We start from the raw sequence: 48,264 nt of genomic DNA on the forward strand, positions 1-48,264 counted from the left end.
GTCGTTAGCTCAGTTGGTAGAGCAGTTGACTTTTAATCAATTGGTCGCAGGTTCGAATCCTGCACGACCCACCATCTCCTTCAGACGCGCTTTTATCGCGTAGTTTTAAGAAGAACACTTCAGCATTGCTTCACAACCTAAGATGGGTCGTTAGCTCAGTTGGTAGAGCAGTTGACTTTTAATCAATTGGTCGCAGGTTCGAATCCTGCACGACCCACCATCTTATATTAGCCGCCCGGCGCGCTGAACGGTTGTAAGCCCCCATCGGGTCGTTAGCTCAGTTGGTAGAGCAGTTGACTTTTAATCAATTGGTCGCAGGTTCGAATCCTGCACGACCCACCAATTAAGAAAGAAGCGCCTTTAAGGCGCTTTTTTCGTTTCCGGGGCACGGACTTTACCGTGCAGGGTGAGAACCTGCAGCAGGTTCGACTGAATCGCCAGGCGATTCAGGCTGATGCGTCAGCATCACCCGCAGGGCGAGGCCCGGGAACGGCCGAGGCCATCCTGCACGACCCACCAATTAAGAAAGAAGCGCCTTTAAGGCGCTTTTTTCGTTTCTGCGGTATTTGCTTAAAAGCACAGTGCCTCTGGCTTTTGAGGTTGGCGATAAAGTTTATCACTGCCCGCTGTGAGATCGAGTCTGCGCAGGGCTTATTCATTGCTGGGGAGATTTACTCTCCATCATCACCGTCACGCTTTTTTCTTGGCTTTCGCCACTGCCAGGCTCTCCCAGATATGCATCACCGCATAGCTGCGCCAGGGACGCCAGGATTGCGAGCGCGCTTCCGCTTCTTTGGATGACATGCCGCCCAGATTATTACGGATGGCGATATCCTCTTTAGGAAAGGCATCCGGCCAGCGCAGGGCGCGCATGGCGATATAGTGCGCGGTCCAGGGACCAATGCCCGGCAGGCTGACCAGCTTTTTTATCACCTCGTCGGGCGGCTGTGCGGCACTGAGGCGCAGATCGCCGCTGGCGCAGGCATTTGCAAAGGCGATGATGGCGCGGGAGCGGGCGGCACTGACAATCCCCATAGGCGCGACATCGTCTACTGTCAGTCCTGCGATACGTTCAGGATGGGCGGTGTAGCGGGTCAGATCGGCGAACGGCGTCTCACAGGGTTCGCCAAAGGCGGCGGCAAAACGACTGCTGACCGTGGTGGCCGCTTTGACTGTTACCTGCTGGCCGATAATGGCGCGCACGCCCAGTTCGAAGGCGTCGAAGGCACCAGGCACGCGCAGACCCGGATGTGCAATCAGGCTGGGTGCCAGCAGCGGGTCCTGAGCCAGACAGGCGGCGATACGCTGCGGCTGCGCGTCGAGATCGAACAGATCGCGCAGACGGCGCAGCAGCAGAGGCAGAACCGGCGTCAGCGAGGTTGAAAGCGTCACCTGCAGCGCGTTCTTCTGCGGCAGATGGGAAACACTGACCCAGCCCCGATAACTTCCCAGCGCCACGGTGCGTCGCCAGCAGCCATCTTCCACTGCCTCGACCTCCTTCATCAGGTGTGTCTGCAGAAACCAGAGCATTGCCGCCCAGTCGTAGGGAGGACGATAAGCCAGCCGCAGCGTCACGCGGTCGCCGGGCTGCGCACGCTTAGTGCCTGTATCGTCACGCCGCAGCGCGCTCGGGGTCATGCGGTAGCGCGCCTGGAAGACATCATTAAAACGGCGCAGGCTGCTGAAGCCGCTGGCGTAGGCGACTTCTGTGACCGGCAGTTGCGTCTCTGTCAGTAGCTGCTTTGCCAGCAGCATACGCCGCGTCTGCTTCAGCTCCAGCGGCGAGACGCCGAGTTCATGCTGCACGATACGGCGCAGCTGACGCAGGCTGAGACCGAATTCAGCGGCAATCGCCTCAAGTCCTTCTCGCTCTTCCAGCATGCCTTCCTCGATGCGCTGAATCAGCTGCTCCGCCACGCGATGCGGCTGATCAACCGGCGCATTGCCAGGAGCCAGTTCAGGCCGACAGCGCAGGCAGGGTCGGAAGTGCGCTTTCTCAGCCGCCCCGGCGCTGCTGAAGAAAAGGCAGTTCTTCTGCATCGGTGCTTTGACCGGGCAGACCGGACGGCAATAGATACAGGTTGAGGTCACGCCCACAAAGAAAACGCCGTCAAAGCGGGTATCGCGAGAGGTCAGCGCCTGATAGGCAATGTCGGGATCGAGCATGGCATTTCTCCGGTAAATAAGCGCAGCCTACACCGGTGAATCCCGGCAGACTGGCTGTTTTCGGACAGCACAACAGTTTATAGCCATGACCGAAAACAGCCAGTCAGGCTGATGAAAAGTGCGATACTGGGTAACGGAATCGTGACGGGAGAATCACCATGTACTACTTCAAACCAATAGTTACCCCGGTGGGTGAACTGAAACTGGTCGCCAGCGATAGCGGCCTGGCGGGGATTTTGTGGGAAAACGACGACCCGAAACGCACCCGTTTTTTGCCGCAAACGCGCAATGACAATCATCCCATTCTGATCGAAACCGAGCGTCAGCTCAGCGAGTACTTTACCGGTGAACGTCGCTGTTTTGAGTTGCCGCTCGACATGGTCGGCACCGACTTTCAGAAAAAAGTCTGGCAGGCGCTGGTGGCGATCCCGTTTGGTGAGACGCGCAGCTACAGCCAGATTGCACGGGAGATCGGCCATCCGCAGGCGGTGCGAGCGGTCGGTGCAGCCAACGGCCGTAATCCACTCTCCATTGTCGCGCCATGCCATCGCGTGATCGGTGCCAACGGCAAGCTGACCGGCTTTGCGGGCGGGCTGGATATCAAAGCCTTCCTGCTGGCGCTGGAAGCGCCACAGAAACCGCTGGTGCTGGCAGATGAAACGCAGCCGGGCAGGGTGGGTGCTGTGATGCAGGCAGAGTAAATATCTCACGACACAGTGTGGCTTTTCCGTTATCGTGTTTAGCATATAAAACACGATGGCAGATTCATCGCCATATTTCGCCTTTACGGGCGATTTTCGTTAATTAGACAAAACGAGAGCTGTGTCATGAGTGTGATGTTTGATCCTGAAAGCGCCGTTTATCCTTTCCCGCCTAAACCTGCCCGCCTGAGTGACGATGAGAAGGCGTTTTACCGTGAGAAAATCAAAGCGCTGCTGAAAGCGCGTAACGCGGTGATGGTGGCGCACTACTATACCGATCCGGAAATCCAGGCGCTCGCAGAAGAGACCGGCGGCTGCGTCTCCGACTCGCTGGAGATGGCGCGCTTTGGCAGCAATCATTCAGCAACCACACTGCTGGTGGCGGGTGTGCGCTTTATGGGCGAAACCGCCAAAATCCTCAGCCCGGAAAAAACCGTACTGATGCCAACACTGCACGCGGAGTGCTCACTGGACCTCGGCTGTCCAATCGAAGAGTTTAACGCTTTCTGCGATGCGCATCCCGATCGCACCGTGGTGGTCTATGCCAACACCTCGGCGGCCGTCAAAGCCCGCGCCGACTGGGTGGTCACTTCCAGCATTGCGGTAGAGCTGATTGAGCATCTCGACAGTCTGGGTGAAAAGATCATCTGGGCACCGGATCGTCACCTTGGCCGCTACGTCACCCAGAAGTCGGGCGCGGATGTGCTCTGCTGGCAGGGCGCCTGCATCGTGCATGACGAGTTCAAAACCCAGGCGCTGCAGCGCATGAAAGCGCTCTATCCCGATGCGGCGGTGCTGGTGCATCCTGAGTCACCGCAGGCGATTGTCGATCTGGCCGATGCTGTTGGCTCAACCAGCCAGCTGATTCAGGCGGCAAAATCCCTGCCGCATCCGCAGATGATTGTGGCGACCGATCGCGGCATCTTCTACAAAATGCAGCAGGCGGTGCCAGATAAAGAGCTGCTGGAAGCGCCGACCGCAGGTGAAGGCGCAACCTGCCGCAGCTGTGCTCACTGTCCATGGATGGCAATGAACGGCCTTAAAGCCATCGCAGAGGCGCTGGAGACGGGTGGGGTGGAACATGAGATTCAGGTGGATGAGACGCTGCGAGAGGCGGCATTACTGCCGCTTAATCGCATGCTATCCTTTGCAGCGGAACTTAAACTCAACGTGAAGGGCAACGCCTAAGCGTTCCCGGACAGGTGCTTTGCATGGATTTCTTCAGCACACATAATATTCTGGTTCATATTCCTCTGGGTGCCGGAGGCTACGATCTCTCATGGATTGAGGCCATCGGCACGCTGGCAGGCTTACTCTGTATCTGGTTTGCCAGCCTGGAAAAGATCATCAATTATCCATTCGGCCTGATTAACGTCACGCTGTTTGCGGTGATCTTCTTTCAGATCCAGCTCTACGCCAGCCTGCTGCTGCAGCTCTTCTTCTTTGCCGCCAATATCTACGGCTGGTACGCCTGGAGTCGTCAGACCGAAGATCACCAGGCGGCGCTGAAAATCCGCTGGCTGCCGCTGCCTAAAGCGCTGGCCTGGACGGCGGGCTGTGTGATTGCGATTGCGCTGATGACCCTCTACATCGATCCGGTGTTTGCGCTGTTAACCCGTGCGGCGGTGACGCTGATGAATGGCCTGGGCCTGTCGGTGGCGATGCCCGTGCTGCAGCCTGATGCCTTCCCGTTCTGGGACGCCTGCATGATGGTGTTGTCGATTGCGGCGATGGTGCTGATGACGCGCAAATATGTTGAGAACTGGCTGCTGTGGGTCATCATCAACGTGATTAGCGTGATGATCTTCGCCCGCCAGGGTGTCTATGCGATGTCGCTGGAGTATGTGATTCTGACGCTGATTGCGCTGAACGGATCACGTATGTGGATTCGCAGCGCGCGGCAACAGGGTTCCCGCGCGCTGTCGGCTCAGTGAGTGTGCGCTTCGCCTTTAGCGTGGGCATGATCATGGTCGTGAGAATGACTGTGATCATGGCCAGCCGCGGCCGCGCTGCTTACGCCGAGTTCACACTCGGCGCCGGCACAGGGCTGGTACTCCATCTGCACCGTCGCGTGCGCAATCTGATAGTTTTCGCGCAGATAGTCGTGAATACGATGCAGCAGCGCATCGTGATCGTAAGGTGGGATCACCTGCGCATGCAGCGTCAGCATCGGCTTTTCGCCCACCTGCCACAGATGCACATGGTGAACATTGCGCACCTCGGCGATGTTCAGAGTGAGATCCCGTATCAGCTTGTTCACATCCAGTGAATGCGGTGCCCCTTCCAGTAACTCCTGCAGACTCTCACGCAGCAGCGACCAGGCGCTGCGTAGCACCAGCAGTGACACCAGCAACGACAGAATCGGGTCGATTGGCGTCCAGCCGGTCAGCAGGATGATTACTGCCGCCACAATCGCGCCCACTGAACCGAGCAGGTCACCCATCACATGCAGCGCCGCGGCCCGCACGTTGAGGTTCTTCTCTCCGCTGCCATGATGCAGCAGCCAGAACGACAGAATATTGGCCAGCAGGCCGCCAATTGCGATTCCCAGCATCAATCCGCCGGTCACCGGTTGCGGGTCGGCAAAGCGGCGCACTGCCTCCCAGACGATCAGCGCGGTAATGCCCAGCAGCGCAATCGCGTTAACAAACGCCGCTACCGTCGTCAGCCGCAACAGGCCAAAGGTGTGGCGTGCATTGGGTTTACGGCGGGAGAAATGGACCGCCAGCAAGGCCATCAGCAGTGCGGCGGCATCGGTCAGCATATGCCCGGCGTCCGCCAGCAGCGCCAGCGAACCAGAGAGCCAGCCGCCAATCACTTCAGCGACCATAAAGACGACGGTCACCCCGAAAGCGGCCGCCAGACGCGTGCGATTACTATCCTGCCCGCTATGAGTGTGGGTATGTGCCATAAGTTTCCAGTTTTTTCAGTAACCTGTTTGCTAATAATATCAGTAATTGCCACGTCTCAGACGTGTTCTGATTCTGTTTTACCTGCTCCGTCAGTTGCTGGCTGAGCTGCGCGCCATGCTCCAGCCCCACCAGTAACCAGCTTCCTTTCATCCGATGTGCCGCTTCGGCGAACTGCACCCAGTCCTCGCGCTCACGCGCCTCATGCATCGCGGCCAGATCCTGCGTCACCGTGCTGTGCAGCGTCTGGCTCAGACGGCTGAGGAACTTGTCATTCTGCTGTGCCAGTTGCCACAGATTGTCATCCAGCGACGCCAGCGGGTCTTCCTGCCACTCCTGCTGCCACTCTGCCAGCAGGGCGCTGAGATCGGCTAACTGAACCGGTTTAATCAATACCCGCTCCCGCTCCTCAAGGGTGCGTGACAGCAGTTGCGCGTCTGCCGAGCAGAGCACCCGCATCGCCTGCCGTCGCCGCTGCCGGTCACGCCGACGCAATATCCGCAGCAGCAGCGTGCCGTCGGGGCGCGGCATCATCTGGTCGATAAACAGCAGGTCATAAGGCTGCTGTGCATCGGCCTGAAGCAGCGCGCGTCCCTGTTCAAAGATGTCAGCCTGAATTGCAAAGCGCGCCAGCTGCTGTTGCATGACCAGCAGATTGGTCGGATGGTCATCAACAATCGCCACCCGCAGCAGTGGAAAGCCGGGCAGGGCCGTCTCGTCCACGTGACTTGCTGATGCGCAGACCACCAGCGGCAACGTCACGGTGACCTGGGTACCGTGACCGGATTCAGAGGCGAGCTGGATATCGCCGCCCATCCGCAGCACCATTTCCCGGCAGATAAACAGTCCCAGGCCGCTGCCCTGCACCGAAACCGATTTTCCGGACGGTGCCTGATACCACGGGTCAAACAGCTTATGCTGTTCCTCGGGCGGGATACCGCTGCCGCTGTCGCTCACCTTCAGAATCAGTTGTTGATCCTGTGCGGCGAGAGTCAGACGAATCGCGCCGCGACGGGTAAATTTCAGCGCATTGGTCATCAGGTTGTTGACCACCTGCTGCAGGCGATCGGCATCGATCAGCACCGTGTCAGGCAGCGGCGTCAGCGCCTCGACCATCAGACGGGGACCGTCACCACGCATTAACGGATGATAAAAGTGCTGCTGCTGACTGAGCCACTGCGCCAGCGCCAGCGGACGGGGCGCCAGGGTGAAACTGTTACTCTCGATACGCGCATGATCCTGCAGGTCATTCAGCAGGGTCAGCAACGATTGTGCGCTGCTGTGTAACAGCGTCAGGTTCTGGCTGCTGTGCTGCTGCTTCTCCAGCTCCAGCAGTCCGAGTATCGCCTGCATCGGCGTGCGCAGCTCATGGCTGACGGTCGCCAGGAACTGGCTCTTCATCGCATTGGCATGCTCTGCCTGTTCACGCTGCTGACGCTCGCGGCGCTGCTGCCAGTAACGGCGCGCCAGCAGCAGCAACAGCAGCACAATCGCCGCACCGGCCACCGCCAGCACCATCATCGGCAACGAACCCATTACCATCACGCTGCCGGGCTGCGGCGGGGTAGACCAGCTGTCACGCATCTGGCTCTGGGTATCGGCCGGGATCTGCTGCAGAGCGCGATCCAGCAGCGTGCGCAGCACCGCCTGGTCGGGTGTGACACCCAACGCGATGGGCCAGGCGATATCGCTGGCGGCAAAGGCCAGGTGGATGCGCGCATCATCACGGCTGGCGATACGCCAGCGGGCGGAGAGCACGTTATCGACCAGCACATCGATCTGTCCTTTTGCCAGCGCGTCATAGAGGCTATTACGATCGGCAAACTGCTGCGGCTGCAGATCCTGAGGCAGCAGACGCAGCGCCAGGTCATCCTGCAATACGCCGATCCGCTTGCCACGCAGGTCGCGCCAGTGCGCCAGTGTATCTGACTGGATACTGTAGATGCCCCACAGCGCGCGCCACACTGGCAGCGAGGTGCTCTGCATCGCATCACCGTTCAGCGGCTGCATCAGCTGGAGCATCGCCTGTTTTTGCTCAATCAGGGTGCGGGCCTGACGGGGATTGCTGACCCACACCGGCTCAAACTGCAATCCTGTACTCTGGGCTATCGCTTTCAGCAAGTCCACGCCATAGCCTCTGGCGGTTCCGCTGGCATCGCGGTAGCTCCAGGGGTAGTTGTCCGGTTCGGCGGTGTAAGTAATACGCGGATGTTCGGCAATCCAGGCGCGTTCAGCGGGGCTGAGCATCAGGGTCTGCGTATCCTGATAGCGCGGCAGGTTACTGCTCCAGCGTGCCTGCAGCGTATTCATTAGTTCCGCAGGCAGCTGACGCAGGCTCTGATTAATCCAGCTGATAAGCTGGGGATCGCGTGCCACCGCACGCAGGTTGAGCTGCCCGGCCTCGATGTGGGAGGCGATCTGGTAAATCTGGCCCTGCTGCAACTGGCTCAGCAGAAAACCGGCGCTGGTCTCATCCGCCACCACATAGTCATTCTGCTGATTGAGCAGGGTATAGAGCGCCTGCAGGTCGCTGCTGTAGCGTCTGAAGCTGTGGCGGGCCGCCAGCGCAGGCGGCAATTGAGCCAGCGTGCTGTCGCTGATCGCCAGTTGGGCATTCTGGCTGTTAAACATCACGGCACGCTGGTTTTGTTGATTGCGGTAGACCCGCAGCGGACTGCTATACCAGTTATCACTGCTCAGGGTGCCAGCTGGCAGGGGAGTGACCCACATGCCCAGCGCGAAATCGATCTGGCCGCTGCTCATCGCCTGCATCAGATGCGGCTGATCGCTGTAGAGATTGAGCGTGAACTGCGCGCCGGTCAGCTGTCGCAGCGCGGAAAGATAATCGGCATTGATGCCATAGAGGTCATTGCCGATGCGCATCGTCCAGGGCGCGTGGTTCTCTTCCAGCAGGCCGACGCGCAGAATTTTGCCCTGCATGGTTTCCGCGTGTGTCACCGGCAGCATCATCGGCAGATTGACGCTACTCACCGGACGGACCTCAGCCAGCACGGAGCCGCACAGTAAAAGCAGCATCAGCAGAAAAACTCTCACTGCTGAGCCTTCCACAGGTCAGCCAGTTCGACCACCGAGCGGGCACCGGTTTTTTCAAGAATGTTCTTTTTATGGGTACTGACCGTTTTGTTGCTGATGTGCAGCTGTGCGGCGATTTGCAGATTGGACAGACCGCTGGCCAGCAGCGCCAGAATCTGACGCTCCTTCTGGGTCAGCGGAAGTTCGGGCTCATCATCCATCTCCGGGAAAGCGGTCTGCCCGCCGAGCACGGCCAGGATAGCGCTGAGCAACTGCGCCATGCGCTGACTCTTCACCACATAACCGGCGGCACCCAGCGCCTGAGCGCGACGCACATAATGACGGGTCTGCTGCGCGGAGTAGATGAGTACCGGGCAATCAGGCCGATGGATCTTCAGGCGACGCAGAAACTCCAGTCCATCGCTATCCGGCAGGCCGATATCCAGCACGATAATGTCCAGTGGCTGCTGAAGCAGGGGACGGGCGGCTTTTTCACTGCTGGCAGAAAGGAGCTGAACCGGAATGGGTGACTGGCTCAGGGCGGCTTCAAGTGCCACTTCAACCAGTGGATGATCGTCAATCAAAAGCAAAACGGCCATGAAGGATTCCCTGTAAATTTCACAGGATTAGCATAGCGGAAGAGTGGAGCAGAGGGGAGAAAAACCCGGAGAGCCGAAGCTCTCGGGGTTAAACTGAATTACTGAGTGGTGCCGTCAGTTTTGGTATCTACGTCGCCACCGCCCACTTTAGTCTGAACTTTTTTATTGATGTTTGGACATTTGCCATCTTTACACTGGGCGTTCTGGTCCATTTCGTTAGCAGACATATTACCATTGCTGGTGGTGCTGCCTGACGTTGCAGGATTGGTGTCATTGCCAGTGTTATTAATTTTGTTGTTATCAACTTTATTTGGCGGCAGATTCTCTTTCGCTCCGCCCGCTGCTGCACCTGCACTGGCCGCCTGGTTGGCTGTACCGTTGTTGTTGCTGCTGTCCGCAGCCAGTACCGCACCACTGCTCAGTGTCATTGCTGCTGTCAAAAAAACTAAGGCTAACTTTTTCATCATTATGCTCCCGTTAATAAATGAAGTTGCTTTAAGCCCAGAGGTGCAATTTCGGGTAATAAAAATTCCTGACGAAATAATATTCGCCGGTTGGCTTAAACAGGGTGATTAAATCGTGTAAGCGGGATGTTCCTCAGTGCTTACTATTAAAAAGTCTAGTCGCAAACCTGATTAATGCAAATATGACCCGAACATTTTACCCGCAGCAGGAATTTACACCCCTGGCGCTTCGGGCTACATTGGGCAGGTTGTGTCCGGCGGGCGCCGGGCCAGAAATAATATGGAATCAGTATGAATTACCAGAACGATGACTTACGCATCAAAGAGATTAAAGAGCTGTTACCTCCGGTTGCGCTGCTCGAAAAATTCCCAGCGACCGATCGAGCTGCACAGACCGTTTCACAGGCTCGTCAGGCGATTCATCAGATCCTGCAGGGCAAGGATGATCGCCTGCTGGTGGTAATTGGTCCCTGCTCAATTCATGACACAGAAGCGGCGAAAGAGTATGCCGACCGCCTGCTGGCGCTGCGTGATGAGCTGAAAGGCGAGCTGGAAGTGGTGATGCGGGTCTATTTTGAGAAACCACGCACCACGGTGGGCTGGAAAGGGCTGATCAACGATCCTTACATGGATAACAGCTATCAGCTCAACGACGGGCTGCGTCTGGCGCGTAAGCTGCTGCTGGAGATTAACGACAGCGGTTTACCGGCGGCAGGCGAGTTTCTGGATATGATTACCCCGCAATATGTGGCTGACCTGATGAGCTGGGGCGCGATTGGTGCGCGTACTACGGAATCTCAGGTTCACCGTGAGCTGGCGTCGGGTCTGTCCTGTCCGGTCGGCTTCAAAAACGGCACCGATGGCACCATTAAGGTCGCGATCGATGCGATTAACGCGGCGGGTTCGCCACACTGTTTCCTGTCAGTGACGAAGTATGGTCACTCCGCCATTGTGGAAACCAGCGGCAACGGTGATTGCCATATCATTCTGCGCGGCGGTAAAGAGCCGAACTACAGCGCGCAGCATGTGGCTGAGGTCAAAGAGGGACTGGCGAAAGCGGGTCTGCCACAGCAGGTGATGATCGATTTCAGCCACGCTAACAGCAGCAAGCAGTTCCAGCGTCAGATGGTTGTGGCAGACGATGTTTCACAGCAGCTGATTAACGGTGAGAAGGCGATTGTCGGTGTGATGATTGAGAGTCATCTGGTGGAAGGCAACCAGAGCCTGGAGAGCGGCGAGCCGCTGGTCTATGGCAAAAGTGTGACCGACGCCTGTATCGGTTGGGAAGATACCGACAAAGTGCTGCGTCAGCTGGCGGCAGCGGTTAAACAGCGCCGCGGTTGATTTCTGGCCAGACTTTGTCATCAATAAAAAAGGCCAGACTTTCGTCTGGCCTTTTTGCATTTCAGCGAGAAATTACTTCGCTTTACCCTGATTCGCAACGGCTGCGGCTTTCGCGGCAATCTCGTCCTGGTCGCCCAGGTAGTAGCGTTTCAGCGGTTTGAAGTTTTCATCGAACTCATAGACCAGCGGTACGCCGGTAGGGATATTTAGTTCGAGGATTTCATCTTCGCTCAGGTTATCCAGATATTTCACCAGCGCACGCAGTGAGTTGCCGTGTGCGGCAATGATCACTTTCTCACCGCTTTTAATGCGCGGCAGAATGGTTTCGTTCCAGTAAGGGATAACGCGGTCGATGGTCAGCGCCAGGCTTTCGGTGGTTGGCAGCTGCTCTGGGGTCAGTTTCGCGTAACGCGGGTCATGGCCCGGGAAGCGCTCATCTGAACGATCCAGCTCTGGCGGGGTGACAGCAAAGCCGCGACGCCACTGCTTAACCTGCTCGTCGCCATATTTGGCGGCAGTTTCAGCTTTATCCAGACCCTGCAGCGCACCGTAGTGACGCTCGTTCAGACGCCAGGTTTTCTCAACCGGCAGCCAGGCCTGATCCAGCTCATCCAGCACATTCCACAGCGTGTGAATCGCACGCTTCAGTACGGAGGTGTAAGCGAAATCAAAAACAAAGCCCTCTTTCTTCAGCAGCTGACCTGCTGATTTGGCTTCGCCACGACCTTTCTCAGAAAGGTCAACATCATACCAACCGGTAAAGCGGTTTTCGTTGTTCCACTGGCTTTCGCCGTGTCGCACCAGAACCAGCTTAGTTACAGCCATAGCTTAACTCCTTAATACTGTGATGTTTCTGTGAGATTGGAAACCTGCTGCTGCCCGCCTGATACACGAGCTGATTGCGCCATACCATAACGGAAAAGCGGGCAGCGCGTAAGCCTGTGTGTGACGCACTGCGCGTTTTTCAGCCGGAGGCTCAGCGTGGCGTGAAGCGATAACGCGTCACCGATTCCCAGCGATCTCCCGGCTGCAGCCAGCAATCAGGCTGAGGCCACTCAGCATGATTAGGCGAATCCGGTAAAAATTCACTCTCCAGCGCAATGCCCTGAAATGCATTATAGCTCGCCTGCTCGCGGGCACGGGTGCCTGCCAGGTAGTTGCCGGAGTAGAACTGCAACGCCGGGGCCGAGGTGGTCACGCTGAGCTGTAATTTGCCATCTTCCGACCAGAGCTCTGCCGCAGGCTGACTTTCGTCGCCTGCGCTGTTGAGCAGGAACGCATGGTCATAGCCCTTGACTGCGCGCTGGTCGTCGTCTGCCAGGAAATCCTGCGCCACGACTTTAGCGTTGCGGAAATCAAAACTGGTATCGTCGACCGCTTTCAGCGGCGCATTCGGAATGCCTTCGCTATCGACCGGCAGATACTGGTCGGCATGCAGTTGTAAGCGATGCTGGCGTGCGTCGCCATGATGCGCATCAAGGTTAAAGTAGGCATGGTTAGTCAGATTGACCGGGCAGGGCTGATCGCAGCGCGCTTCATAGCTGATGCTCAGGCAGTTCTGGTCATCCAGCTGATAGCGCAGGTCGGCAATCAGATTGCCCGGATAGCCCTGATCGCCATCCGGTGAATCGATGCGGTAATGCACCTCGCTATCGGACTGGCTGACAATCTGCCAGCGGCGTTTATCAAAACCTTCCGGCCCGCCATGCAGCTGATGTACGCCCTGGTTCGGCACCAGCTGGCGATTCAGTTTATTGAGTTTTGCCCCGGCGATGCGGTTAGCGTAACGGCCCACCGTGGCGCCCAGATAGGCATCCTGATGCAGATAGTCAGAAGGCGTGCCGCAGCCGAGCAGCGCTTCACGCACCGTGCCATCCTGCATCGGCACGCGGGCAGAGAGCCAGGTCGCTCCCCAGTCCATAAAGGTTGCCAGCATGCCGTTGGCATTGCGCAGTACCGTTATGCGCCACGGCTGACCGTCGGGAGCATGGGAGTTGACATCGTTCAGCATTGGCCGGCTCCTTCAGAGGCTTTGCAGACGTAGAATGTTTCTTTGATGCCGGTCGCTGCTTCATACTGCTCCGCAACGGCGGCTTTGACCTGATCGACCCGATCCAGTGGCATCAGTGCCACGATGCAGCCACCAAAGCCGCCGCCGGTCATACGGACGCCGCCGCGCTCACCGATCTGCGCTTTCACGATCTCAACCAGAGTATCGATCGGCGGCACGGTGATCTCGAAATCGTCACGCATAGAGGCGTGAGATTCGGCCATCAGTTGGCCCATACGGGTCAGGTCGCCCTGGGTCAGCGCATCGGCGGCTTCCAGTGTACGGGCGTTCTCGGTCAGAACGTGACGCACGCGTTTAGCCACCTGCGGATCGAGCTGCGCCTGTGCCGCTTCAAACTCGGCCAGTTCAACGTCACGCAGCGCTTTCTTGTTGAAGAAACGCGCGCCCGCTTCACACTGCTCGCGGCGGGTGTTGTATTCGCTGCCGACCAGAGTACGACGGAAGTTGGAATTGATGATCACCACCGCGATATCTTCCGGCATCGACACCGGACGCGTGCCCAGCGTACGGCAGTCGAGCAGCATGGCGTGATCTTTCTGGCCCAGTGCGGAGATCAGCTGGTCCATGATGCCGCAGTTACAGCCAACGAACTGGTTCTCCGCTTCCTGACCATTAACCGCGATGGCTGCGCCATCCAGCGGCAGGTTATAGAGCTGCTGCACCACGGTGCCGACCGCGACTTCCAGCGAGGCAGATGAGCTGAGGCCCGCGCCCTGTGGCACATTGCCGCTAATCACCATATCAATGCCGCCAAAATCGGCATGACGCTTCTGCAGATGCTTCACCACGCCACGCACATAGTTAGCCCACATCGGTTCCTTAACGCTGACGATCTCTTCATCCAGCGAGAAGGTGTCCTGCGCATTTTCATAATCGGCAGCGACCACGCGAATCTGGCGATCGTCACGGCGGGCACAGGCGATGACCGTCTGGTAATCGATGGCGCACGGCAGCACGAAGCCGTCGTTATAGTCAGTGTGCTCGCCAATCAGGTTAACGCGGCCCGGTGCCTGAATGGTATGTGTGGCAGCGTAACCGAAGGTGTCAGAGAAAAGCTGCTGCGTGATGGTTTTTAAGCTCATTGTTGTGCCTCACGGAAGTGAACGTCGCTGACAGAACGCAGACGTTCCGCCGCCTGTTCCGCCGTTAAATCGCGTTGGGTTTCGGCCAGCATTTCATAGCCAACCATAAATTTACGAACCGTTGCTGAGCGCAGCAGCGGCGGATAGAAGTGAGCGTGCAGCTGCCAGTGATCGTTGGCTTCGCCGTTAAACGGCGCGCCGTGCCAGCCCATCGAGTAAGGGAAGGAGCACTGGAACAGGTTGTCGTAGCGGCTGGTCAGCAGCTTAATGGCTTTTGCCAGATCGGCACTCTGCGCTTCACTGAGGTCAGTCAGCTGTTTAACGTGCGCTTTTGGCAGCAGCAGAGTTTCAAACGGCCAGGCCGCCCACCACGGTACTACGGCCAGCCAGTGTTCAGTTTCCACCACGGTGCGGCTGCCATCCTGAAGCTCGCGGGCCAGGTAATCGACCAGCATCGGCGAACCATGTTTAGCGAAATAGTCGCGCTGATGATCATCTTCGCGCTGCGCTTCATTCGGCAGGAAGCTGTTGGCCCAGATCTGACCGTGCGGATGCGGGTTAGAGCAGCCCATCGCCGCGCCTTTGTTCTCAAACACCTGCACCCACGGATAGTGCTGACCCAGATCGGCGGTCTGCGCCTGCCAGGTGCGTACCACTTCTTCCAGCGCGCTCAGTGACATCTCCGGCAGGGTTTTGCTGTGATCGGGCGAGAAGCAAATGACCCGACTGGTGCCGCGTGCGCTTTCACAGCGCATCAGGATATCGTCGCTCTCGGGCGCGTCAGGCGTGTTGGTCATCAGTGCGGCAAAGTCGTTGGTAAAGACGTACGTGCCAGGATAGTCCGGGTTTTTGTCACCCGTGATGCGAGTGTTTCCGGCACACAGGAAGCAGTCCGGATCGTGCGCCGGTAAGGTATTGACCGCCGGGGTTTCCTGCGCGCCTTGCCACGGACGTTTGGCCCGATGAGGTGAAACTAAAATCCATTGATCAATCAGTGGATTGTAACGGCGATGCGGGTGATCGACCGGGTTGAATTTTTCCATGTGAAATCCTGGTAAGCGTCAAAAGCCAAAGAGGCATCGGTAAAAAGTAGCACATCAGCGCGTCCGAAAGCGTGATCAAGTCTGGATAAATGGTATCGTTTACACAAGCTGAATATTCTTATTTCGTGGCATTGTGTGCGGTTGTATGGGGGCAAAGGTGGGGTGGAATGGTAGCGCTTACACAGAGGTGCTTTAAAACGCCGCGGTAGCGGCGTTGAGGTACGTGATGTGAACGCTTTAGCGCAGCGTTTCCTGCTGAAAGGCGTACCCGCCACCATCGGGAACAAAGCTCAGGCGATGCGTGATACAGGCGGGCGCATCTTCAGCATGATGCGAAACAAACAGCAGCTGAGTGCGTCCCTCGCCAATCAGCACATCGACAAAGCGCCGCACCAGCTGGCGGTTAATCGGGTCGAGTCCCTGCAGTGGCTCATCCAGAATCAGCAGCGTCGGATGCTTAACCAACGCGCGGGCAATCAGCACCAGCCGTTGTTGTCCCCAGGAGAGCGAGTGGAACGGCGCATCACCCAGCCGGTTATCCATTCCCAGCAGCGTCAGCCACTGCTGCGCCAGCGCTTTCTGCCGATCAGACGCCGCCTGATACAGCCCGATGGAGTCGAAGAAGCCCGACAAAATCACCGTCCGCACGTTGCTGCTGACGCGGTAATCGAGATGCAGGCTGCTGCTGACATAGCCAATATGCTGTTTGATATCCCAGATGGTTTCGCCACTGCCGCGACGACGGCCAAACAGGGTTAAATCATTACTGTAGCCCTGCGGGTGATCGCCGGTCACGAGGCTTAAAAGAGTCGATTTCCCGGCACCGTTCGGACCGATAATCTGCCAGTGCTCGCCAGCGTTGACCTGCCAGTTCAGCCCCTGAATCACCGGCTTATCGTTGTACGAGACGCTGCCGTTGCGCAGGATAACGCGCGGTGCATCATTCGCCAGTGAGGGGAGCTGATCCGGCGCATCCGCCTCAGGTAACGCCATTCCCATCAGCTGTTCACTGTGTGCCAGCTGCGCTACCAGCGCTTCCGTTAAAATGGCCTGGCGCGGCCCGCTGTGGGTGAGAGTGCACTCTGCCAGCACGCCAACCTGCTGAATAAAATCGGGAATGTCGTCAAAGCGATTGAGCACCAGTACCAGGGTAAATTCTGGATGCTGCAGGCTGCGCAGCGTGTCGGTCAGGCTGGCACGCGACGCCACATCCAGTCCGTCAAACGGCTCATCCAGAATCAGCAAATCTGGCTCGTTCATCAGCGCCTGACAGAGCAGGGTTTTGCGGGTTTCGCCGGTGGATAGATACTTGAAGCGACGGGACAACAAAGGTTCGATGCTGAACTGCCGGGCAAGCTGCTCACAGCGATCGGGCTGCTGCACCTCCGCCTGAATCACCTCTGCTACGGTCAGCCCGGTATCTTCTTCGCCTTCGCTGAGCATATCGGTGTTGTTGCGCTGCCACTCCTGCGCCACCAGCGTCTGTAACTGTTCCAGCGACAGCCGGACCGGCCGTCTGAAATCGCTGTTGATGGAACCAGCCAGCGGCAGAAGTTCACCGGAGAGCGCGCGCGCCAGTGAGGATTTACCGCTGCCGTTGGCCCCGACAAAAGCCCAGCTTTCGCCGCGCTGCAGTTCCACCTGATTCAGGTTCAGTGTCCGGGTATCGCTAAGACGAAACGTGCCTTGCAAAATCTGCAATGAAGCCATGATCTGTTCCATTTTCTGCATCGTGTCACTGAGTTGTAACCATTGGGCGTAATGAAGTCAAATCAACCGCTAGAGCAGGGTGGCGACGATGGCATTTTCCGCGTTAAAACTGGCAATCACGGCGTCGCCTGGCTCCAGCTTCAGCTGTTGCAGCTGATCGTTGCTCAGGGTCGCACACAGGTTTTCGCCGCTGGCGAGCTGCATCAGCACTTCGCTTATCTGCTCGCCGGGTTCGATGGCACTGACCATGGCCGCCAGCTGATTGTCTTCCTCAGCGGCGTCACGGCAGATGCGGATCCACGGGGCTTTAATCAGCACCAGCACCTCTTTACCCGCTGCCAGCTGCAGACGATCGGCGCTGCGCTGGGTCAGTGCCACATTAAGCTGCGTGACGCCATCGGCCAGCTGTATCATCAGATGCTGCACCACCTGCTGCGCATCGTTACTGACCACGGTGCCAAACAGTTGATTGCGGGCGCTGGTCTGCAGAGAGAAGCGGGCGATGGCCGCCAGCAGACTGTCGAGCGGTAACGTATCCTGCTGCAGCGCATCAAAGGCTTTCTGCTGGATCTGCTCCATCAGCTGGAACAGCTGGATCAGGCGTTCACCGTAGCGGGTTAGCGTTGCGCCACCGCCGCCTTTGCCGCCGGTGGCCCGCTCCACCAGCGTTTCATCCGCCATCTGGTTCATCTCATTAATCGCATCCCAGGCGCTCTTGTAGCTGATGCCGGCCAGCTTCGCACCCTGACTGATCGACCCGGTCTGCTGTACGCGTTTCAGCAGCTCAATACGTCGTGGATCGGCAAACAGTTTCTGTTGTAAACGGATATGAAGGGACAGTTCGGCTTCCATGACAGCTCCGGCAAAGGGTTAAGGCGAAGGCCGATGATAGCGGCGTTTTGTGACCAAAGTAAAAGCACGAAAAGGGCTGCGCAAAATTTTGCGGACCCGTTACAATCTCTTTTTTGTTAGCAGAGTGAGACTCTCCATGCTGGAATTACTGAAAAGCCTCGCCGTCGCCGTACTGATGGTGCCTGTGGTGATGGCGCTGATGCTGGGTATGATTTATGGCCTGGGTGAAGTGTTTAACGTCATCTCTAAAATTGGTCATCGCGAAAAATCCTCAGCCCGTACGCACAATTAATTGCTGCCACGCCCGCCATCTGCGCGGACGTGGTCGTTTTTACCTCTCCTGATTTAACCTTTTGTTCCCCCTGCCGATAATTTACTGAACCTCTCTGACATTTCGCTATATTATCCGCTACACAACGAATAGCCGGAGAACATCATGTCATTTAAACACTATCTCTGGGGCGCAGCGGCGCTGATCACCGTTTCGCTGGCCGGGCAGGCTGTGGCCGCCGATAATATTACTGTGTTTGCCGCAGCTTCACTGACCAACGCGATGCAGGAGATAGCCAGCCGCTACAAAGAAGAAAAGGGCGGGACGGTGGTCTCCTCATTTGCCTCCTCTTCAACGCTGGCGCGCCAGCTTGAGCAGGGTGCGCCTGCCGACCTGTTTATCTCTGCCGATCAGCAGTGGATGGATGATGCGGTGGCGAAAAAAACTGTCATCGCCAGCAGCCGCTTCACCCTGCTGGGCAACGATCTGGTGCTGATTGCGCCACGAAGTGCCGCAGCCAAAGCGGTGACGTTGAACCCGCAGACGGACTGGAAAACCTTGCTGCACGGTGAACGTCTGGCAGTAGGCGACCCGGATCATGTTCCGGCGGGCATCTACGCCAAAGAGGCGCTGCAAAAGCTGGGTGCCTGGGAAGGCGTTGAACCGTCGCTAGCCCCAGCCAATAATGTGCGGGCGGCGCTGGCGCTGGTCGAGCGTAACGAAACGCCTTATGGCATCGTGTATGGTTCGGACGCCGTCGCCAGTGAGAAAGTGCAGGTGGTGGGACGTTTTCCGGCAAACAGCCATAAACCGGTGCAATATCCGATGGCGATCGTGAACGATCACGACAATAGTGCTGTTAAAGCGTTTTATGATTATCTGAAAGGACCGCAGGCCGCGGCTATCTTCAAACATTACGGATTCACACCGACGAAATGATACTCAGCGATCCCGAATGGCAGGCGGTACTGCTTAGCCTTAAAGTCTCTGGCATAGCCGTGCTTGGTAGTCTGCCGTTTGGCATCCTGATGGCCTGGATTCTGGTGCGTTGCCGTTTTCCCGGCAAAGCGCTGCTCGACAGCCTGATCCATCTGCCGCTGGTGCTGCCGCCGGTGGTGGTGGGTTATCTGCTGCTGATTAGCCTGGGCCGGCGCGGCATCATTGGCGAAAAGCTTTTTGACTGGTTCGGCTTCAGCTTTGCTTTCAGCTGGCGCGGTGCCGCACTGGCCTCTGCCGTGATCGCGTTTCCGTTAATGGTACGCGCCATCCGGCTGGCGCTGGAGGCGGTGGATATCCGGCTGGAGCAGGCGGCGCGCACGCTGGGCGCAGGACGCTGGCGGGTCTTTTTCACCATCACGTTGCCGCTGACACTGCCGGGCGTGATCGTCGGCACGGTGCTGGCGTTTGCCCGTTCGCTGGGCGAGTTCGGTGCCACGATCACCTTCGTGTCCAATATTCCCGGAGAGACGCGCACGCTTCCGCTGGCGATGTTTACTCTGATAGAGACTCCCGGAGCGGAAGGGGCGGCGGCGCGGCTCTGCGTTATCGCTATCGTGCTGGCGCTGGCGTCACTGCTGGCGTCGGAATGGCTGGCACGCGCAGGCCGTAAGCGGATGGGAAACTGATGCTATCACTTAACTTTATGCAGCAGCAGGGCGATCATCAGCTTGAGATTGATCTGAAGATTCCGGCCAAAGGGATCACCGCCATTTTTGGTGTCTCTGGTGCCGGTAAAACCTCACTGATCAACGCGATCAGCGGGCTCACCCAGCCGCAGCGGGGACGGATCCAGCTCAACGATCGTCTGCTGTTTGATGCAGAGCAGAAGATTACGCTGCCGCCGGAAAAACGGCGCATCGGTTATGTGTTTCAGGATGCGCGGCTGTTCCCGCACTATCGGGTCCGTGGCAACCTGCAATATGGTATGGCGCCGTCAATGAAAGCGCAGTTCGACAGTCTGGTGTCGCTGCTGGGGCTGGAGGCGCTGCTGCCGCGCTTTCCGCTGTCGCTGTCGGGTGGAGAAAAGCAGCGGGTCGCGATTGGACGTGCGTTACTGACCGCACCGGATATGCTGTTGCTGGATGAGCCGCTGGCGTCGCTGGATCTGCCGCGCAAACGTGAACTGATGCCTTATCTGCAAAAGCTGGCGAAGCAGGTCGATATTCCGATGCTGTACGTTTCGCACAGTCTGGATGAGATCCTGCATCTGGCTGACAATGTACTGGTGCTGGATGCGGGCAAGGTCAAAGCGTTTGGTCCGCTGGAGCGGGTCTGGAGCAGCAGCGCGATGCGTCCCTGGCTGCCGGTAAGTGAACTGACCAGCGTGCTTCGGGTGCAGGTGCTGGAGCAGCATCCCGACTATCCGATGACCGCACTGTCGCTGGGCGATCAGCACATCTGGGTCAGCCGGGTGAATCAGCCGGTGAAAACCCCGCTGCGTATTCGCATCGCCTCATCGGATGTCTCGCTGGCGCTGCAACCCCCGCAGCACAGCTCCATCCGCAACATTTTACCGGCACAGGTGGTGGAACTGCTGGAGGTCGGGGATCAGGTGGAGGTGAAGTTACGCATCGGCATCAGCGAACTCTGGGCGCGCATCACGCCGTGGGCGCGCGATGAACTGGGCATCCGGCCGGATCAGTGGCTCTATGCCCAGATCAAAAGCGTCTCAGTGACGCCCTGATTACAGGACGTACTGACGGAGGATATCGGCAATACCGGGTTCAAGGTTGGTGCCGATCACCATTTTCGCCCGCGCTTTGATCGCGTCGTCGGCATTGCCCATCGCCACCCCCAGTCCGGCCGTTTCCAGCATGCTGAGATCGTTGTAGTTATCTCCGAATGCGATCACATCGGACATATTCAGCCCCAGTGATTCAACCCACTGCGCCAGCCGCTTGCCTTTGCTGTTGCCACCTTTGGCGATATCCACCTGATCGTGCCATGACCATTCGCAGGCCAGACCCAGCTCCGCTTCGGCACGGGTGGCAAACTGCTGCAATTCCTCGTGATTGTCGTGCGACAGGGCAAACTTCCAGATCGAACCGGCGTCACGCGCCGCCTGAGCTAAATCGGGCACCTGGCGGAACAGCGGACGCTGATGGGCGGGCAGCGATTCGGCCCACTTCAGGGTGCGCATCACGTGACCGGTCGGGGTCTGATAGAGCATCGCATCATCCACGTAAAGCAGCCCGTGAATTTGCTGCTGGTTCAGCATCTCAATTACCTGTAACGCCAGCTGCGGGTCGAGGGGATCGGACGCCAGCACCTTTTTCGCCTGGTAATCATACAAATAGGTGCCATTACAGCAGATGGCAGGTGTATCCAGTTGTAACGCCTGATAAAAAGGGTGGATAGCGCAGTGATGGCGTCCGGTCACGATAGCGACATGAACGCCCGCCTGGCGGGCCTGATCTAGCGCGTCGATTGACTGCGGCAGAATCGTTTTGGCTGGGGTCAGCAGTGTGCCGTCGAGGTCGAGGGCAATTACACGGTAGCTCATTAATCCTCACGTTTTTCCAGGTTTGCAGGGGCTGAAGTCTACACCTGACCACGGCCCGGAGACAAAAAACAGGGCACAAATGATTCCAGCGTAGGGCAATAAAACGCGCTACAGTGATTCACAGATCATGACAAGGCAGCAAAAAAAGGAGAATGCATGAAACAGGTTGTCTACACCGCCAGTCCCGAGAGCCAGCAGATTCACGTCTGGCAGATGAATGATGAGGGTGCGCTGACGTTGCTTCAGGTGATCGATGTCGCCGGCCAGGTTCAGCCGATGGTGGTGAGTCCGAAACGCGATTTTCTTTATGTCGGTGTGCGTCCCAATTTTCGCGTGCTGGCGTTTAAGATTGCCGCCGATGGCACGCTGGCCGAAGCCGGTCAGGCACCGCTGCCCGGCAGTCCGACCCACATTTCAACCGATCGTGAGGGCCGGTTCCTGTTCTGCGGCTCCTACAATGATGCCTGCGTCAGCGTCAGCCCGATTGGCGATGATGGCATTCCGCAGGCTCCGCTGCAGGTGATCAACGGTCTGGATGGCTGTCATTCGGCTAATATCGACACTGACAATAAGACCCTTTATGTGCCGGCACTGAAGCAGGACCGTATCTGTCTGTTTAAGCTGGGTGCCGATGGTCAGCTGACGCCGCGTAAACAGGCGCAGGTCACGACGGTAGAAGGCGCAGGCCCGCGTCATATGCAGTTCCATCCGGGCGGCCAGTATGCTTACTGCGTGAATGAACTCGACAGCACGGTTGAGGTCTGGGCATTAAACACGGGTGAAGGCGAAGCAGAAAGCGTGCAGACGCTGGATATGATGCCGCCGGACTTCAGCGGTACGCGCTGGGCAGCGGATATTCACCTGACGCCGGATGGCCGTTTCCTCTACGCCTGCGATCGCACCAGCAGCACCCTGGCGGTCTTCAGCGTGAGCGAACTGGGTGACGAGCTGACCCTGGAAGGGTTCCAGCCGACGGAAACGCAGCCGCGCGGATTCAATATCGATCACAGCGGGCGCTATCTGGTGGCGGCGGGACAGAAATCGCATCACATCGAAGTCTATGCGATTAGCGAACCAAAAGGGCTGTTACAGCCACTGGGACGTTATGCGGTTGGTCAGGGCCCAATGTGGGTGGTGATTCACCCGTTGCAGGCGTAAGGCACCATGAAAAACGCCTCTCCTGAGCGGGAGAGGCGTACTGCATTACTGATAATTCACGGTCAGCGAGGCGCTCGCCAGTGCATGGAAATGCACATTAAAGCCGACCATTGCGCCACTGGCGCCTTCATCCACCTCAATCGTCTCCACATCCAGCGCCTGCACGGTGAAAATGTAGCGATGGGTTTCGCCCTGAGGCGGTGCCGCGCCACCATAGCCCGCCTGACCGAAATCGGTACGAGTCTGGATTGCGCCGGCTGGCAGTGACGCTTTGCCGGATCCGGCACCCTGCGGCAGTGACGTGGTGCTGGCCGGAATATTCGCTACCACCCAGTGCCACCAGCCGGAACCGGTCGGAGCATCAGGATCGTAGCAGGTCACCACGAAACTTTTGGTCCCATCAGGCGCCGCTTCCCAAGCAAGATGGGGAGAGATATTCTCGCCCTGATAACCCATGCCGTTGAAAACATGCTTTTCAGGCATCTTCTCGCCGTCATTAAAATCCTGACTAAAAACGCGCATCACATCTCCTCAATTGTCGATGAATAGCCTTTCATCATAACGAAAAGCGCCACCAGTGCCAGCGATCAGCCCGCTTCAGGCGGCAAAATGTTGCGAATGTTCCAGCGCGGCGTCAATTGCCTGCACCAGCTGACTCAGCGCCTGTGACGTGATGATGTAAGGCGGCATCAGGTAGATCAGCCGGCCAAAAGGCCGGATCCAGACACCCTGTTCAACAAAGAACTGCTGCAGCGCCGCCATGTTGACTGCCTGATGAGTTTCGACCACGCCAATCGCCCCCAGCACGCGCACATCGGCCACCTGTGGGGAACTGCGCAGCGGCAGCAACTCAGCCCGCAGCTGTTGTTCGATTGCGGCCACCTGATGCTGCCAGTGACCTTCCGTCAGCATGGTCAGGCTTTCTGCCGCGACCGCGCAGGCCAGTGGATTGCCCATGAAGGTCGGGCCATGCATGAAACAGCCCGCCGCGCTGCGGCTGATGGTATCGGCGACGTCGCGGGTGGTCAGGGTTGCCGCCAGCGTCATCATGCCGCCCGTCAGCGCTTTGCCGACGCAGAGTATATCCGGGATAATACCCGCGTGTTCACAGGCAAAGAGTCTGCCGGTACGGCCAAAGCCGGTGGCGATCTCATCCGCAATCAGCAGCACGCCATAGCGGTCGCAGGCTTCCCGCACCTGTTGCAGATAGCGCGGATGATAGAAGCGCATCCCGCCCGCACCCTGCACAATCGGCTCCAGAATCACCGCCGCCAGCTGACGGTGATGTTTTTCGATCAGCCGGGCGAAATCATCGAAATCGCGCTCGTCCCATTCATCATCAAAGCCGCAGGCCGGAGCCGCTGCAAAATGATGCTCGGGCAGATAGCCGCGCCACAAGCTGTGCATCGAGTTATCGGGATCGCACACCGACATTGCCGCAAAGGTATCGCCGTGATAGCCGCGCTTCAGTGTCAGGAACTGCTGGCGAGTTTCACCACGTCCCAGCCAGTACTGCAGCGCCATTTTCATCGACACTTCCACCGCCACCGAGCCGGAATCGGCCAGGAAGACGCATTCCAGCGCCTCGGGCGTCATCGCCACCAGCTGACGGCAGAGCGCCACCGCCGCTGGATGGGTAATCCCGCCAAACATTACGTGCGACATCTGCGTCACCTGCTCCGTCATCGCCCGGTTCAGGCGCGGATGGTTATAGCCGTGGATTGCCGCCCACCACGATGACATCCCGTCCACCAGCTCACGACCATCGGCCATCTGCAGCTGAAAACCCTGCGCGGCAACCACCGGGTAACAGGGCAGCGGATCCTGCATCGAGGTATAGGGATGCCAGATATGCTGGCGGTCAAAACGGGCATCATCTGAGGAAAAAACAGGGGTAGTCATCGGAGTTGTAAACCAAAATAAAAAAATATAGTTTACAAGTATACCCCTGCTTTTCGTCGGGATGACACCCTTTTCTGGAGTAAGTAATGGCTCAACGCTGGACAATTGCACAGGCGCAAGCGCTGTTTGATCAACCTTTTCTCGAACTGATGTTTCAGGCGCAGCAGGTGCATCGTCAGCACTTCGACCCGCGCCAGGTGCAGGTCAGTACCCTGCTGTCGATTAAAACCGGTGCCTGTCCGGAAGATTGCAAATATTGCCCGCAGAGCGCGCGCTACAAGACCGGCCTGGAGTCGGAGCGTCTGATGGAAGTGGAGGAGGTGCTGATCTCAGCGCGTCAGGCCAAAGCCGCCGGTTCAACCCGTTTCTGCATGGGCGCCGCCTGGAAAAACCCGCACGAGCGCGATATGCCATACCTGGAAAAGATGGTCGAAGGCGTGAAGGCGATGGGAATGGAAACCTGCATGACGCTGGGCACCCTCAGCGATCAACAGGCGCAGAGACTGGCGGGCGCAGGCCTTGATTATTACAACCATAACCTCGACACCTCACCGGAATTCTACGGCTCCATCATCACCACCCGCAGCTATCAGGAACGTCTGGATACGCTGGGCAAAGTGCGTCACGCCGGGATAAAGGTCTGTTCGGGCGGCATCGTTGGCCTGGGCGAAACGGTGAACGATCGCGCCGGTCTGCTGGTACAGTTAGCCAACCTGCCGACGCCGCCGGAGAGCGTGCCGATCAACATGCTGGTGAAGGTCAAAGGTACGCCGCTGGCGGATAACGATGACGTCGAACCGTTCGATTTTATCCGCACCATTGCTGTGGCGCGCATCATGATGCCGACCTCGCATGTGCGTCTTTCAGCGGGTCGCGAGCAGATGAGTGAGCAGACCCAGGCCATGTGCTTTATGGCCGGGGCGAACTCGATTTTCTACGGCTGCAAACTGCTGACCACGCCGAATCCGGAAGAGGATAAAGACCGCGTGCTGTTCCGCAAACTGGGGCTGAACCCGGAGCATACCCACACCCAACACGGCGATCAGCAGCAGGAAGAACAACTCAGCGAGCAGCTGTTCCATGCCGACACTGAACAGTTCTACAACGCGGCGCTGTAATGAGCTGGCAGCAACGACTTCAGCAGGGGCTGGCGCAGCGCCGTGCGGTCGATGGCTGGCGGCAGCGTCGGGTCATCGATCAGCAATCCACCCGTACGCTGCAGAGCGGCGGCCGCAGCTATCTCCACTTCTCCAGCAATGATTATCTCGGCTTAACCCGGCATCCGGCGGTGATTGCGGGCTGGCAACAGGGCGCGGCGCTGGCGGGGGCGGGGGCGGGCGCTTCAGGGCATGTCACCGGTTATCACCATCAGCACGCCGATCTTGAAGCGCAGCTGGCCGACTGGCTCGGCTACGACCGTGCGCTGCTCTTTATTTCCGGCTTTGCGGCTAATCAGGCGGTGATTCATTTGCTGGGCGAGAAAAACGATCGCATCCTGGCCGACAAACTTAGCCATGCCTCACTGCTCGACGCCGCCAGCCACAGCCCGGCGCAGCTGCGCCGTTTCAGTCACAACGACCCGGAGAACCTGGCGCTCAGGCTCGCTTCACCCTGCGAGGGAGAGACACTGGTCGTAACTGAAGGTATTTTCAGCATGGATGGCGACAGCGCGCCGCTGGCTGCGCTGGCGCACCAGACGCAGCAGGCGCACGGCTGGCTACTGGTGGATGATGCGCATGGCATCGGTGTAGTGGGTGAGCAGGGGCGCGGCAGCAGCTGGCAGCAGGGCGTTAAACCGGAACTGTTGGTAGTCACCTTTGGCAAAGCCTTTGGCGTCAGCGGTGCCGCGCTGTTGTGCGATGCAGACACCGCCGACTATTTTCTGCAGTTCAGCCGGCATCTGATCTACTCAACCGCCATGCCCGCTGCGCAGGCTGTCGCGCTGCAGGCGGCGCTACAGGTGATCCAGCAGGGCGATGCGCTGCGCCAGCAGCTGCAGCACAACATTCAGCATTTCCGGTGCGGCGCGGCCTCGCTGCCGTGGCAGCTGATGAACTCCACCAGTGCGATTCAGCCGCTGTTGGTGGGCGAAAATAGTGATGCGATGGCGCTCTCAACCCGGCTGGCTGAGTCGGGCTGCTGGGTCAGCGCGATCCGGCCACCGACCGTACCGCCGGGAACGGCGCGGCTACGTATTACCCTGACGGCGGCACATCGCTCTGAGGACATTGACGTGTTACTGGAGGCGCTGCATGACGCTGCGGGTTGATAAACAGGCGGTTGCACGCGCCTTTGGCCGGGCGGCCAGCTATTACGATGCCCATGCTGCACTGCAACGGCGTAGCGGCGATGCGCTACTGGCACGCGCACCGGCTCACAGCGGGCTGCAGCTGCTGGATGCAGGTTGCGGCACCGGCTGGTACAGCAGGCTGTGGCGTGAACGCGGCAAACAGGTGACGGCACTCGATCTCTCTCCGCAGATGCTGCAACAGGCGCGGGATAACGACACGGCGCAGCACTATCTGGCGGGCGACATCGACGCGCTACCGCTGGCGGATAACACCATCGACCTGGTGTGGAGCAACCTGGCGGTGCAGTGGAGTGAGGATCTACCCGGCGCGCTGCGCCAGTTCCGGCGAGTGCTGCGGCCCGATGGCACGCTGCTGTTTTCCACGCTGGGCGACGGTTCGCTGCAGGAAGTTCATGAGGCCTGGTCCCATCTGGATGCGTTGCCTCACGCCAATCGCTTTCTCAGCGAATCGCAGATTGCAGCGGCCTGCCACGCAGAGCAACTGCGCTGCAGCTCAGAGAGGGTAACCCTGCATTTTCCCGATGCGCTCAGCGCTATGCGATCCCTGAAGGGGATTGGTGCGACCCATCTGCATCAGGGCCGCGACGGGCAGAGTTTAACCCGGCAACGGCTTAACCAGTTAGAGGCGCACTGGCCGCGCGATCGGCACGGCTATCGCCTGAGTTACCATTTAATTTATGGAGTCACTCTTTCATGAAACGGTTTTTTATTACCGGCACCGACACCGAAGTCGGTAAAACTGTCGCCAGCGGCGCACTGTTGCAGGCAGCCGCCGCGGCGGGCTATCGCTGTGCGGGCTACAAGCCGGTTGCTTCAGGCTGTGAGAGGACGCCAGAGGGGGTTCGCAACAGCGATGCGCTGGCGTTGCAGCGTTTCAGCAGCGTGCCGCTAACCTATCAGCAGGTGAATCCGCTGGCGTTTATGGAACCGACCTCGCCGCACATTGTCAGCGCTGAAGAGGGCAGGCCGATTACGCATCTGGCACTTTCGGCGGGCCTGGCGGCGCTGGAACCGCTGGCGGACTGGATTCTGGTCGAGGGCGCGGGCGGCTGGTACACCCCGCTGTCAGAGACACACACCTATGCGGACTGGGTGGTCAGCGAAAAGCTGCCCGTGATTCTGGTGGTGGGGATAAAGCTCGGCTGCATCAACCACGCGATGCTCACCGCCGATGCGGTGCGGGCATGCGGCCTGCCGCTGGTGGGCTGGATCGCCAACACCGTCGAACCGCCGGGCAAACGCTATCAGGCGTATCTCACCAGTCTGAAAAACCGACTGCCTGCGCCCTGTCTGGGCACGATTCCGTACCTCACCGATGCGGCGCAGCAGGCGTTCTGTGGGCAATACCTGACTCTCCCCCAGTAAGATTCAGGCCACTGTCAGCCATTTATCGACGGTGTGGTCATCCAGCTGCTCCATGCTGCCCTGCGCCACATTGCGACCGCGATGCAGCAGCAGGAAATAGTCCGCCACGCGACGGATCAGCGACAGGCGCTGCTCCAGCAGCAGGATGGTCAGGCCGTAGTCGAGGTTAAGACGGCGGATCAGGTTGCCCATCTCCTCTTCCAGCCACGGCGACATCCCATCGGTCGGTTCATCCAGAATCAGCAGTTTGGGCTGCAGCACCAGCGCGCGCGCCAGGGCCAGCTGTTGCTGCTGATCGATCGGCAGAGCGCCGCTGCGCTGCTGGCGCAGTGAGTAGAGCGCCGGGAACAGATCGAACACCATTTCGGGAATGGCGCGATGGCGATCGCGCTGGCTGGCACCCGCCAGCAGCGCAATCAGCAGGTTATCTTCCACGCTCATCTGGGTGAAAATATGGCGGCCCTGCGGCACATAGCCAATTCCCATCTGCGCCCGCTGTTCCGCCGGTTGCAGCAGCAGATCTTCCGGCGGCGAGCCATCCTCTTTCCAGGAGATCGAGCCGCTGTTAATCGGCAGTCTGCCCATGATGCAGTTTACCAGCGTGGTTTTACCCATGCCAGGACGGCCCAGAACGCCGGTGCAGGTACCAGGCGACAGATCCAGGTCCACATCCCACAGAATATGGTTTTGACCATAAAATTGATTTACCGAACGTAGACTCAGCATCTGACACTCTCCTTCCCGATCATTAGCCTGATTGCATCCGCTCTCTGTCGTCTGGCAAACAAGTCATCAGCAATGGCAGCCTCGCCATTGCAGCACAGTGCGCGTAAAGCGCGGTGACGCCAGTAAGTCCTGCAATTCCCAGGCCAGATCTAAAAACGGTCCTGATTCCTGCCGGAATGCGTGGTTTCAGGGATGAAAGGTGAGAAAAACTTATCAATTCCCTGCGGTGGTCACGCCGCTGCACTTTTGCAGTGCCTCAGGGCGCTGTTTCTGGTGCAGACGTGCTGTGAAGAGGCAGGATGTCTGAATAAGAATCGTAGTCTGAGCCGCAGAATTTGCATACTGAGCCAGGCGACAGATTAAAAATGCAGAATAATCCGTCAGCCGCCGCTGCGAAATATAACGCAAAAAAAATTATTTTCATGGTGAGGGAGAGGCAGGGAAAAATTATACACAGCTGATGGCGGCGGGGCTGCCATCACTTATCCACCATTCCTGTGGATAACCTTGTGCATTAGGTAATGAAAACCAGTTGGAAGCGAGGAAATACGCGGCCTGGTAACATAATGACGAGAATCTGGCCTTACAGGCTTAAATCAATAAAATCAGTTGCTTATCAAAAAACAAGCCTGCGATTTATCTGTCAGGTAACCGAACTGTAATTTTGTGACGCTCTATTGACAAATGTTAAATCAGATCCCGGTCTGGGGATAACATTGCGCAACGGTCTTTGCGCTATCGCGGTCACATCGCCGGTGTGGAACGTATCACCATGCTGGCGATAAGAGTGCATTAATACTGTTTTTATATCCAGTATTATTTTCTGGCAAAATCACCACAGCAGAGTAAAATAAGTGCCTGCCCGCCGACTTCTCCAGCAGGAACTGCATTCATGACCAAAGCTTTTAAACTGAATTCCGCCTTTAAACCATCGGGCGACCAGCCTGAGGCGATTCGTCGCCTGGAAGAGGGGCTGGAGGATGGACTGGCCCATCAGACCTTATTAGGCGTAACCGGCTCCGGTAAAACCTTTACCGTCGCCAACGTCATTGCCGACCTCAACCGCCCGACGATGGTGCTGGCTCCGAACAAGACGCTGGCCGCCCAGCTCTATGGCGAGATGAAAGAGTTTTTCCCGGATAACGCCGTCGAGTTTTTCGTCTCTTACTACGACTACTATCAGCCTGAAGCCTACGTGCCGAGCTCCGACACCTTTATCGAAAAGGATGCGTCGGTGAACGAACACATCGAACAGATGCGTCTGTCGGCCACCAAGGCGTTGCTGGAGCGACGCGACGTTATCGTGGTGGCGTCGGTTTCAGCGATCTATGGCCTGGGCGATCCCGATCTCTATTTGAAAATGATGCTGCACCTGACCCGCGGCATGATTATCGATCAGCGCAGTATTCTGCGCCGCCTGTCAGAGCTGCAGTACGCCCGCAACGACCAGGCGTTCCAGCGTGGCACTTTCCGCGTGCGTGGCGAAGTGATCGATATCTTCCCGGCGGAGTCAGACGATATTGCGCTGCGCGTCGAGCTGTTTGACCAGGAGGTTGAACGTCTGTCGCTGTTTGACCCGCTGACCGGCCAGATCGATTCGGTGGTGCCGCGCTTTACCATCTACCCCAAGACGCACTACGTGACGCCGCGTGAGCGCATTCTGCAGGCGATGGAAGATATTAAAGTAGAGCTGGCGGACCGTCGCCGGGTGCTGCTGGAGAACAATAAGCTGCTGGAAGAGCAGCGAATTACTCAGCGTACCCAGTTTGACCTGGAGATGATGAGTGAGCTGGGCTACTGCTCCGGCATCGAGAACTACTCGCGCTACCTCTCCGCACGCGGACCGGGCGAAGCGCCGCCGACGCTGTTTGATTATCTGCCCGCTGATGGCCTGCTGGTGGTGGATGAATCGCACGTCACCATTCCGCAGATTGGCGGCATGTATAAAGGCGACCGGGCACGTAAAGAGACGCTGGTGGAGTATGGCTTCCGCCTGCCGTCGGCGCTGGACAACCGTCCGATGAAGTTTGAAGAGTTCGAGGCGCTGGCACCACAGACCATCTATGTTTCGGCGACGCCGGGCAAATATGAGCTGGAGAAATCGGGCGACGAAGTGGTCGATCAGGTGGTGCGTCCTACCGGCCTGCTTGATCCGATTATCGAAGTGCGTCCGGTCGGTACTCAGGTAGACGATCTGCTGTCGGAAATCCGTAAGCGCGTTGAGATCAATGAGCGTGTGCTGGTGACGGTGTTGACCAAACGCATGGCGGAAGATCTCACCGAGTATCTCTCTGAACACGGCGAGAAGGTGCGTTATCTGCACTCCGACATTGACACCGTAGAGCGTATGGAGATTATCCGCGACTTACGTCTGGGTGAGTTTGATGTGCTGGTGGGCATCAACCTCCTGCGTGAGGGGCTGGATATGCCGGAAGTGTCGCTGGTGGCGATTCTGGATGCGGACAAAGAGGGCTTCCTGCGTTCTGAACGATCGCTGATTCAGACCATCGGTCGTGCGGCGCGTAACATCAATGGTAAGGCGATTCTCTATGGCGATAAAATCACGCCGTCGATGGCGCGCGCCATTGAAGAGACCGAGCGTCGCCGCGAGAAACAGCAACTGCACAACGAACAGAACGGCATTGTGCCGCAGGGCCTGAATAAGAAGATCACCGATATTCTGGAACTGGGCAAAAACGTGGTGAAAACCCGCGGCAAAGCGAAACCGGCACGTCCTGGCGAAGCTCAGGCGCTGGCCGATTTCCAGCTGTTAACGCCGCAGGCGTTGCAGAAGAAAATCCACGAGCTGGAAGGGCAGATGCAGCAGCACGCGCAGAACCTGGAGTTCGAACAGGCGGCCAATGTGCGCGATCAGCTGCATGAGCTGCGTACGCTGTTTATTGCGGCCTCGTAGCGCCATCAAAGCCCTGAATGGCGTGTTCCAGCGCCACCCGTAACAGCTGGCGGTCGTGACGATATTTGATGTCGGCGGCCTCCAGCGGTTCACGGATAATCAGACGATTTTCAATTCCTTCTGTTGCCACTGACGGGCCGACCACCACGGCATCAATCACCCGCTTGCCGATGTAACGCTCCATCATCTGAAGCTTGTCAGCCACCGAGAGACGGGCGGCGGCGGGACTCAGCTCGCGGCCCAGATTGCCGATAAACACCATAGTGGCTGGCGTGCGACGCAGTGCCTGCGCCATCTCTTCCATCAGCAGAATCGGCATCAGGCTGGTGTAAAAACTGCCCGGCCCAATCAGGATCAGATCCGCTTCGCCAATCGCCTGCAGCGCTTCCCGCGTGGGCTGCACGTTGGGATGCAGCATCAGCTCCTGCGGGGGCTCTTTCATCTCGTCAATTGCGGTTTCGCCGTAAACCATATTACCTTCGGCATCCATCGCCACCAGATCCACCGGCTGTTCTGACATCGGAATTAAAAAGGCATCTACTTTTAGCAGGTTACGGATGATGTTGATCGCTTCCAGCGGACGGACGCTGAGATGGTCCAGCGCCCGCAGCATCAGATTACCGAGGTTGTGTCCGGCCAGTTCGCCGTTACCGGCAAAACGGTACTCGAACATCGCTGAGGCGACGCTGGGTTCTGCAATCAGCTGGTTAAGGCAGTTACGCATGTCGCCCCAGGCGATGCCGCCTTCTGAGCGGCGTATACGGCCGGTTGATCCGCCGTTGTCGGTAGTGGTGACAATACCGGTGAGACGCGAGCCCAGCGGGGAAAGGGCAGACATAACGCGGCCTAAACCGTGTCCGCCTCCCAGTGCCACAACGCGATCAAGATCGGCCAGTGTGCGATTCATACTTCTCCTTAATAACCGTTCGCGTGGCGTGGCTCTAAACGCTAAGCCCGCGCGGATGACTTACGTCAAAATCTGGATCGCATTTTAACGTATCCTGTCGCGAAAATGCGGTGAAAGTTCGATATGTATAAGAATATATAGCGAAAAGAGCAAATGGAAGAGTGGCGAAATACACGCTACCATCATGCTTACCGCGCTGATCAACGGGTCAGCGTACACTCAAGCCTGAATGCCTAAGTCTTCGGATAGGGGGTTCAGGCCGTAGCCATTGAGCTGCCAGGGTGCAGGAAGAAATGACTGCATCTCCCAATCTGGAAAGGTGTTCTGGTGTCACAATTTACTGATGCATACGCGCGTAAGTTCTATTACCTGCGCCTGTCGGTCACGGATGTCTGCAATTTCCGTTGTACCTACTGTTTGCCCGACGGCTACAAGCCCCAGGGCATTCGTAACAAAAGCTTTCTCTCACTGGATGAAATCCGCCGCGTCACGCGGGCCTTCGCCGCTGCCGGAACCGAAAAAGTGCGGCTGACCGGCGGTGAGCCGTCGCTGCGCCGTGATTTCACCGACATCATTGCGGCGGTGCGTGAAAACGCCTCTATCCGCCAGATTGCAGTCACCACCAACGGCTACCGGCTGGCGCGCGACGTGAAACAGTGGCGCGATGCGGGATTAACAGCACTCAACGTCAGCGTTGACAGCCTGGATGCCCGGCAGTTTCACGCGATCACCGGTCAGGATAAATTCCATCAGGTGATGAGCGGTATCGATGCGGCTCTGGATGCTGGTTTTCGCCAGGTCAAAGTCAACAGCGTGCTGATGCGCGATCTCAACAGCCGTAATCTGGCCACTTTCCTCGACTGGATCCGCACCAGACCGATTCAACTGCGCTTTATCGAACTGATGGAGACCGGCGACGGCGGCACACTGTTCCGCGATCAGCACGTTTCCGGCATGGTGATCCGCGATCAGCTTATCGCCCAGGGCTGGCAGCGCCGCGAAAGCGGACGTAGCGACGGTCCGGCGCAGGTCTTTTATCATCCCGACTATGTCGGCGAGATCGGCCTGATCATGCCTTATGCCAAAGATTTCTGTGCCAGCTGCAACCGTCTGCGCGTCTCGGCGCACGGCAATCTGCACCTGTGCCTGTTTGGTGACGGCGGTGTGCCGCTGCGCGACCTGCTGGCGTCCGATGAACAACAGGCCGAACTGCAGGCGCGCATTGCCAGCAGCCTGGGGCAGAAAAAGCAGACGCACTTCCTGCATCAGGGCAACACCGGCATTACACAGAATCTCTCTTACATTGGCGGCTAATTTCAGGAGGAAGTATGGGTAAACCAGCCAGCGAATTTCAGGCATTGCAGATTGCGGTGATGACGGTCTCAGATCGTCGCGATGCCAGCAACGATACCTCCGGCGACTTCCTGCGCGAGGCGGCAGCGGAAGCGGGTCATGAAGTGGTCGATCACGCCATCGTGCCGGATAATCTCTATCGCATTCGCGCCACCGTGTCGCGCTGGATCGCCAGTGAAGATGTACAGGTGGCGATCATTAATGGCGGCACCGGCTTTAACCTGAAAAACAGCACGCCGGAAGCGCTGCTGCCGCTTTTCGATCGCGAGATTGATGGCTTTGGCGAACTGTTCCGGATGATCTCCTATGAAGAGATTGGCGGTTCAACATTGCAGTCACGCGCCGTTGCCGGTCTGGCTAACGGGACGCTGATTCTGGCCGTGCCGGGTTCCACCAGCGCCTGCCGCACCGCCTGGGAGCGTATTATCGCTGACCAGCTTGATGCGCGCACCGCGCCCTGTAATTTTGTCTCACATCTGAAGAAACGGTAAGTATGTCTCAACTCACTCACATTAACGCCGCGGGCGAAGCGCACATGGTAGATGTTTCTGCCAAGGCGGAAACCGTGCGCGAAGCGCGGGCAGAAGCGCTGGTGCTGATGCAGCCTGAAACGCTGCAGATGATTATGGAAGGCAGCCACCACAAAGGGGATGTCTTCGCCACGGCGCGTATCGCCGGCATTCAGGCAGCGAAACGCACCTGGGAGCTGATTCCGCTCTGTCATCCGCTGATGCTGAGCAAAGTGGAAGTGAACCTGGAAGCGGAACCGGACCATAACCGGGTTCGCATCACCACACTCTGTCGCCTGACCGGCAAGACCGGCGTCGAGATGGAAGCGCTGACCGCCGCCTCGGTTGCCGCGCTGACCATCTACGACATGTGCAAAGCGGTGCAGAAAGATATCGTCATCGATCAGTTACGTTTAATCAGCAAGAGCGGTGGCAAAAGCGGCGATTTCCAGGCGGTCACGCATGATTAAGGTGCTGTTTTTCGCCCAGGTGCGTGAGCTGACCGGCACCGCATCGCTTGAGGTCGGTGCTGATTATCCGGATGTGGCCGCGCTGCGCAGTGCGCTGGCAGAACGCGATGCCCGCTGGGCGCTGGCGCTGGAGTCAGGCAAACTGCTGGCGGCAGTAAATCAGACGCTGGTGCCGATGACTCACCCGCTGCACGCCGGTGATGAAGTGGCCTTTTTCCCGCCCGTGACCGGAGGCTAAGATGGAAACGCAGATTCGCGTCGGCCCGGCGCCCTTTGATATGGCGGAAGCGTATCGCTGGCTGGCGGCCTGTGATGAAGATGGTGCGGTGGTGACCTTTACCGGCAAAGTCCGCAACCACAATCTGGGTGATAACGTGGCGGCGTTGACGCTGGAGCACTATCCCGGCATGACCGAAAAAGCGCTGCAGGAGATTGTTGATGCGGCGCGTGAACGCTGGCCGCTGCAGCGCGTCACGGTGATTCACCGCGTCGGTGAGCTGTTTCCCGGCGATGAGATCGTGCTGGTGGGCGTCACCAGCGCCCATCGTGGCAGCGCCTTTTCTGCCGCCGAATTCATCATGGATTACCTGAAAACCCGCGCGCCGTTCTGGAAGCGCGAAGCGACAGAGCAGGGCGATCGCTGGGTGGATGCCCGCGACAGCGACCACCAGGCTGCTCAGCGCTGGGACTAAGACGGCGTTTTCAACTCAGCGGGCCGGAGAGTTTCCGCCCGCTGAATCTCCTCTGAATGTCTACACGCGATTGCCTGCAAACGCGCTCATCACGATACTTAAGGCTGCTTCAGCTGCTCCGCCGGGCCAAAGCCGGTCTGGCCGTGGCTGTGCTCACCGCCGCCGCGGGTGCGCTTCAGCTGAATCACCTGGCCCTGCTGCCAGGCATTAGCACCTGGTGCCGCCGGATGCGCCACGATATCTGCCCGTTCGGCACGAATCTTTTTGCTGTCGACGTCAAAACGGCGATCGCGGTCTGCCAGCAATCGTGAATCCATCTGACCATCCGCTGTAAAGCCCATCATCAGCGCCGGAATGCCAATCGGCAGCGTTTTATCGCGGTCGGTGTGCCAGGTGTGCCAGGTTTTCCCGTAAGTGTTCGCGATGCGCGTCATCAGGGCATGGTCGGCGGCGGCCGGTAAGCCAGGCGCAATCAGCGTGCCCGATTTCACCTCATACTGGTGGCTGTGCCACAGTTTTTTCTCTTCGGGTGGCAGGGTCTTAAACAGCCGTTCGCTGATTATGTACTCCACGCCCATCAGTCGCGCGTCGCGCGTGTTGCCGTCGTAAATCACCGCCTGCATCACATCGTCGTTCAGCACGGTGACATAGTGGTGCGCCTCCATCTGACCGTTCTTATCGCCGTTATAAAAATGGAAGCCATCGAGATAGGTGTTGATGGCATCGATAGGCGGACGTGACTGCATCACGCTGGCGCCCGTCTCCAGCACCTTAAGTGAGGATGAGGTGGGCGCGCCCGGTGACTGCACCTGGGCAGGCGTATTATTGGCGCCGCAACCGGTTAACATCAGGCTGAACGCCGCAACAGGCCAGAGTTTAAACATCGTAAGTTCCTTTAACGTTAAAAAAGGTAACCTTAGTTCAGTTCTCTCCTGCCTGTGAAACTCTGGCAATGGTAGAGTAGGGTTTTGGTTCATTCTGAGGACAGGCATGTCATCCACCCCGATTCTGCAACGTCTGACTCTGGTCGCCGCGCTGGTACTGGCAGGTTGTAGCAGCAAGAAAACCCCTGAGGCGCCGGTGAGGCAGCCTGAAGATGTCAAAGCGCAGATCCAGCGGCTACTGCCGTCGCACGTCAGCAATAAAGCGGCGTGGAGCGACGACATCTACACCACCTTCCGCACCCAGCAGATCGATCCCAGCGCCAGTAACCTCTGCGCGGTGATCGCCGTGGCGGATCAGGAGAGCAATTTCAGCGCCGAGGCCGCCGTGCCGGGCCTGCCGAAAATCGCCTGGGGTGAGATCAACCGCCGTGCGGCGCAGGTGCATGTTCCGGCCTTCCTGGTGCGCACCGCGCTGCAGATCAAATCCCCTACCGGGGAAAGTTATGCGGCCCGTCTGGACAAGGTGCGCAGTGAAAAAGATCTCAGCGCCATCTTTGATGACCTGATCGACATGGTGCCGATGGGCCAGACGCTGTTCGGCAATCTCAACCCGATTCATACCGGCGGGCCGATGCAGGTCAGCATTGCGTTTGCCGAAGCACACGCCAAAGGCTACCCGTGGCCGATTGATGGCACCATCCGGCGCGAAGTCTTTACCCGTCACGGCGGGATCTACTTCGGCACCATGCACCTGCTTGGCTATCCGGCTGACTACAGCCAGCCGCTCTACCGCTTTGCCGATTACAATGCGGGCTGGTACGCCAGCCGCAATGCGGCCTTCCAGGCGGCGGTGTCGCGCGCCACTGGCATGAAGCTGGCACTGGATGGCGATCTGATTCTTTATGGATCGGATGCAGCAGGCGGCACCGAACTGGCGGTGCGCACGCTGTCGAAGCAAATCGACATGAGCAACAGCGACATTCGTCGCGATCTGGAGAAAGGGGAGAAAGCGTCGTTCAGCGACAGCGAACTCTGGAAACAGGTTTTTACCCTGGCGGATAAAATGGCCGGTCGAAAGCTTCCGCGTGAAATGCTGCCGGGTATCAAGCTGGAAAGCCCGAAAATTACCCGAAATCTCACCACGGCGTGGTTTGCGCAGCGCGTCGACAGCCGATATCAGCAGTGTCTGTCGCGGCGTTAAGCGGCATGTTGTGGCGCAGTTGAGCTGACCTGTGCCACACTTAGCCTCTGGCATGGCTCCCTGTCGGGAGCGCATCTGTTCATCCGTCAAATAAGAGGTGCATCATGGACCGATATCCACGCAATGATTCCATCGTTCAACCCGCATCTCGCGGTTTACAAGCCTATATGGCGCAGGTCTATGGCTGGATGACTTGCGGTCTGTTACTGACCGCGTTTGTCTCCTGGTACGCTGCGCGCACGCCAGCGGTGATGGAGATGGTGTTTGCCAACCGCATCACTTTCTTCGGGCTGATTATCGTACAGCTGGGGCTGGTGTTCTTCCTGTCAGGCATGGTGCATCGCCTGAGCGGGGCCGTGGCAACCGGGCTGTTTATGCTCTATTCGGCGCTGACCGGCCTGACTATGGCGAGTATCTTCCTGGTTTACACCAACTCCTCTATCGCCAGTACCTTCTTTATCACGGCGGGGATGTTCGGTGCGATGAGCTTCTATGGCTACACCACTAAACGCGATCTGAGTCGTTTTGGCAGTCTGCTGTTTATGGCGTTGATTGGTATCCTGCTGGCGTCGCTGGTGAACTTCTGGCTGAAAAGCCCGGCGCTGATGTGGGCGATCACCTACATCGGGGTGGTGGTGTTTGTGGGATTAACGGCCTATGACACGCAGAAGCTGAAAAATATTGGTGAGCAGATTGATGCCCGCGACACGGAAAACCTGCGTCGCTACTCGATTATGGGCGCACTGACGCTCTATCTCGACTTTATCAATCTGTTCCTGATGCTGCTGCGGATTTTCGGCAACCGCCGTTAAATCTTAGGGAAATAGCGGGGAGGCGCATTGTCTGTGCCTCCCCTTTTTTATTTACGACTTCTGCAACTTCTGCTCGTTCTTCTGACGCAGATGCTTCGCCCGGCTCTCCAGCCCCAGATAGAGCACCAGCGCTAATAGCAGCGGCAGGATAAAGTAGAGCACGCGATAAGCCAGCAGCGCCGCGATAATAGTGCCATGCGAGACGTGCTGACCGCTGAGCAGCGCCAGGAAGACCGCTTCCAGTACGCCAATGCCCGCCGGAATATGAATGATCACCCCAGCGATACTGCTGATCAGCAGCACGCCCAGCACCATCGGATAACCAACGTCGCGTCCCAGCAGCAGCCAGATAATCGCACCCATCACCATCCAGTTGGCACAGGAGACCCCAAACTGCAGCAGCGCCATGCGCAGCGAGGGCAGTTGCAGCGTCTGGCCTTTTATCGTCCAGCGACGCTGCTTTGAGAAGGCGCAGGCCCAGAGGTAAATCGCGACCAGCACCAGCAGAACCACGCCGATCAGCCGCAGCGTGGTCTCACCAATAAACCAGCCGCTGGGGATTGAGACCATGCCCGCACTGAACACCACACCCGCCAGCAGAATATAGCCAAGCCAGTTGGTCGCGATGCTCAGGGAGAAGATGCGGGTGATGGTGCCACTGTCCAGACCTAAACGTGAGTAGAGCCGGTAGCGCATTGCTACACCGCCTACCCAGGTGCTCAGCGTCAGGTTAAAGGCGTAACAGATAAATGACACCAGCATCACCTGCCGCTTCGCCAGCTTATGGCCGCAGTAGGCGCGGCCGATCAGGTCATAGCAGCCATAGACCAGGTAACTCAGCACCACCAGTCCGGCGGCGGTCAGCACCACGAAGCGGTTGTAGTTAACGATGACCTCATAAACATCTTCCCAGTTCACTTTGCGGGCATAAACCACCAGCAGAACCACCACCGCGATGAAGAACAGCACGGTGAGGACTTTTTTTGCCAGTTGCCAGCGTGGATGTTTTTTTGCCATCAGGATTTTGCTCCCTCGTTTTCAGTTTCAACGCGATCCTGCGTCTCCATTTCAGGTTGTACTGGCGCATCCACCTGGGCCAGCAGCGGCGTGTGCGCCGGAAGCCAGCCCGCGATAGCCGGGAAATGGCGCAGGAAGTGGAATACCACCACGCTTTTACTCAGTTGCCACCAGTTGCGCGGCGGTAAGCGATCTTCCTGCACGCGCTGGCAATCATTGGCCAGCAGTGCTTCGAGATTGTCGCGCAGCGTCTGGTTGAAAGGGTGATCGTGAATGATCAGGTTGGCTTCCAGGTTAAGCGACAGGCTCAGCGGATCGAGGTTGCTGGAGCCGACGGTAGCCCAGTGATCGTCTTTAACGGCGATCTTGCCGTGCAGCGGACGACGGATATATTCGTAGACCTCAACGCCGCCATCGACCAGATAGTTATAAAGCAGCTCAGCGCCGACTTTCACAATCGGCATATCCGGCTCGCCCTGCACGATCAGCCGCACCCGGACACCACGCTGCGCGGCATTACGCATCTCACGCAGCAGCCGGTAGCCAGGGAAGAAGTAGGCGTTGGCAATGATCACATCCCGCTTCGCCTCGCGCAGCATCTCCAGGTAATGCACTTCGATGTCATCGCGATGCTCGTCGTTATCGCGATAGACATAGAGCACCTGGGCATCGCCGGGTTTAGCATTCACCGCCGGACGATGAGAACGCGATCCCCACCAGCGACGGGTATGCTGTTCGCTGCCAATCGCCTGTTGCAGATAGAGGGCGATATCTGCCACGACCGGGCCTTTGACCTGCACCGCGTAATCCTGCTTCGCCTCCGGGCCGTAATCAGTGTTGTGCTCAGCCGAGAAGTTGATGCCGCCCACAAAGGCGACCACATCATCCACCACCACGGTTTTGCGGTGCAGACGGCGGAACACGTTAGTGCGCATCCCCATCACCAGCGGACGCGGATCATAATAGATGAAGCGCACGCCCGCGCTGGTCAGGCTGTTCACAAACTTGTCGGAAAGCTCAGCCGAGCCGTAGCCATCGACCATGATTTCAACCCGCACGCCGCGCTGCGCGGCTGCCAGTAGCTCGCGGTGCAGGGCGTTACCAACATCATCCTCAAACAGAATAAAGGTTTCGATTAATACTGTGCGTTCTGCCCGCTGGATCGCGCCAAAGACGCGCGGGAAGAACGCTTCACCATTTTCCAGCAACAGCAGCCGGTTGCCTTCCTGCCAGCTAAAATTCATAGGTGTATCTCCACAGCCAGCGGGGCATGGTCGGAAAGATGGGACCAGGGTTTACGCGGCAGCGCCCACGGATGACTCACGGTGGCATTGCGCACATAGATGCGATCGAGTCGCAGCATTGGAAAGCGCGCCGGGAAAGTGCGTGCCGGGCGTCCGGTCTTCATGCTGAATACCTCTTTCAGGCCTGCGCCCTGTTTTAAGATGGCGTTGGCGCGTCCCTGCCAGTCGTTAAAGTCGCCCGCCACCACCACCGGCGCGTCGGGCGGCAGCGAGTTGACCATTTCACAGATTTTCTTCATCTGCGCGTGACGATGCGCCTCTTTCAGCCCCAGATGCACACAGATGACATGCAGCGTGCCGTGCGGCTCAGGCAGGGCGATCTGACAATGCAGCATGCCGCGATTTTCACTGCCCGCCACCGAGATATCCCGGTTCTCATACTCAGTGATCGGGAAGCGTGACAGCACCGCATTGCCGTGATGTCCCTCCGGATAGACCGCATTGCGCCCATAGGCGAAATCGTTCCATATGGTGTCGGCCAGAAACTCATAATGAGGCGACTCGGGCCACTCCTCATGGTTAAGGGAGTGGATGGCATGCGTGCCCATTACCTCCTGCAGAAAGACCACATCCGCCTCCGTTGCGCGAACGGCGTCGCGTAATTCGGGCAGGATGAAGCGGCGATTAAAAGGGGCGAAACCCTTGTGTGTATTGATCGTCAGGACTTTTATTGAAAATCCTTGCTTGTTTTGTGGCATACTCGCGACGCACTCCTTTTCATCATCAATAGAAGCAAAGTGTAGTCTTTGTCACAAATGGGTGGTGAAAGAGGGCAATAATTAGGGCGTTATCCGAAAATTGTTTTACATTGAGGAAATCGTTTCCGGCTTGTGCCGGTAGCACTTGGGCGACCTGTTGGGTCTGCCAGGAGAACTGAATGAAATGGTCTAATCGTATTCAAATCATCACGGGTCAGACGTTAATGCATATTGCTATGCATCTGCTGGTGATCGCTGCGCTGATCTGGGGCTGGAAGCACAAAGCTCTGGTTGATGTCTGCAGCACGCTGGTGGCGATGTATGCACTGGTTTTTGTTGCCATGCTGGTAACACAGCGCATTCCCCGTTTACGCACTCTCGGCGATTATCTTGAAGAAGCGACCACCACTTACTACTTTGGCGCCGCCATGATGACACTGTTCCTGGTGTCGCGGATTTACCACAATAACCTGCTGCTGGCGTGTCTCGGCGTAGTGATGTTGCTGGGTCCGGCGCTGGTCTCGCTGCTGGCAAAAGAGCCACCGCGGCGAATCGAAAACAAACGTAGTTAAGTTGAAGGCCACCGGAAGGTGGCCTTCCTGTTTTCAGGCGGTTAAGTTGTGTCACGAAATGTGAGCTATCTCGCACACTTCCTTTAAAGCTGATACACTCGCCCGCTTACGCATCGTAGTTTGTGCCCTTTTCACGCGTCAGCCCCAACTGGCGTCACTATCCCTCTGAAAACTACACCGTGATTCACGGCCAGAGCGGACCGGAGTAAAACACTTAATGTCTTTTGACTCTCTCGGCCTGAGTGCCGATATTTTGCGCGCTGTTGCCGAACAAGGCTACAGCGAACCCACACCTATCCAGCGCCAGGCGATTCCTGTTGTGCTGGCTGGCCGCGATCTGCTGGCGAGTGCCCAGACCGGTACCGGCAAAACGGCCGGCTTTACTTTACCGCTGCTACAGAAACTCTCTGCCACTGCTACGCCAATTCGCGGTCGTCGCCCGGTGCGCGCTCTGATCCTGACCCCAACCCGTGAACTCGCGGCGCAGGTCGGCGAAAACGTCAGCGACTACAGCAAATACCTCTCGCTGCGTTCGATGGTGGTATTTGGCGGCGTCAGCATCAATCCACAGATGGTCAAGCTGCGTGGCGGCGTTGATATCCTGGTCGCAACACCTGGCCGCCTGCTGGATCTGGCGCAACAGAATGCCGTTGACCTGTCACAGGTCGAAATTCTGGTGCTGGATGAAGCGGACCGTATGCTGGATATGGGCTTTATCCATGACATCCGTCGCGTACTGGCGCGTCTGCCGGCTAAACGTCAGAACCTGCTGTTCTCTGCCACCTTCTCTGATGAGATCAAAGGTCTGGCTGAGAAACTGCTGACCAACCCGGAAATGATTGAAGTGGCTCGCCGCAACACCGCCTCCGAGCAGGTCGCGCAGCAGGTGGCTTTCGTTGATAAGAAGCGCAAGCGTGAATTGTTGTCGCAGCTGATTGGCGAAGGCAACTGGCAGCAGGTGCTGGTGTTCACCCGTACTAAACACGGCGCGAACCACCTTGCCGAGCAGCTGGGCAAAGATGGCATCTCCGCCGCCGCGATCCACGGCAACAAAAGCCAGGGGGCACGTACCCGCGCACTGGCCGACTTCAAATCAGGCGGTATTCGCGTGCTGGTTGCGACCGATATCGCGGCTCGTGGCCTGGATATCGAAGAGCTGCCACACGTCGTAAACTACGAGCTGCCTAACGTCGCCGAAGATTACGTTCACCGTATTGGCCGTACTGGCCGTGCAGCTGCGACCGGTGTCGCACTGTCGCTGGTTTGCGTCGATGAGCATAAACTGCTGCGCGATATCGAACGTCTGCTGAAGCGTGAAATTCCGCGTCTGGCCGTTGAGGGTTATGAACCCGATCCGAGCATCAAAGCGGAGCCGATCATCAACGGTCGTCAGCAGCAGTCTCGCGGCGGTGCAGGTGGTGGCGGCGGCGGCCGTGGTCGCAGCCAGGGCGGACAGGGTGCAGGCGCATCACGCTCATCTTCATCCGGCGAAAAGCGTCCTCAGGCGCGTCGTCAGAGCCAGGCCGCACCTCAGGGTGATAAGCCCGCAGCCCGTCCGCGTCGTCCGGCAGCAGCGAAGCGCACCGGAAACGTCTGAGTATGAGGGTTTTACTGGCTCCGATGGAGGGCGTGCTGGATTCACTGGTGCGCCAGCTGTTATCGGAAGTGAATGACTACGATCTTTGCATCACTGAGTTTTTGCGTGTGGTCGATCAACTGCTGCCGGTAAAATCCTTCTACCGTCTCTGCCCCGAACTGCATCACGCCAGCCGCACGCCTTCGGGCACGCGGGTGCGTATGCAACTGCTGGGGCAGCATCCCGAATGGTTAGCTGAGAACGCCGCACGCGCGGTGGAACTGGGCTCCTGGGGTGTTGATCTCAACTGTGGTTGTCCCTCTAAACTGGTCAACGGCAGCGGAGGCGGCGCAACTCTTCTTAAAGATCCCGATCTGATTTATCGCGGTGCGAAAGCGATGCGTGAAGCCGTACCTGCGGATTTGCCGGTGACGGTGAAAGTGCGGCTCGGCTGGGACTCCAGCGCCCGCAGTCTGGAGATTGCCGATGCGGTTCAGCAGGCCGGTGCCAGCGAACTGACGGTGCACGGGCGAACCAAAGAAGAGGGCTACCGTGCAGAGGCGATTAACTGGCAGGCGATTGGCGAGATTCGTCAGCGGCTGCGCATTCCGGTGATTGCCAACGGCGAAATCTGGGACTGGCAGAGCGCGCAAAACTGTATGGCGGTCACCGGCTGCGATGCGGTAATGATTGGCCGTGGCGCACTGAACGTCCCCAACCTGAGCCGGGTCGTGAAATATAACGAGCCGCCAATGGCGTGGCCCGATGTGGTGCGGTTACTGCAGAAATATAGCCGGCTGGAAAAGCAGGGCGATACCGGCCTCTATCACGTGGCGCGTATCAAACAGTGGCTCGGTTATCTGCGCAAAGCGTATGGCGAAGCCGATGGCTTGTTCAGTGAAATCCGCGCGTTAAAAAACTCGGGTGACATCGCGCAGGCGATTGATCGTCACGCGATTGTTCATGGTTTGTGATAAAAAATCAGGCGACCCCTTAGCGACCTGACGGTATAGTGGGCAAAATTTCCCATACCACTAGCCTGCTATGTCTGACACCGCTGTATTGAGCAACAGCCAGCTCAACAAACGAATCCTCTCGGTTATCATCTTCACCTTCTTCTGCTATCTCTCCGTCGGTCTGCCGCTGGCCGTACTGCCGGGTTTCGTCAAGAATCATCTTGGCTTCAGCTCCTTTATTGCCGGGCTGATCATCAGCATTCAATATTTTGCGACGCTGCTCAGCCGTCCGCAGTCGGGTCGTCTGGCCGATCGTCTGGGGCCGAAACGGGTAGTGATGCTGGGACTGCTCTGCTGCGGCATGAGCGGGGTGCTGACCATCGTGGCCGCAATGATGAGCAGCTGGCCGTGGCTGAGTCTGGCGCTGCTGGCTATCGGGCGGCTGTTTCTCGGGGTGGGTGAGAGCTTCAGCAGTACCGGATCCACGCTGTGGGGCATGAATATCGTCGGGCCGTTGCAGACCGCGCGGGTGATCTCCTGGAACGGTGTCGCCACCTATCTGGCGATGGCCGTCGGTGCGCCGCTGGGCGTGCTGCTCAACAGTGAATTGGGCATGAGCGGATTTGCCGGACTGATTGCGCTGATGGGCGTGGCGGGCTATCTGATGGCCCGCCGCAAACCGGCAGTCACTGTCAGCGTGGGCGAGCGCATTCCGTTTCACCGCGTCTTCTCCCGCGTCTGGCTTTATGGCCTGGCGCTGGGCTTCGGCACTATCGGCTTTGGCGTTATTGCGACCTTTATCACCCTCTATTTTGCCAGCCGTGACTGGCAGGGCGCGGCCTATGCGCTGACACTCTTCAGCCTCGGATTTGTTCTGGTGCGGCTGGGATTTGGTCGCTTTATTACCCGCTTTGGCGGATTGCGCGTGTCGCTGTTCTCTTTCCTGCTGGAGTGTCTGGGACTGCTGATTATCTGGCAGGCCGACAGCGCGTGGCTGGTGGGCGTGGGCGCGTTCCTGACCGGCAGCGGCTTTTCGCTGGTCTTTCCGGCGCTGGGTGTTGAGGCGGTTAAGCGGGTTGAGCGCCAGGATCAGGGCTCGGCGCTGGGCACCTATTCCGCCTTTCTCGATCTGGGGCTGGGCTTAACCGGCCCGGTGGCGGGGCTGTTTATCGGACACTGGGGGATGCAGTCAGTCTATCTGGCTGCCGCGATGATGGTGCTGGGCGCGCTGCTGATCACGCTGCGACTCTATGGGCAGCAGCGGCTCACCTCCTGAGAGGCGGTGAGCCCGCTTATCAGAAGTGGGTGAACAGCCAGTAGAGCAGGGCGGAGAGCAGAATAGAGACCGGCAGCGTTAATATCCAGGCGACGGCCAGATTACGCAGGGTCGAAAACTGCAGGCCAGATCGGTTGGCCGCCATCGTGCCCGCCACACCGGACGACAGCACATGGGTGGTCGATACCGGCAGGCCAAAGCCATCGGCCGCACCAATGGTCATCATCGCCACCAGCTCGGCGCTGGCACCCTGCGCATAGCTCAGATGGGTTTTCCCGATCCGTTCTCCCACCGTCACCACAATCCTGCGCCAGCCGACCATGGTGCCAAGCCCCAGCGCAATCGCCACCACCACTTTCACCCACATCGGAATAAAGCGCGTGGCGCTGTCGAGTTCCGTTTTCACTGCTTTCAGATTGCGTTCGGTCTCCTGCGGCAGTGTGACCTTCGCGGTCTGCAGATGCTTGATCGACTCCGAGGCCAGATACATCTGGTTGCGGGTGTTGGTCACCGCCTGGGCGGGGATGTTATCCATCGAGCCGTAACGGCGAATCTCATCGCCCACCTCGTTGAGCATAGTCGCCAGCGCCGGTAAGACATCGGCATTCATTTTATGGTTGCCAACAAAGCCGGTCAGCACGTCGCGGGCAGCCGGAGGGTTCGCCGAAGCAGGTTGCAGCTGCAGCAGTTGATGCGCGGTCACTTCCGTCAGCGCGGCAACGCGTGGGATCTGGTCGGCGGGCAGCGATCGGTTCAGGGCGTAGGCGATCGGCATGGTGCCGACCAGGATCAGCATAATCAGCCCCATCCCTTTCTGCCCATCGTTGGAGCCGTGAGCAAATGAGACGCCGGTGCAGGTCAGGATCAGCATGCCACGGATCCAGACCGGTGGCGGCTGGTCACTCCTGGGAGCCTGATAAAGCTGGCGATTGCGGATAAAGATCTTCATCACCCACAGCAGCAGCCCGGCGCAGACAAAACCTACCACCGGCGACAGCAGCAGGGCATAGCCCACCTTCAGCGCCTGATCCCAGTCTACGCCGCTCAGTCCGCTGCGCCCATGCAGCATCGCGTTGGCAACACCGACGCCGATAATTGAACCAATCAAGGTATGCGACGATGACGACGGCAGGCCGAAATACCAGGTGCCGAGATTCCAGATGATAGCGGAGAAGAGCAACGCATAGACCATCGCGAAGCCATTACCGCTGCTGGCCTGCAGGATCAGCTCAACCGGCAGCAGCGAGATAATGCCAAACGCCACTACGCCGCTGGAGAGCAGCACGCCCATAAAGTTACAGAAACCGGACCAGACTACTGCCACGCCAGGCGTCAGCGAATGGGTGTAGATCACAGTAGCGACGGCGTTAGCGGTATCGTGGAAACCATTGACGAACTCAAAGCCGAGCGCGATCAGCAGCGCCAGTCCCAGCAGAAAGAATGGCAGATAGCTGGTGACCGGGGTGTTGGTCTGTTCAACATCATTGACCAGGTTAAGTCCGGCGAAGGCCAGACCGGCGACCAGGAGAATGAAAAACAGCGGCTTACTGAAGCGACTGCCTTTGCCGTTGAAATCGGGGCGTCCCTGGGCTGATGAGGAGGAGAGACTGTTTTCGCTCATGGTATACCTCACGTGGCTGATGCCGGATGCTGATTTGCATCGGGTTAACGCAGTGTGATACGCGCTTTATATGACAGATTAATGATGGTCACGCGGGGAAGGATGGAGGGAATGTTCGCTAATTTGCCTTAATCCAGGCAATAAAAAGCCAGCGACAGGCGCTGGCTTCATGAGCAGGGCGACAGTTACGAGCTGGTGTTCGTCGCTGCTGCAGGGGCTGCTGGCGTTACCGGAGCGGCCGGAGCAGCTGGTTCAGTAGCCGGCTGCTGTGGCTGTGCGGCATCACTGCTTGC

General features: G+C 58.1%; 46 protein-coding genes, 2 tRNA genes, 1 other RNA gene and 1 riboswitch. Of the genes, 28 read left to right on the forward strand and 21 right to left on the reverse strand.

What is annotated here, in order from left to right; all coding sequences use genetic code 11:
* Nucleotides 1-144 precede the first annotated feature (144 nt).
* The 3 genes from AC2LB6_RS14565 (at nucleotide 145) to AC2LB6_RS14575 (ending at nucleotide 519) form a co-directional block, all read left to right on the forward strand.
* Nucleotides 145-220 (forward strand) — tRNA-Lys (locus tag AC2LB6_RS14565).
* A 46-nt stretch (nucleotides 221-266) separates the two neighbouring features.
* A tRNA-Lys gene (locus tag AC2LB6_RS14570) sits at nucleotides 267-342 on the forward strand.
* A gap of 43 nt (nucleotides 343-385) precedes the next feature.
* A non-coding RNA gene (locus tag AC2LB6_RS14575) (RtT sRNA) lies at nucleotides 386-519 on the forward strand.
* A gap of 171 nt (nucleotides 520-690) precedes the next feature.
* Here the strand turns inward: AC2LB6_RS14575 and AC2LB6_RS14580 are convergent.
* Entirely contained in the window at nucleotides 691-2,166 is a 1,476-nt protein-coding gene (locus AC2LB6_RS14580; RefSeq protein WP_490094047.1) for an AlkA N-terminal domain-containing protein, read from the reverse strand.
* Between the two features lie 158 nt (nucleotides 2,167-2,324).
* Here AC2LB6_RS14580 and AC2LB6_RS14585 point away from each other — a divergent pair, with 158 nt between their 5' ends.
* The 3 genes from AC2LB6_RS14585 (at nucleotide 2,325) to pnuC (ending at nucleotide 4,801) form a co-directional block, all read left to right on the forward strand.
* Nucleotides 2,325-2,867, forward strand: coding sequence for a methylated-DNA--[protein]-cysteine S-methyltransferase (locus tag AC2LB6_RS14585; RefSeq protein WP_490094048.1), 543 nt, complete (start codon nucleotides 2,325-2,327; stop codon nucleotides 2,865-2,867).
* A gap of 126 nt (nucleotides 2,868-2,993) precedes the next feature.
* Nucleotides 2,994-4,055, forward strand: coding sequence for a quinolinate synthase NadA (gene nadA / locus AC2LB6_RS14590; RefSeq protein ID WP_490094049.1), 1,062 nt, complete (start codon nucleotides 2,994-2,996; stop codon nucleotides 4,053-4,055).
* A 23-nt stretch (nucleotides 4,056-4,078) separates the two neighbouring features.
* Nucleotides 4,079-4,801: a nicotinamide riboside transporter PnuC gene (pnuC, locus tag AC2LB6_RS14595; RefSeq protein WP_490094050.1), complete on the forward strand. Its 723-nt coding sequence runs from the start codon at nucleotides 4,079-4,081 to the stop codon at nucleotides 4,799-4,801.
* Here the strand turns inward: pnuC and zitB are convergent.
* The 4 genes from zitB to AC2LB6_RS14615 all read right to left on the reverse strand — a co-directional run bounded on the left by zitB (nucleotide 4,795) and on the right by AC2LB6_RS14615 (nucleotide 9,875).
* Complete coding sequence (gene zitB / locus AC2LB6_RS14600; RefSeq protein ID WP_490094051.1) at nucleotides 4,795-5,778, reverse strand: CDF family zinc transporter ZitB; 984 nt, start codon at nucleotides 5,776-5,778, stop codon at nucleotides 4,795-4,797. The genes pnuC and zitB overlap by 7 nt on opposite strands.
* Complete coding sequence (locus tag AC2LB6_RS14605) at nucleotides 5,756-8,812, reverse strand: ATP-binding protein (RefSeq protein ID WP_490094085.1); 3,057 nt, start codon at nucleotides 8,810-8,812, stop codon at nucleotides 5,756-5,758. Before AC2LB6_RS14605 ends, zitB begins: the two co-directional genes overlap by 23 nt.
* Nucleotides 8,813-8,826: 14 nt before the next feature.
* Complete coding sequence (locus AC2LB6_RS14610) at nucleotides 8,827-9,408, reverse strand: response regulator (protein WP_490094052.1); 582 nt, start codon at nucleotides 9,406-9,408, stop codon at nucleotides 8,827-8,829.
* Nucleotides 9,409-9,506: 98 nt separating this feature from the next.
* Entirely contained in the window at nucleotides 9,507-9,875 is a 369-nt protein-coding gene (locus AC2LB6_RS14615; RefSeq protein WP_490094053.1) for a YbgS-like family protein, read from the reverse strand.
* Between the two features lie 288 nt (nucleotides 9,876-10,163).
* Here AC2LB6_RS14615 and aroG point away from each other — a divergent pair, with 288 nt between their 5' ends.
* Nucleotides 10,164-11,216 (forward strand): 3-deoxy-7-phosphoheptulonate synthase AroG, encoded by a 1,053-nt coding sequence (gene aroG, locus AC2LB6_RS14620; protein ID WP_490094054.1) that lies wholly within the window; start codon nucleotides 10,164-10,166, stop codon nucleotides 11,214-11,216.
* Nucleotides 11,217-11,288: 72 nt separating this feature from the next.
* Here the strand turns inward: aroG and gpmA are convergent, their stop codons facing one another.
* The 6 genes from gpmA to modE all read right to left on the reverse strand — a co-directional run bounded on the left by gpmA (nucleotide 11,289) and on the right by modE (nucleotide 17,974).
* Entirely contained in the window at nucleotides 11,289-12,041 is a 753-nt protein-coding gene (gpmA, locus tag AC2LB6_RS14625; RefSeq protein ID WP_033756988.1) for a 2,3-diphosphoglycerate-dependent phosphoglycerate mutase, read from the reverse strand.
* Between the two features lie 151 nt (nucleotides 12,042-12,192).
* Nucleotides 12,193-13,227, reverse strand: coding sequence for a galactose-1-epimerase (gene galM / locus AC2LB6_RS14630; RefSeq protein WP_490094055.1), 1,035 nt, complete (start codon nucleotides 13,225-13,227; stop codon nucleotides 12,193-12,195).
* Nucleotides 13,221-14,369 carry a galactokinase gene (galK, locus tag AC2LB6_RS14635; protein WP_490094056.1) on the reverse strand — a complete coding sequence of 383 codons (1,149 nt, stop codon included), beginning with the start codon at nucleotides 14,367-14,369 and terminating at the stop codon, nucleotides 13,221-13,223. Before galK ends, galM begins: the two co-directional genes overlap by 7 nt.
* Nucleotides 14,366-15,412, reverse strand: a complete 1,047-nt coding sequence (galT, locus tag AC2LB6_RS14640) for a galactose-1-phosphate uridylyltransferase (protein ID WP_490094057.1) — start codon at nucleotides 15,410-15,412, stop codon at nucleotides 14,366-14,368. The genes galK and galT overlap by 4 nt, the downstream gene beginning before the upstream one ends.
* 237 nt (nucleotides 15,413-15,649) lie before the next feature.
* Nucleotides 15,650-17,122, reverse strand: coding sequence for a molybdate ABC transporter ATP-binding protein ModF (modF, locus tag AC2LB6_RS14645; RefSeq protein ID WP_490094058.1), 1,473 nt, complete (start codon nucleotides 17,120-17,122; stop codon nucleotides 15,650-15,652).
* A gap of 69 nt (nucleotides 17,123-17,191) precedes the next feature.
* The gene (modE, locus tag AC2LB6_RS14650) at nucleotides 17,192-17,974 is read right to left on the reverse strand and encodes a molybdenum-dependent transcriptional regulator (RefSeq protein WP_490094059.1); all 783 of its coding nucleotides are present in this window, start codon (nucleotides 17,972-17,974) and stop codon (nucleotides 17,192-17,194) included.
* A gap of 136 nt (nucleotides 17,975-18,110) precedes the next feature.
* On the opposite strand from modE, the gene AC2LB6_RS14655 reads away from it, so the two are divergent.
* The 4 genes from AC2LB6_RS14655 (at nucleotide 18,111) to modC (ending at nucleotide 20,928) form a co-directional block, all read left to right on the forward strand.
* Nucleotides 18,111-18,266 (forward strand): AcrZ family multidrug efflux pump-associated protein, encoded by a 156-nt coding sequence (locus AC2LB6_RS14655; protein WP_490094060.1) that lies wholly within the window; start codon nucleotides 18,111-18,113, stop codon nucleotides 18,264-18,266.
* A gap of 144 nt (nucleotides 18,267-18,410) precedes the next feature.
* Nucleotides 18,411-19,184: a molybdate ABC transporter substrate-binding protein gene (gene modA, locus AC2LB6_RS14660; RefSeq protein ID WP_490094061.1), complete on the forward strand. Its 774-nt coding sequence runs from the start codon at nucleotides 18,411-18,413 to the stop codon at nucleotides 19,182-19,184.
* The gene (gene modB / locus AC2LB6_RS14665; protein ID WP_275766576.1) at nucleotides 19,181-19,870 is read left to right on the forward strand and encodes a molybdate ABC transporter permease subunit; all 690 of its coding nucleotides are present in this window, start codon (nucleotides 19,181-19,183) and stop codon (nucleotides 19,868-19,870) included. Before modA ends, modB begins: the two co-directional genes overlap by 4 nt.
* Nucleotides 19,870-20,928, forward strand: a complete 1,059-nt coding sequence (modC, locus tag AC2LB6_RS14670) for a molybdenum ABC transporter ATP-binding protein ModC (protein WP_490094062.1) — start codon at nucleotides 19,870-19,872, stop codon at nucleotides 20,926-20,928. Before modB ends, modC begins: the two co-directional genes overlap by 1 nt.
* Here modC and AC2LB6_RS14675 read toward each other — a convergent pair whose 3' ends face one another.
* Nucleotides 20,929-21,747, reverse strand: coding sequence for a pyridoxal phosphatase (locus AC2LB6_RS14675; RefSeq protein ID WP_490094063.1), 819 nt, complete (start codon nucleotides 21,745-21,747; stop codon nucleotides 20,929-20,931).
* 156 nt (nucleotides 21,748-21,903) lie between these two features.
* Here AC2LB6_RS14675 and pgl point away from each other — a divergent pair, with 156 nt between their 5' ends.
* Nucleotides 21,904-22,905: a 6-phosphogluconolactonase gene (gene pgl / locus AC2LB6_RS14680; RefSeq protein ID WP_490094064.1), complete on the forward strand. Its 1,002-nt coding sequence runs from the start codon at nucleotides 21,904-21,906 to the stop codon at nucleotides 22,903-22,905.
* Nucleotides 22,906-22,950: 45 nt separating this feature from the next.
* Here the strand turns inward: pgl and AC2LB6_RS14685 are convergent, their stop codons facing one another.
* On the reverse strand, nucleotides 22,951-23,427 hold the full coding sequence (locus tag AC2LB6_RS14685) for a kinase inhibitor (RefSeq protein ID WP_490094065.1): 477 nt from the start codon (nucleotides 23,425-23,427) through the stop codon (nucleotides 22,951-22,953).
* Nucleotides 23,428-23,502: 75 nt separating this feature from the next.
* Nucleotides 23,503-24,807, reverse strand: coding sequence for an adenosylmethionine--8-amino-7-oxononanoate transaminase (bioA, locus tag AC2LB6_RS14690; protein WP_490094066.1), 1,305 nt, complete (start codon nucleotides 24,805-24,807; stop codon nucleotides 23,503-23,505).
* An 86-nt stretch (nucleotides 24,808-24,893) separates the two neighbouring features.
* Here bioA and bioB point away from each other — a divergent pair, with 86 nt between their 5' ends.
* Genes bioB through bioD form a run of 4 tightly spaced genes read left to right on the forward strand, consistent with a single transcriptional unit; the run spans nucleotide 24,894 to nucleotide 28,483 of the window.
* Nucleotides 24,894-25,925 carry a biotin synthase BioB gene (gene bioB / locus AC2LB6_RS14695; RefSeq protein WP_490094067.1) on the forward strand — a complete coding sequence of 344 codons (1,032 nt, stop codon included), beginning with the start codon at nucleotides 24,894-24,896 and terminating at the stop codon, nucleotides 25,923-25,925.
* Nucleotides 25,925-27,076, forward strand: a complete 1,152-nt coding sequence (bioF, locus tag AC2LB6_RS14700; RefSeq protein ID WP_490094068.1) for an 8-amino-7-oxononanoate synthase — start codon at nucleotides 25,925-25,927, stop codon at nucleotides 27,074-27,076. Before bioB ends, bioF begins: the two co-directional genes overlap by 1 nt.
* A complete protein-coding gene (gene bioC / locus AC2LB6_RS14705) occupies nucleotides 27,060-27,815 on the forward strand; it encodes a malonyl-ACP O-methyltransferase BioC (protein WP_490094069.1) in 756 nt (251 codons plus the stop codon). The genes bioF and bioC overlap by 17 nt, the downstream gene beginning before the upstream one ends.
* Nucleotides 27,812-28,483: a dethiobiotin synthase gene (gene bioD / locus AC2LB6_RS14710; protein WP_490094070.1), complete on the forward strand. Its 672-nt coding sequence runs from the start codon at nucleotides 27,812-27,814 to the stop codon at nucleotides 28,481-28,483. The genes bioC and bioD overlap by 4 nt, the downstream gene beginning before the upstream one ends.
* Nucleotides 28,484-28,486: 3 nt before the next feature.
* Here bioD and AC2LB6_RS14715 read toward each other — a convergent pair whose 3' ends face one another.
* The gene (locus AC2LB6_RS14715) at nucleotides 28,487-29,209 is read right to left on the reverse strand and encodes an ABC transporter ATP-binding protein (protein WP_490094071.1); all 723 of its coding nucleotides are present in this window, start codon (nucleotides 29,207-29,209) and stop codon (nucleotides 28,487-28,489) included.
* Nucleotides 29,210-30,101: 892 nt separating this feature from the next.
* Between AC2LB6_RS14715 and uvrB the strand changes: the two genes are divergently transcribed.
* A complete protein-coding gene (gene uvrB, locus AC2LB6_RS14720; RefSeq protein WP_419137213.1) occupies nucleotides 30,102-32,123 on the forward strand; it encodes an excinuclease ABC subunit UvrB in 2,022 nt (673 codons plus the stop codon).
* Here uvrB and AC2LB6_RS14725 read toward each other — a convergent pair.
* Nucleotides 32,107-33,030, reverse strand: a complete 924-nt coding sequence (locus AC2LB6_RS14725) for a gluconeogenesis factor YvcK family protein (RefSeq protein ID WP_490094072.1) — start codon at nucleotides 33,028-33,030, stop codon at nucleotides 32,107-32,109. The two genes, uvrB and AC2LB6_RS14725, sit on opposite strands and share 17 nt — an antisense overlap.
* A gap of 204 nt (nucleotides 33,031-33,234) precedes the next feature.
* Nucleotides 33,235-33,368, forward strand: a riboswitch (molybdenum cofactor riboswitch).
* On the opposite strand from AC2LB6_RS14725, the gene moaA reads away from it, so the two are divergent.
* From moaA to moaE, 5 genes are all read left to right on the forward strand, one after another.
* On the forward strand, nucleotides 33,358-34,344 hold the full coding sequence (moaA, locus tag AC2LB6_RS14730) for a GTP 3',8-cyclase MoaA (RefSeq protein ID WP_003851849.1): 987 nt from the start codon (nucleotides 33,358-33,360) through the stop codon (nucleotides 34,342-34,344). It overlaps the preceding riboswitch by 11 nt.
* Nucleotides 34,345-34,358: 14 nt before the next feature.
* Nucleotides 34,359-34,874 carry a molybdenum cofactor biosynthesis protein B gene (gene moaB, locus AC2LB6_RS14735; RefSeq protein WP_490094073.1) on the forward strand — a complete coding sequence of 172 codons (516 nt, stop codon included), beginning with the start codon at nucleotides 34,359-34,361 and terminating at the stop codon, nucleotides 34,872-34,874.
* 2 nt (nucleotides 34,875-34,876) lie between these two features.
* Nucleotides 34,877-35,362: a cyclic pyranopterin monophosphate synthase MoaC gene (gene moaC, locus AC2LB6_RS14740; RefSeq protein ID WP_490094074.1), complete on the forward strand. Its 486-nt coding sequence runs from the start codon at nucleotides 34,877-34,879 to the stop codon at nucleotides 35,360-35,362.
* Nucleotides 35,355-35,600 carry a molybdopterin synthase sulfur carrier subunit gene (gene moaD, locus AC2LB6_RS14745; RefSeq protein ID WP_490094075.1) on the forward strand — a complete coding sequence of 82 codons (246 nt, stop codon included), beginning with the start codon at nucleotides 35,355-35,357 and terminating at the stop codon, nucleotides 35,598-35,600. Before moaC ends, moaD begins: the two co-directional genes overlap by 8 nt.
* A 1-nt stretch (nucleotide 35,601) precedes the next feature.
* On the forward strand, nucleotides 35,602-36,054 hold the full coding sequence (gene moaE, locus AC2LB6_RS14750) for a molybdopterin synthase catalytic subunit MoaE (RefSeq protein ID WP_098051161.1): 453 nt from the start codon (nucleotides 35,602-35,604) through the stop codon (nucleotides 36,052-36,054).
* A gap of 98 nt (nucleotides 36,055-36,152) precedes the next feature.
* Here the strand turns inward: moaE and AC2LB6_RS14755 are convergent, their stop codons facing one another.
* Entirely contained in the window at nucleotides 36,153-36,938 is a 786-nt protein-coding gene (locus AC2LB6_RS14755) for an OBAP family protein (protein WP_490094076.1), read from the reverse strand.
* 106 nt (nucleotides 36,939-37,044) lie between these two features.
* On the opposite strand from AC2LB6_RS14755, the gene AC2LB6_RS14760 reads away from it, so the two are divergent.
* Nucleotides 37,045-38,139 (forward strand): DUF1615 domain-containing protein, encoded by a 1,095-nt coding sequence (locus AC2LB6_RS14760; protein ID WP_490094077.1) that lies wholly within the window; start codon nucleotides 37,045-37,047, stop codon nucleotides 38,137-38,139.
* Between the two features lie 104 nt (nucleotides 38,140-38,243).
* A complete protein-coding gene (locus AC2LB6_RS14765) occupies nucleotides 38,244-38,951 on the forward strand; it encodes a Bax inhibitor-1/YccA family protein (protein WP_136198809.1) in 708 nt (235 codons plus the stop codon).
* A gap of 51 nt (nucleotides 38,952-39,002) precedes the next feature.
* On the opposite strand, the gene AC2LB6_RS14770 is transcribed toward AC2LB6_RS14765, so the two are convergent.
* Genes AC2LB6_RS14770 through AC2LB6_RS14780 form a run of 3 tightly spaced genes read right to left on the reverse strand, consistent with a single transcriptional unit; the run spans nucleotide 39,003 to nucleotide 41,970 of the window.
* Complete coding sequence (locus tag AC2LB6_RS14770; RefSeq protein ID WP_490094078.1) at nucleotides 39,003-39,968, reverse strand: lysylphosphatidylglycerol synthase domain-containing protein; 966 nt, start codon at nucleotides 39,966-39,968, stop codon at nucleotides 39,003-39,005.
* Nucleotides 39,968-41,212: a cardiolipin synthase ClsB gene (gene clsB / locus AC2LB6_RS14775; protein ID WP_490094079.1), complete on the reverse strand. Its 1,245-nt coding sequence runs from the start codon at nucleotides 41,210-41,212 to the stop codon at nucleotides 39,968-39,970. Before clsB ends, AC2LB6_RS14770 begins: the two co-directional genes overlap by 1 nt.
* Nucleotides 41,209-41,970, reverse strand: a complete 762-nt coding sequence (locus tag AC2LB6_RS14780; protein ID WP_490094080.1) for an endonuclease/exonuclease/phosphatase family protein — start codon at nucleotides 41,968-41,970, stop codon at nucleotides 41,209-41,211. Before AC2LB6_RS14780 ends, clsB begins: the two co-directional genes overlap by 4 nt.
* A 179-nt stretch (nucleotides 41,971-42,149) precedes the next feature.
* Between AC2LB6_RS14780 and AC2LB6_RS14785 the strand changes: the two genes are divergently transcribed.
* From AC2LB6_RS14785 to AC2LB6_RS14800, 4 genes are all read left to right on the forward strand, one after another.
* Nucleotides 42,150-42,542, forward strand: a complete 393-nt coding sequence (locus AC2LB6_RS14785) for a YbhQ family protein (protein WP_090962822.1) — start codon at nucleotides 42,150-42,152, stop codon at nucleotides 42,540-42,542.
* 217 nt (nucleotides 42,543-42,759) lie between these two features.
* Nucleotides 42,760-44,139, forward strand: coding sequence for an ATP-dependent RNA helicase RhlE (rhlE, locus tag AC2LB6_RS14790; protein WP_490094081.1), 1,380 nt, complete (start codon nucleotides 42,760-42,762; stop codon nucleotides 44,137-44,139).
* Nucleotides 44,140-44,141: 2 nt separating this feature from the next.
* Nucleotides 44,142-45,092, forward strand: coding sequence for a tRNA dihydrouridine(16) synthase DusC (gene dusC, locus AC2LB6_RS14795; protein WP_490094082.1), 951 nt, complete (start codon nucleotides 44,142-44,144; stop codon nucleotides 45,090-45,092).
* 70 nt (nucleotides 45,093-45,162) lie between these two features.
* Nucleotides 45,163-46,350, forward strand: coding sequence for an MFS transporter (locus AC2LB6_RS14800; protein ID WP_490094083.1), 1,188 nt, complete (start codon nucleotides 45,163-45,165; stop codon nucleotides 46,348-46,350).
* Nucleotides 46,351-46,369: 19 nt separating this feature from the next.
* On the opposite strand, the gene AC2LB6_RS14805 is transcribed toward AC2LB6_RS14800, so the two are convergent.
* Nucleotides 46,370-47,971 carry an inorganic phosphate transporter gene (locus AC2LB6_RS14805; RefSeq protein WP_490094084.1) on the reverse strand — a complete coding sequence of 534 codons (1,602 nt, stop codon included), beginning with the start codon at nucleotides 47,969-47,971 and terminating at the stop codon, nucleotides 46,370-46,372.
* Nucleotides 47,972-48,264: the final 293 nt, after the last annotated feature.

The sequence above is a fragment of the Pantoea sp. RCC30.1 genome (genome assembly GCF_058148845.1).

Bases quoted from the DNA above. Each gene is read 5' to 3' on its own strand.
- AC2LB6_RS14580 (WP_490094047.1), bottom strand. From the start codon at position 2,166: ATGCTCGATCCCGACATTGCCTATCAGGCGCTGACCTCTCGCGATACC.
- AC2LB6_RS14585 (WP_490094048.1), top strand. From the start codon at position 2,325: ATGTACTACTTCAAACCAATAGTTACCCCGGTGGGTGAACTGAAACTG.
- nadA (WP_490094049.1), top strand. From the start codon at position 2,994: ATGAGTGTGATGTTTGATCCTGAAAGCGCCGTTTATCCTTTCCCGCCT.
- pnuC (WP_490094050.1), top strand. From the start codon at position 4,079: ATGGATTTCTTCAGCACACATAATATTCTGGTTCATATTCCTCTGGGT.
- zitB (WP_490094051.1), bottom strand. From the start codon at position 5,778: ATGGCACATACCCACACTCATAGCGGGCAGGATAGTAATCGCACGCGT.
- AC2LB6_RS14605 (WP_490094085.1), bottom strand. From the start codon at position 8,812: ATGCTGCTTTTACTGTGCGGCTCCGTGCTGGCTGAGGTCCGTCCGGTG.
- AC2LB6_RS14610 (WP_490094052.1), bottom strand. From the start codon at position 9,408: ATGGCCGTTTTGCTTTTGATTGACGATCATCCACTGGTTGAAGTGGCA.
- AC2LB6_RS14615 (WP_490094053.1), bottom strand. From the start codon at position 9,875: ATGATGAAAAAGTTAGCCTTAGTTTTTTTGACAGCAGCAATGACACTG.
- aroG (WP_490094054.1), top strand. From the start codon at position 10,164: ATGAATTACCAGAACGATGACTTACGCATCAAAGAGATTAAAGAGCTG.
- gpmA (WP_033756988.1), bottom strand. From the start codon at position 12,041: ATGGCTGTAACTAAGCTGGTTCTGGTGCGACACGGCGAAAGCCAGTGG.
- galM (WP_490094055.1), bottom strand. From the start codon at position 13,227: ATGCTGAACGATGTCAACTCCCATGCTCCCGACGGTCAGCCGTGGCGC.
- galK (WP_490094056.1), bottom strand. From the start codon at position 14,369: ATGAGCTTAAAAACCATCACGCAGCAGCTTTTCTCTGACACCTTCGGT.
- galT (WP_490094057.1), bottom strand. From the start codon at position 15,412: ATGGAAAAATTCAACCCGGTCGATCACCCGCATCGCCGTTACAATCCA.
- modF (WP_490094058.1), bottom strand. From the start codon at position 17,122: ATGGCTTCATTGCAGATTTTGCAAGGCACGTTTCGTCTTAGCGATACC.
- modE (WP_490094059.1), bottom strand. From the start codon at position 17,974: ATGGAAGCCGAACTGTCCCTTCATATCCGTTTACAACAGAAACTGTTT.
- AC2LB6_RS14655 (WP_490094060.1), top strand. From the start codon at position 18,111: ATGCTGGAATTACTGAAAAGCCTCGCCGTCGCCGTACTGATGGTGCCT.
- modA (WP_490094061.1), top strand. From the start codon at position 18,411: ATGTCATTTAAACACTATCTCTGGGGCGCAGCGGCGCTGATCACCGTT.
- modB (WP_275766576.1), top strand. From the start codon at position 19,181: ATGATACTCAGCGATCCCGAATGGCAGGCGGTACTGCTTAGCCTTAAA.
- modC (WP_490094062.1), top strand. From the start codon at position 19,870: ATGCTATCACTTAACTTTATGCAGCAGCAGGGCGATCATCAGCTTGAG.
- AC2LB6_RS14675 (WP_490094063.1), bottom strand. From the start codon at position 21,747: ATGAGCTACCGTGTAATTGCCCTCGACCTCGACGGCACACTGCTGACC.
- pgl (WP_490094064.1), top strand. From the start codon at position 21,904: ATGAAACAGGTTGTCTACACCGCCAGTCCCGAGAGCCAGCAGATTCAC.
- AC2LB6_RS14685 (WP_490094065.1), bottom strand. From the start codon at position 23,427: ATGCGCGTTTTTAGTCAGGATTTTAATGACGGCGAGAAGATGCCTGAA.
- bioA (WP_490094066.1), bottom strand. From the start codon at position 24,807: ATGACTACCCCTGTTTTTTCCTCAGATGATGCCCGTTTTGACCGCCAG.
- bioB (WP_490094067.1), top strand. From the start codon at position 24,894: ATGGCTCAACGCTGGACAATTGCACAGGCGCAAGCGCTGTTTGATCAA.
- bioF (WP_490094068.1), top strand. From the start codon at position 25,925: ATGAGCTGGCAGCAACGACTTCAGCAGGGGCTGGCGCAGCGCCGTGCG.
- bioC (WP_490094069.1), top strand. From the start codon at position 27,060: ATGACGCTGCGGGTTGATAAACAGGCGGTTGCACGCGCCTTTGGCCGG.
- bioD (WP_490094070.1), top strand. From the start codon at position 27,812: ATGAAACGGTTTTTTATTACCGGCACCGACACCGAAGTCGGTAAAACT.
- AC2LB6_RS14715 (WP_490094071.1), bottom strand. From the start codon at position 29,209: ATGCTGAGTCTACGTTCGGTAAATCAATTTTATGGTCAAAACCATATT.
- uvrB (WP_419137213.1), top strand. From the start codon at position 30,102: ATGACCAAAGCTTTTAAACTGAATTCCGCCTTTAAACCATCGGGCGAC.
- AC2LB6_RS14725 (WP_490094072.1), bottom strand. From the start codon at position 33,030: ATGAATCGCACACTGGCCGATCTTGATCGCGTTGTGGCACTGGGAGGC.
- moaB (WP_490094073.1), top strand. From the start codon at position 34,359: ATGGGTAAACCAGCCAGCGAATTTCAGGCATTGCAGATTGCGGTGATG.
- moaC (WP_490094074.1), top strand. From the start codon at position 34,877: ATGTCTCAACTCACTCACATTAACGCCGCGGGCGAAGCGCACATGGTA.
- moaD (WP_490094075.1), top strand. From the start codon at position 35,355: ATGATTAAGGTGCTGTTTTTCGCCCAGGTGCGTGAGCTGACCGGCACC.
- moaE (WP_098051161.1), top strand. From the start codon at position 35,602: ATGGAAACGCAGATTCGCGTCGGCCCGGCGCCCTTTGATATGGCGGAA.
- AC2LB6_RS14755 (WP_490094076.1), bottom strand. From the start codon at position 36,938: ATGTTTAAACTCTGGCCTGTTGCGGCGTTCAGCCTGATGTTAACCGGT.
- AC2LB6_RS14760 (WP_490094077.1), top strand. From the start codon at position 37,045: ATGTCATCCACCCCGATTCTGCAACGTCTGACTCTGGTCGCCGCGCTG.
- AC2LB6_RS14765 (WP_136198809.1), top strand. From the start codon at position 38,244: ATGGACCGATATCCACGCAATGATTCCATCGTTCAACCCGCATCTCGC.
- AC2LB6_RS14770 (WP_490094078.1), bottom strand. From the start codon at position 39,968: ATGGCAAAAAAACATCCACGCTGGCAACTGGCAAAAAAAGTCCTCACC.
- clsB (WP_490094079.1), bottom strand. From the start codon at position 41,212: ATGAATTTTAGCTGGCAGGAAGGCAACCGGCTGCTGTTGCTGGAAAAT.
- AC2LB6_RS14780 (WP_490094080.1), bottom strand. From the start codon at position 41,970: ATGCCACAAAACAAGCAAGGATTTTCAATAAAAGTCCTGACGATCAAT.
- AC2LB6_RS14785 (WP_090962822.1), top strand. From the start codon at position 42,150: ATGAAATGGTCTAATCGTATTCAAATCATCACGGGTCAGACGTTAATG.
- rhlE (WP_490094081.1), top strand. From the start codon at position 42,760: ATGTCTTTTGACTCTCTCGGCCTGAGTGCCGATATTTTGCGCGCTGTT.
- dusC (WP_490094082.1), top strand. From the start codon at position 44,142: ATGAGGGTTTTACTGGCTCCGATGGAGGGCGTGCTGGATTCACTGGTG.
- AC2LB6_RS14800 (WP_490094083.1), top strand. From the start codon at position 45,163: ATGTCTGACACCGCTGTATTGAGCAACAGCCAGCTCAACAAACGAATC.
- AC2LB6_RS14805 (WP_490094084.1), bottom strand. From the start codon at position 47,971: ATGAGCGAAAACAGTCTCTCCTCCTCATCAGCCCAGGGACGCCCCGAT.